General features: G+C 41.3%; 64 protein-coding genes, 4 riboswitches and 1 other annotated feature (2 of these 69 running past the window's edge). Of the genes, 15 read left to right on the forward strand and 49 right to left on the reverse strand.

Going from position 1 to position 56454, the window contains the following annotated elements:
* The 3 genes from QSJ46_RS12005 to QSJ46_RS12015 form a co-directional block, all read right to left on the reverse strand.
* Positions 1-12 carry the start of a hypothetical protein gene (locus QSJ46_RS12005; RefSeq protein WP_180272401.1) on the reverse strand. 126 nt of this gene lie to the left of the window's left edge, so only the first 12 of its 138 coding nucleotides appear in the window; it begins with the start codon at positions 10-12; its stop codon lies beyond the left edge, outside the window.
* A gap of 89 nt (positions 13-101) precedes the next feature.
* Positions 102-593, reverse strand: a complete 492-nt coding sequence (locus tag QSJ46_RS12010; protein ID WP_107163559.1) for a methylated-DNA--[protein]-cysteine S-methyltransferase — start codon at positions 591-593, stop codon at positions 102-104.
* A 1-nt stretch (position 594) separates the two neighbouring features.
* Positions 595-2805 carry a PAS domain-containing sensor histidine kinase gene (locus tag QSJ46_RS12015; protein WP_039178058.1) on the reverse strand — a complete coding sequence of 737 codons (2211 nt, stop codon included), beginning with the start codon at positions 2803-2805 and terminating at the stop codon, positions 595-597.
* Positions 2806-3098: 293 nt separating this feature from the next.
* On the opposite strand from QSJ46_RS12015, the gene QSJ46_RS12020 reads away from it, so the two are divergent.
* Complete coding sequence (locus QSJ46_RS12020; protein WP_039178056.1) at positions 3099-4118, forward strand: acyltransferase family protein; 1020 nt, start codon at positions 3099-3101, stop codon at positions 4116-4118.
* Between the two features lie 27 nt (positions 4119-4145).
* Here QSJ46_RS12020 and QSJ46_RS12025 read toward each other — a convergent pair whose 3' ends face one another.
* From QSJ46_RS12025 to htpX, 5 genes are all read right to left on the reverse strand, one after another.
* Complete coding sequence (locus tag QSJ46_RS12025; protein WP_181286131.1) at positions 4146-4319, reverse strand: hypothetical protein; 174 nt, start codon at positions 4317-4319, stop codon at positions 4146-4148.
* Entirely contained in the window at positions 4312-4476 is a 165-nt protein-coding gene (locus tag QSJ46_RS12030; RefSeq protein ID WP_087975542.1) for a hypothetical protein, read from the reverse strand. Before QSJ46_RS12030 ends, QSJ46_RS12025 begins: the two co-directional genes overlap by 8 nt.
* Before the next feature lie 6 nt (positions 4477-4482).
* Complete coding sequence (locus tag QSJ46_RS12035) at positions 4483-5001, reverse strand: DUF421 domain-containing protein (protein WP_047202745.1); 519 nt, start codon at positions 4999-5001, stop codon at positions 4483-4485.
* A gap of 97 nt (positions 5002-5098) precedes the next feature.
* Positions 5099-6445, reverse strand: a complete 1347-nt coding sequence (locus QSJ46_RS12040; protein WP_080967163.1) for a TrkH family potassium uptake protein — start codon at positions 6443-6445, stop codon at positions 5099-5101.
* A 144-nt stretch (positions 6446-6589) separates the two neighbouring features.
* Positions 6590-7489: a protease HtpX gene (gene htpX, locus QSJ46_RS12045; protein WP_039178050.1), complete on the reverse strand. Its 900-nt coding sequence runs from the start codon at positions 7487-7489 to the stop codon at positions 6590-6592.
* Between the two features lie 279 nt (positions 7490-7768).
* On the opposite strand from htpX, the gene QSJ46_RS12050 reads away from it, so the two are divergent.
* Both QSJ46_RS12050 and QSJ46_RS12055 read left to right on the forward strand, forming a co-directional pair.
* On the forward strand, positions 7769-8485 hold the full coding sequence (locus tag QSJ46_RS12050) for a DUF1836 domain-containing protein (protein WP_039178049.1): 717 nt from the start codon (positions 7769-7771) through the stop codon (positions 8483-8485).
* Between the two features lie 123 nt (positions 8486-8608).
* Complete coding sequence (locus QSJ46_RS12055; protein ID WP_024424662.1) at positions 8609-8803, forward strand: alpha/beta-type small acid-soluble spore protein; 195 nt, start codon at positions 8609-8611, stop codon at positions 8801-8803.
* 39 nt (positions 8804-8842) lie between these two features.
* Here the strand turns inward: QSJ46_RS12055 and QSJ46_RS12060 are convergent, their stop codons facing one another.
* The 4 genes from QSJ46_RS12060 to QSJ46_RS12075 all read right to left on the reverse strand — a co-directional run bounded on the left by QSJ46_RS12060 (position 8843) and on the right by QSJ46_RS12075 (position 12674).
* Complete coding sequence (locus QSJ46_RS12060; RefSeq protein WP_285604758.1) at positions 8843-10021, reverse strand: anti-sigma-I factor RsgI family protein; 1179 nt, start codon at positions 10019-10021, stop codon at positions 8843-8845.
* Complete coding sequence (gene sigI, locus QSJ46_RS12065; protein WP_039178045.1) at positions 10018-10773, reverse strand: RNA polymerase sigma factor SigI; 756 nt, start codon at positions 10771-10773, stop codon at positions 10018-10020. The genes QSJ46_RS12060 and sigI overlap by 4 nt, the downstream gene beginning before the upstream one ends.
* Positions 10774-10988: 215 nt before the next feature.
* Positions 10989-11780, reverse strand: a complete 792-nt coding sequence (locus tag QSJ46_RS12070) for a TerC family protein (protein ID WP_095408319.1) — start codon at positions 11778-11780, stop codon at positions 10989-10991.
* Between the two features lie 31 nt (positions 11781-11811).
* A riboswitch (yybP-ykoY riboswitch) is annotated at positions 11812-11982 on the reverse strand.
* A gap of 77 nt (positions 11983-12059) precedes the next feature.
* Complete coding sequence (locus QSJ46_RS12075) at positions 12060-12674, reverse strand: DedA family protein (RefSeq protein WP_048238690.1); 615 nt, start codon at positions 12672-12674, stop codon at positions 12060-12062.
* A gap of 245 nt (positions 12675-12919) precedes the next feature.
* Here QSJ46_RS12075 and QSJ46_RS12080 point away from each other — a divergent pair, with 245 nt between their 5' ends.
* The gene (locus QSJ46_RS12080) at positions 12920-15340 is read left to right on the forward strand and encodes a bifunctional diguanylate cyclase/phosphodiesterase (RefSeq protein ID WP_047202742.1); all 2421 of its coding nucleotides are present in this window, start codon (positions 12920-12922) and stop codon (positions 15338-15340) included.
* Between the two features lie 234 nt (positions 15341-15574).
* Here QSJ46_RS12080 and QSJ46_RS12085 read toward each other — a convergent pair whose 3' ends face one another.
* The 3 genes from QSJ46_RS12085 to QSJ46_RS12095 form a co-directional block, all read right to left on the reverse strand.
* Positions 15575-16039 carry a MarR family winged helix-turn-helix transcriptional regulator gene (locus QSJ46_RS12085; protein ID WP_095408317.1) on the reverse strand — a complete coding sequence of 155 codons (465 nt, stop codon included), beginning with the start codon at positions 16037-16039 and terminating at the stop codon, positions 15575-15577.
* A gap of 355 nt (positions 16040-16394) precedes the next feature.
* Complete coding sequence (locus tag QSJ46_RS12090; protein WP_024426818.1) at positions 16395-16559, reverse strand: hypothetical protein; 165 nt, start codon at positions 16557-16559, stop codon at positions 16395-16397.
* Between the two features lie 38 nt (positions 16560-16597).
* A complete protein-coding gene (locus QSJ46_RS12095; RefSeq protein ID WP_186319778.1) occupies positions 16598-16753 on the reverse strand; it encodes a hypothetical protein in 156 nt (51 codons plus the stop codon).
* Positions 16754-16945: 192 nt separating this feature from the next.
* On the opposite strand from QSJ46_RS12095, the gene QSJ46_RS12100 reads away from it, so the two are divergent.
* Entirely contained in the window at positions 16946-17275 is a 330-nt protein-coding gene (locus QSJ46_RS12100) for a MerR family transcriptional regulator (protein WP_024424656.1), read from the forward strand.
* Between the two features lie 127 nt (positions 17276-17402).
* Here QSJ46_RS12100 and QSJ46_RS12105 read toward each other — a convergent pair whose 3' ends face one another.
* Positions 17403-17774 (reverse strand): cupin domain-containing protein, encoded by a 372-nt coding sequence (locus tag QSJ46_RS12105; RefSeq protein WP_082672266.1) that lies wholly within the window; start codon positions 17772-17774, stop codon positions 17403-17405.
* A gap of 209 nt (positions 17775-17983) precedes the next feature.
* Between QSJ46_RS12105 and QSJ46_RS12110 the strand changes: the two genes are divergently transcribed.
* Positions 17984-18847, forward strand: a complete 864-nt coding sequence (locus tag QSJ46_RS12110; protein WP_285604759.1) for a LysR family transcriptional regulator — start codon at positions 17984-17986, stop codon at positions 18845-18847.
* A gap of 65 nt (positions 18848-18912) precedes the next feature.
* Here QSJ46_RS12110 and QSJ46_RS12115 read toward each other — a convergent pair whose 3' ends face one another.
* The 8 genes from QSJ46_RS12115 to QSJ46_RS12150 form a co-directional block, all read right to left on the reverse strand.
* Positions 18913-19311: a hypothetical protein gene (locus tag QSJ46_RS12115; RefSeq protein WP_047202740.1), complete on the reverse strand. Its 399-nt coding sequence runs from the start codon at positions 19309-19311 to the stop codon at positions 18913-18915.
* Positions 19312-19601: 290 nt separating this feature from the next.
* A complete protein-coding gene (gene mgtE / locus QSJ46_RS12120; protein ID WP_039178033.1) occupies positions 19602-20960 on the reverse strand; it encodes a magnesium transporter in 1359 nt (452 codons plus the stop codon).
* A gap of 209 nt (positions 20961-21169) precedes the next feature.
* Positions 21170-21334, reverse strand: a riboswitch (M-box (ykoK) riboswitch).
* 133 nt (positions 21335-21467) lie between these two features.
* Entirely contained in the window at positions 21468-21608 is a 141-nt protein-coding gene (locus QSJ46_RS12125; RefSeq protein ID WP_180272400.1) for a hypothetical protein, read from the reverse strand.
* 76 nt (positions 21609-21684) lie between these two features.
* Positions 21685-22203 (reverse strand): PepSY domain-containing protein, encoded by a 519-nt coding sequence (locus tag QSJ46_RS12130; RefSeq protein ID WP_039178030.1) that lies wholly within the window; start codon positions 22201-22203, stop codon positions 21685-21687.
* 93 nt (positions 22204-22296) lie between these two features.
* Positions 22297-22986, reverse strand: a complete 690-nt coding sequence (locus tag QSJ46_RS12135) for a PepSY domain-containing protein (RefSeq protein WP_073204932.1) — start codon at positions 22984-22986, stop codon at positions 22297-22299.
* Between the two features lie 66 nt (positions 22987-23052).
* Complete coding sequence (locus QSJ46_RS12140; protein WP_285604760.1) at positions 23053-24402, reverse strand: ATP-binding protein; 1350 nt, start codon at positions 24400-24402, stop codon at positions 23053-23055.
* A gap of 3 nt (positions 24403-24405) precedes the next feature.
* On the reverse strand, positions 24406-25092 hold the full coding sequence (locus tag QSJ46_RS12145) for a response regulator transcription factor (protein WP_039178024.1): 687 nt from the start codon (positions 25090-25092) through the stop codon (positions 24406-24408).
* 210 nt (positions 25093-25302) lie between these two features.
* Positions 25303-25506 (reverse strand): helix-turn-helix transcriptional regulator, encoded by a 204-nt coding sequence (locus QSJ46_RS12150; RefSeq protein WP_039178022.1) that lies wholly within the window; start codon positions 25504-25506, stop codon positions 25303-25305.
* Positions 25507-26258: 752 nt separating this feature from the next.
* Between QSJ46_RS12150 and QSJ46_RS12155 the strand changes: the two genes are divergently transcribed.
* The 3 genes from QSJ46_RS12155 to guaD all read left to right on the forward strand — a co-directional run bounded on the left by QSJ46_RS12155 (position 26259) and on the right by guaD (position 30571).
* Positions 26259-27218 (forward strand): S8 family peptidase, encoded by a 960-nt coding sequence (locus QSJ46_RS12155; protein WP_041085049.1) that lies wholly within the window; start codon positions 26259-26261, stop codon positions 27216-27218.
* 112 nt (positions 27219-27330) lie between these two features.
* Positions 27331-27522, forward strand: a riboswitch (cobalamin riboswitch).
* A 150-nt stretch (positions 27523-27672) separates the two neighbouring features.
* A complete protein-coding gene (gene metE, locus QSJ46_RS12160) occupies positions 27673-29961 on the forward strand; it encodes a 5-methyltetrahydropteroyltriglutamate--homocysteine S-methyltransferase (protein WP_107163554.1) in 2289 nt (762 codons plus the stop codon).
* Positions 29962-30100: 139 nt separating this feature from the next.
* Entirely contained in the window at positions 30101-30571 is a 471-nt protein-coding gene (gene guaD, locus QSJ46_RS12165) for a guanine deaminase (protein WP_047203021.1), read from the forward strand.
* A gap of 238 nt (positions 30572-30809) precedes the next feature.
* Here guaD and ohrB read toward each other — a convergent pair whose 3' ends face one another.
* Positions 30810-31226 carry an organic hydroperoxide resistance protein OhrB gene (gene ohrB / locus QSJ46_RS12170; RefSeq protein WP_107163553.1) on the reverse strand — a complete coding sequence of 139 codons (417 nt, stop codon included), beginning with the start codon at positions 31224-31226 and terminating at the stop codon, positions 30810-30812.
* Positions 31227-31387: 161 nt separating this feature from the next.
* On the opposite strand from ohrB, the gene QSJ46_RS12175 reads away from it, so the two are divergent.
* Positions 31388-31834 (forward strand): MarR family winged helix-turn-helix transcriptional regulator, encoded by a 447-nt coding sequence (locus QSJ46_RS12175; RefSeq protein ID WP_047203023.1) that lies wholly within the window; start codon positions 31388-31390, stop codon positions 31832-31834.
* A gap of 34 nt (positions 31835-31868) precedes the next feature.
* On the opposite strand, the gene QSJ46_RS12180 is transcribed toward QSJ46_RS12175, so the two are convergent.
* From QSJ46_RS12180 to purU, 6 genes are all read right to left on the reverse strand, one after another.
* Positions 31869-32297 carry an organic hydroperoxide resistance protein gene (locus QSJ46_RS12180; RefSeq protein ID WP_024424643.1) on the reverse strand — a complete coding sequence of 143 codons (429 nt, stop codon included), beginning with the start codon at positions 32295-32297 and terminating at the stop codon, positions 31869-31871.
* Positions 32298-32467: 170 nt separating this feature from the next.
* Positions 32468-32602: a hypothetical protein gene (locus QSJ46_RS12185; RefSeq protein WP_024424642.1), complete on the reverse strand. Its 135-nt coding sequence runs from the start codon at positions 32600-32602 to the stop codon at positions 32468-32470.
* Positions 32592-33728, reverse strand: a complete 1137-nt coding sequence (locus tag QSJ46_RS12190) for a Rap family tetratricopeptide repeat protein (protein ID WP_107163551.1) — start codon at positions 33726-33728, stop codon at positions 32592-32594. The genes QSJ46_RS12185 and QSJ46_RS12190 overlap by 11 nt, the downstream gene beginning before the upstream one ends.
* 124 nt (positions 33729-33852) lie before the next feature.
* Positions 33853-35100 carry a glutamate-5-semialdehyde dehydrogenase gene (locus QSJ46_RS12195; protein ID WP_058838956.1) on the reverse strand — a complete coding sequence of 416 codons (1248 nt, stop codon included), beginning with the start codon at positions 35098-35100 and terminating at the stop codon, positions 33853-33855.
* A 12-nt stretch (positions 35101-35112) separates the two neighbouring features.
* Positions 35113-36210: a glutamate 5-kinase gene (gene proB / locus QSJ46_RS12200; protein WP_041085058.1), complete on the reverse strand. Its 1098-nt coding sequence runs from the start codon at positions 36208-36210 to the stop codon at positions 35113-35115.
* A gap of 55 nt (positions 36211-36265) precedes the next feature.
* Positions 36266-36484, reverse strand: a binding site (T-box leader).
* Positions 36485-36527: 43 nt separating this feature from the next.
* Entirely contained in the window at positions 36528-37430 is a 903-nt protein-coding gene (gene purU / locus QSJ46_RS12205; RefSeq protein ID WP_285604761.1) for a formyltetrahydrofolate deformylase, read from the reverse strand.
* A gap of 161 nt (positions 37431-37591) precedes the next feature.
* Here purU and QSJ46_RS12210 point away from each other — a divergent pair, with 161 nt between their 5' ends.
* Entirely contained in the window at positions 37592-37777 is a 186-nt protein-coding gene (locus QSJ46_RS12210; RefSeq protein WP_024719622.1) for a hypothetical protein, read from the forward strand.
* 35 nt (positions 37778-37812) lie between these two features.
* On the opposite strand, the gene QSJ46_RS12215 is transcribed toward QSJ46_RS12210, so the two are convergent.
* Positions 37813-38127 carry a DMT family transporter gene (locus QSJ46_RS12215; RefSeq protein WP_285604762.1) on the reverse strand — a complete coding sequence of 105 codons (315 nt, stop codon included), beginning with the start codon at positions 38125-38127 and terminating at the stop codon, positions 37813-37815.
* The gene (locus QSJ46_RS12220; RefSeq protein ID WP_047203028.1) at positions 38124-38453 is read right to left on the reverse strand and encodes a DMT family transporter; all 330 of its coding nucleotides are present in this window, start codon (positions 38451-38453) and stop codon (positions 38124-38126) included. Before QSJ46_RS12220 ends, QSJ46_RS12215 begins: the two co-directional genes overlap by 4 nt.
* Positions 38454-38520: 67 nt before the next feature.
* Positions 38521-38629, reverse strand: a riboswitch (guanidine-I (ykkC/yxkD leader).
* A gap of 220 nt (positions 38630-38849) precedes the next feature.
* Here QSJ46_RS12220 and QSJ46_RS12225 point away from each other — a divergent pair.
* Positions 38850-38984 carry a YrzI family small protein gene (locus QSJ46_RS12225; protein ID WP_080652936.1) on the forward strand — a complete coding sequence of 45 codons (135 nt, stop codon included), beginning with the start codon at positions 38850-38852 and terminating at the stop codon, positions 38982-38984.
* A 189-nt stretch (positions 38985-39173) separates the two neighbouring features.
* On the forward strand, positions 39174-40217 hold the full coding sequence (locus QSJ46_RS12230) for a bifunctional transcriptional activator/DNA repair enzyme AdaA (RefSeq protein WP_212040386.1): 1044 nt from the start codon (positions 39174-39176) through the stop codon (positions 40215-40217).
* 18 nt (positions 40218-40235) lie between these two features.
* Here the strand turns inward: QSJ46_RS12230 and QSJ46_RS12235 are convergent, their stop codons facing one another.
* The 5 genes from QSJ46_RS12235 to QSJ46_RS12255 form a co-directional block, all read right to left on the reverse strand.
* Complete coding sequence (locus tag QSJ46_RS12235; RefSeq protein WP_107163546.1) at positions 40236-40781, reverse strand: GNAT family N-acetyltransferase; 546 nt, start codon at positions 40779-40781, stop codon at positions 40236-40238.
* An 18-nt stretch (positions 40782-40799) separates the two neighbouring features.
* A complete protein-coding gene (locus QSJ46_RS12240; RefSeq protein WP_039177994.1) occupies positions 40800-41288 on the reverse strand; it encodes a small multi-drug export protein in 489 nt (162 codons plus the stop codon).
* A gap of 110 nt (positions 41289-41398) precedes the next feature.
* Complete coding sequence (locus tag QSJ46_RS12245; RefSeq protein ID WP_144491153.1) at positions 41399-42151, reverse strand: HAAS domain-containing protein; 753 nt, start codon at positions 42149-42151, stop codon at positions 41399-41401.
* A 4-nt stretch (positions 42152-42155) separates the two neighbouring features.
* Positions 42156-42482: a PadR family transcriptional regulator gene (locus tag QSJ46_RS12250; RefSeq protein WP_285604763.1), complete on the reverse strand. Its 327-nt coding sequence runs from the start codon at positions 42480-42482 to the stop codon at positions 42156-42158.
* Positions 42483-42596: 114 nt separating this feature from the next.
* Positions 42597-43118, reverse strand: a complete 522-nt coding sequence (locus QSJ46_RS12255) for an acyl-CoA thioesterase (protein WP_008346212.1) — start codon at positions 43116-43118, stop codon at positions 42597-42599.
* Between the two features lie 179 nt (positions 43119-43297).
* On the opposite strand from QSJ46_RS12255, the gene QSJ46_RS12260 reads away from it, so the two are divergent.
* Positions 43298-44179: a dimethylarginine dimethylaminohydrolase family protein gene (locus QSJ46_RS12260; protein ID WP_107163544.1), complete on the forward strand. Its 882-nt coding sequence runs from the start codon at positions 43298-43300 to the stop codon at positions 44177-44179.
* A 39-nt stretch (positions 44180-44218) separates the two neighbouring features.
* Here the strand turns inward: QSJ46_RS12260 and QSJ46_RS12265 are convergent, their stop codons facing one another.
* From QSJ46_RS12265 to proG, 10 genes are all read right to left on the reverse strand, one after another.
* Positions 44219-45187 (reverse strand): ABC transporter ATP-binding protein, encoded by a 969-nt coding sequence (locus QSJ46_RS12265; RefSeq protein ID WP_039177986.1) that lies wholly within the window; start codon positions 45185-45187, stop codon positions 44219-44221.
* A gap of 13 nt (positions 45188-45200) precedes the next feature.
* Positions 45201-46094, reverse strand: coding sequence for a C40 family peptidase (locus QSJ46_RS12270; RefSeq protein WP_285604764.1), 894 nt, complete (start codon positions 46092-46094; stop codon positions 45201-45203).
* Positions 46094-47173, reverse strand: a complete 1080-nt coding sequence (locus QSJ46_RS12275) for a mandelate racemase/muconate lactonizing enzyme family protein (RefSeq protein WP_047203037.1) — start codon at positions 47171-47173, stop codon at positions 46094-46096. The genes QSJ46_RS12270 and QSJ46_RS12275 overlap by 1 nt, the downstream gene beginning before the upstream one ends.
* Complete coding sequence (locus QSJ46_RS12280) at positions 47170-48111, reverse strand: S66 peptidase family protein (RefSeq protein ID WP_047203038.1); 942 nt, start codon at positions 48109-48111, stop codon at positions 47170-47172. The genes QSJ46_RS12275 and QSJ46_RS12280 overlap by 4 nt, the downstream gene beginning before the upstream one ends.
* Before the next feature lie 110 nt (positions 48112-48221).
* Positions 48222-49844 (reverse strand): peptide ABC transporter substrate-binding protein, encoded by a 1623-nt coding sequence (locus QSJ46_RS12285; RefSeq protein WP_285604765.1) that lies wholly within the window; start codon positions 49842-49844, stop codon positions 48222-48224.
* A complete protein-coding gene (locus QSJ46_RS12290; protein ID WP_285604766.1) occupies positions 49844-50854 on the reverse strand; it encodes an ABC transporter ATP-binding protein in 1011 nt (336 codons plus the stop codon). The genes QSJ46_RS12285 and QSJ46_RS12290 overlap by 1 nt, the downstream gene beginning before the upstream one ends.
* A gap of 7 nt (positions 50855-50861) precedes the next feature.
* The gene (locus QSJ46_RS12295; RefSeq protein WP_285604767.1) at positions 50862-51824 is read right to left on the reverse strand and encodes an ABC transporter permease; all 963 of its coding nucleotides are present in this window, start codon (positions 51822-51824) and stop codon (positions 50862-50864) included.
* On the reverse strand, positions 51821-52756 hold the full coding sequence (locus QSJ46_RS12300) for an ABC transporter permease (protein WP_039177974.1): 936 nt from the start codon (positions 52754-52756) through the stop codon (positions 51821-51823). The genes QSJ46_RS12295 and QSJ46_RS12300 overlap by 4 nt, the downstream gene beginning before the upstream one ends.
* 18 nt (positions 52757-52774) lie before the next feature.
* Positions 52775-53599 carry a M55 family metallopeptidase gene (locus tag QSJ46_RS12305; protein WP_047203042.1) on the reverse strand — a complete coding sequence of 275 codons (825 nt, stop codon included), beginning with the start codon at positions 53597-53599 and terminating at the stop codon, positions 52775-52777.
* A 189-nt stretch (positions 53600-53788) separates the two neighbouring features.
* Entirely contained in the window at positions 53789-54613 is an 825-nt protein-coding gene (gene proG / locus QSJ46_RS12310; protein WP_285604768.1) for a pyrroline-5-carboxylate reductase ProG, read from the reverse strand.
* A gap of 168 nt (positions 54614-54781) precedes the next feature.
* Between proG and QSJ46_RS12315 the strand changes: the two genes are divergently transcribed.
* Positions 54782-56068 carry a S1C family serine protease gene (locus tag QSJ46_RS12315; protein ID WP_285604769.1) on the forward strand — a complete coding sequence of 429 codons (1287 nt, stop codon included), beginning with the start codon at positions 54782-54784 and terminating at the stop codon, positions 56066-56068.
* A gap of 32 nt (positions 56069-56100) precedes the next feature.
* Here QSJ46_RS12315 and QSJ46_RS12320 read toward each other — a convergent pair whose 3' ends face one another.
* Positions 56101-56454 carry the end of a ring-cleaving dioxygenase gene (locus QSJ46_RS12320; RefSeq protein ID WP_285604770.1) on the reverse strand. 603 nt of this gene lie beyond the right edge of the window, so 354 of the gene's 957 nt are visible here — the last part of the coding sequence; its start codon lies off the right edge, out of view; it ends in the stop codon at positions 56101-56103.

Raw genomic sequence — 56454 nt, forward strand, 5'->3', positions numbered from 1 at the left:
GCCCCAAAACATGCCAGCGCCCTCCTTTTTCCCTCAACCAACTTTTTTAGCTTAATAAAAGGATATGTCGCTTAGGAAAAATTCGGAACAGGTCAATCGATTTATTTTTGAACAAATGGGATGCCTTCTAATTCAAGGAGGACCGCTTTCATGTCTGTCTTCGATCCTGCATAGCCCGTCAGAGACCGGTCTTTTCCAATCACCCTGTGACACGGTATAAAAATAGGTAATGCATTTCGTCTGTTAGCTTGTCCGATGGCTCTTACAGCCTTGGGATTGCCTATCGCTTCTGCAATGTCTGCATAGCTTTTTGATTCACCATATGGAATGGCCGACAATGCTCCCCACACCTGCTCTTGGAACGGAGAACCTGTTTGCTTGAGCGGGAGATCGAATACTTGACGCTCTCCCTTGAAATATTCATCCAGCTGCTTTTTCGCTTCTTGTAAGACAGGCGTATCTTCTTGGTTTAGATTCATTGCCTGCTTTTTTGCTAAAAACGGCTCATCATCAAACATTACCTCGATGATGGCACCGTCCTTTTCTAGTATGTATAATGCCCCGATGGGTGCGTGATAGACGGTATAATACACGTTACTGCTCTCCTTCTTGTTTCTGCTGCCTTAGTGGAAGCGTGAGATGGAAGACGGTTCCTACGCCTTCCTCACTTTCTACTTCAATGGTTCCTTGATGCTCTTCAATAATTTTATAACTAACCATTAAACCAAGTCCAGTTCCTCTTTCTTTCGTTGTATAAAAAGGCTCACCTAGACGCTTTAGCTTATCCTCCGCCATTCCGCAGCCTTCATCACGCAAGGAAATGACAATATGCTCCTCGCCCTTCCGCTGAATGCTCACATAGACATTTCCTTTGCGCGGCATGACTTCAATTGCATTTTTTAAAATGTTAATAAAGACCTGCTTTAATTGGTTTTGTTCACAATATATCAGTGGTATCTCGTCCAGCACATTGAGATGCATTTGAACATTGCCAAGATTCGCCTGTGCGTGCAGAAGATCCATCGTGTCTTTCACAATTTGCACCACATTTTTTTCTTCATATACAATGGCTTGCGGTTTCGCTAAAATCAAAAATTCAGTGATGATGGATTCTATTCTTTTCAGCTCTGATGTGATGACATTAAAATAGAGCGAATACTCCCCTTCAATATTTCCTTTTAATAGCTGAATGAAGCCTTTTAATGCTGTCATCGGGTTTCTAATCTCATGAGCAATTCCAGCAGCAAGCTCTCCGACCACATGAAGGGTATCTGATTTTCTCACCCGCTCTTCTAATTCCTTCCGCTCTGTCACATCTCTAAAGATGGCCAAATTCATATTATGGATAATGTTACGTTTAAAAGAGAATTCCAGTATACGCTGATCTGGATGGTTCAGTACAAACGGAACCTCATTGTCCATTTCATCTAATGACATCGCCTCGGCTGGTTGAGCCAAATTTTCAATTTGATAAGGGGCAAGGATGTGGAAAAGATTCATTTCTGTTAAATGATCGTCCTTCAATTGAAGCAGCTCGCTTGCAGATGGATTGACTTCAATGATTCGGTATTGATTATCAAAAAGAACAATGCCGTCCATTGACCCATTAAATACTTTACGGAATTTGAGCTCACTTTCGCGTAGCTCCTGCTCCATTCTTTTTCGATCACTTACATTACGTAAAATGGTTAGGTGCTGTCCTTCTAATACCGCATGTTTTGATGTAAACTCAAGCTCTTTATACTGCCCATTTGCCATTTTGAACAATAGCTCTTCCCTTATTTCATGATTGCGGATATAGCGTCTTCTTGTTGGTCTATATCTCTTATCAGATTTGACGAGAAAGTCGGTAAGTTTTTTGCCAATCAGCGAGTGCATCGGTAATTCAAAAATTCGACAGGCTGATTCATTGGCTCTCACAATCTCTCCATCATCCGCCCATATGATGATGGCATCCATTGCATTTTCGAAAATTTCTCTAAAGCGTTCTTCACTTTTTAACAGTTTCTCTTCCATCAGTCTTTTTTCTGTAATATCCCGCATGATGGACATATAAAAACCACTCATCACATTTGATGTAATGGTGAGTTCGAATAATTTTTGCTGGCCAGATTGAAGGGTAACAGGAAGCTCCCCTTTTGCTTTCCCTGTTTCTTTAAGTGACGTTAAAAGATGCTGCAAAGCTGGAAGATTATCTCCTTCAACAAATTCATGCAAATACCGATCGGTTAAATCAGTCTTTTGCAGCTCAAAGCTCTGACAAAAAGAATGATTCGCATCAATCATGCAGCCATCCTGATCAAATATGACCATCCCGTCAATGGCCCGGTCAAACAAATCTTTGAACAGCTGCTCATTCATGGAGCGTTCTCGTTCTAATATTTTCTTTGAAGAAATGTCTCGCATGACCACTATATATTGCTGATTCATGGTGTCATGCTCTGCGACAAATTCAATGTATTTTGTTTCACCACTTTCAAGCTGAATGGAGATTTCTCTTTTTAACGTACCTTTTCGAAAAAATAGATCGAGTGAGCATTCAACTTTATCTTTCGGGATGCCGTATAGGAAATCTAGAACGGATTTATTGAGGAGGTCTTCTTTCGGTGTCTGTACAAGCCTGCATGTTGCTTCGTTGGCTTGGATGATGTTGAGGTGTTGATCAAATATAAAAATGGCATCTAGCGTCTTATTTAACAGCATTTTTTGCTGCATCAACTCAGTTCGCAAATATTCGTTCTCTTTTTCTAATTTTCTGATATCTCCCGCAGGGGTTAATCTATTGCCATCGAGCGTTTCAGTCATTCTCTTACACTCCTTTTCCAGCCTCATTCCTCTACAATATTTCTACAATATTTTCATTGTTCCTTCATTCGACTCATAAAAAAAGATAACTTTTTACACGAAGACTGTCTCATTTATTTCATTTGAATGACAGGATTGTATAACAATTCACTTTTCTTACGCTTCTTTTACAACCGTTCTACAATTTCACATCAAATAGCGAATTAAGCGAAAATGTATTTTAGAATGGGGCAAATAAGGGAACAGTGCACTTAGAACATTTATGTTTGAAATCGAGCAGGAAAGGTGATGTTATGGCATCTTCACGAGATAGTTATTTTGATAATGCAAAATTCCTTCTGATTTTTCTAGTTGTTTTTGGTCATTTGTTACGATCATTCATTCACGATAATGACTGGATGCTCTATTTATACAAGTTTATTTATACCTTTCACATGCCCGCCTTTATTTTAGTTTCTGGCTTTTTTGCAAAAGGGTTTAGAAAACCGGGCTTTATGAAAAAAGTCGCCGTTAAGCTGATCATCCCATATTTAATCTTTCAGGTGATCTATTCGGTTTACTATTACCTATTACAGGATCAAAGCATAACCAATTTAAATCCAATTGATCCGCAATGGTCCTTATGGTTTTTAATTAGTTTATTCTTTTGGAATTTGCTACTTATTCCTTTTTCAAAACTGCCGTTCCACTGGGCAATGATCGTCAGTTTATCGATTGCATTACTTGTCGGTTATGTGGACAGCATCAGCAATACACTCAGCTTATCACGTACGTTTGTCTTTTTGCCTATGTTTTTAGCTGGATTTTATTTAAAAAAGCAGCATTTTGAATTCATTCGTACAAGCAAAGGAAAACTGGCAGCACTTTTTGTATTAATGGCTGTCTTCCTGTTTTGCTACTTCTATGAATTTGATTATTCCTTCTTATTTGGCTCAAAGTCGTATGCTTCTCTAGGAGATGAAGGAATGATTGCGGCGATGAAACGAATGGCATGGTATTTGCTTGCATTTGGTGCTACATTCAGCTTCTTTGCATTAGTTCCAACACGCCGTTTCTTCTTTACAAAATGGGGAACAAGAACGTTATATGTTTATTTATTACATGGCTTTGTGATCAAGCTGCTAAGAACCACTTGGTTTGATGACTGGGCGCTAAATGCAGCAAGTGTACTCATTTTATTGCTGCTGACCATTCTGTTAACCTTTACCCTTTCTAGCACTTTTGTCAAAACCGTTGCTCAGCCAGTGATTGAACTCAAAATGAACAACTTCATGCGAACGATCACCGGCAGGCAAGGGAGTTATATCAAATAAAAAACGATCCTTATTGGATCGTTTTTTCTATTTCTTATTCTGCTTACATGCAACATCTTTCTTTGGCTTCATCAACGTATCAATCCATTTGCTGCTGTTGATATCTCCAAGCTCACTGCCAAATTCCTCTTCTAAAATATCTGGGTCCATTGGCTTTTTATGGTCCTTCATCTCTTTGCTCTTCACATGCTTCTTAGTCACGAGATGCCCCCCCTTGTTTCCCTTTATGAGAATTTCGGTTTGCCTGACGATCTCTTGATTGTTCGTCAAATTGGGTTTGTCCTTGATCATGCGCCATGCTTTCTGTCGGCGTCATATTATTTGTTAATGCTTCATTTTTCGCTGCTTTTCTTTTCATCTGAATTCAGTCCTTTTTTGACATGTTTAGTTCTTCTCTTAATTGGTCAAGGAGTTCCTTCATTTGCTTGACCGTCACTGGCTTTTCCTCAGGTTTTAACTCATAGCCAATTTGTCCATTGGCTTCTAGCGTGGCTTTTTTGAGACAGCTGATGTCAGTGATGCCTTGCTGCTTTAAACGCATTTTAAATTGATCCCTTGTGAGCCTTGTTTTCTTCAGCTTATGATCAAGCATTTCGCCATCCTGTAAAATCACGACCGATTTGCCTGAAAGCAATTTTTCAAAGAAATCAGATTGAATCGACAGCTTTTCCATTATGACAAGTGCAACAATAAAGATGGTAGCTGCATAAATGGTTTCAAGTAAATTATGCTCAATAAAGGGTTGGATAATAATCGATCCGATTGAAATCATAATCACTGTTTGTTGTACAGTTAATTGACTAATGGATTTAGGCCCTGCTATTCTCAGCAGCAAGGTACCAACTAGCAGCATGACAATTGCTTTCCATAACACATCCAGCACGTCTCGTTCACCTCTTACCTATAGATTGCGAACATCCCATGTGATTTAGCCAGTTAGATATTGGAAATAAAAAAACAGCATTCAAATTGAATGCTGTTTAGCCAATGATGACGCGCTCTTTCGGATAATGATAATTCGCTTCGCTTTCTCTTCGGCCGATTAAATATAAAAAGCTTGGAATACCGATCCGTCCAATAAACATGACAATCATGATGATACATTTACCAAACACAGTGAGATCTGATGTAATCCCAAGCGACAGTCCCGTTGTTCCGAAAGCAGAGCAAACTTCAAATAAATTTTCAAGAAGTGTATTATGCTCTGTTAAGGATAACAGGAACGTAGCGCCAAAAACCAAAATAAAGGCCATCATGGTCACCATAAGGGATTTATTAATATCCGCTTGATGAAGCTCCCTCTTGAAGATTTTGATGGACTTATTTCCCCTAGCATAATGAAACAATGCGAGTAAATTAAGGGCAAACGTAGTTGTCCGAATTCCGCCCCCCACAGAGCTTGGGGAAGCCCCGATAAACATGAGCATACATAAAAATAAAAGCGTCGGTTCGGTCAGCTGCGTAATATCTAACGTTGTCAGCCCCCCGCTTCTTGTTGCAGTCGATTGAAACAAAGAGTAAAACAAGATTTCGTGCCAGCTTTTCCCTACGAAGCTAAACCCGGCTTCAAGTGCATAGATTCCAATCGCTCCAACAACGACAAGACCGCCAAACGTGAGCGTTGTGATTTTTGTAAACAATGAGAACGATGCGTGCTTTCGGTCCTGATTGAACAAATAATCCTTCACTTCCACGAGCACAGGAAAACCAATCGCTCCAAAGATGATCAGCAGCATCGTAATAAACTGGACGAAATAATCATCTTTGTAAGGGATAAGAGAGCTCCCCGTAATATCGAAGCCCCCATTGGTTGTCGCACTAATACTCGAGAAGAAGCCATGTAAGAAAGCTCCTTGCACATCATAATATTTGAGAAAATACATGCTTAAAATGAGCCCGCCGACAAACTCAATCAGTAAAATTAAATATAAGACATGCTTCATTAGTTTCACAATTCCAGATAAATTGCTCTGGTTTTGATCTGCCATGATAAGTTTTCTTTCTTTAATTCCAATTCTTTTTCGCATGACAAGCCATACGAAGGTACCGAGCGTCATAATGCCAATGCCTCCGATTTGCAAAACAAACGCAAGGATCCACATCCCTGTGACACTAAATGTTTGTGAGGTGTCGACAACAGTCAGTCCTGTGACACTTACAGCACTCACCGCTGTAAACAAGGCATCAATGAATGTCCATTTGACTCCCTCTTGATGAGCCACTGGAAGGCTGAGAAGAATAAGCGACACGGTTACAGCAAGAAAATAATAAAGGGCAATCAACTGAAACGCTGACAGCCGGTCAATTAGCTTTTTTATAGGATTCATTGTCATTCCTTCTTTTATCTATCTTTTCGAATACCTTTATCATTTTAATGAAAAGAGACATGATTTTAAAGCTATTTTATGCTTTATTTTCTTTTTCATCAAAAAGAAAAAGACATCCTGTAAAAGAATGTCTTTTCGTCCTTCTTATTTTGCTTCTAGTCTTCTGATTCTTTCGTTTAAATCAGGGTGTGTTGAGAAAAGAGAAGCTTTTCGTTTACCGCTGATTTTTAGCGTAGCGACTGCTGTTTGGTCATCATCTTTGATTCTTGACGTGTACGCCTCAAGTGAACGAAGCGCATGAATCATTTTATCTTTACCTGCAAGGTCGGCTCCGCCGCGGTCTGCATGGAATTCACGGTGTCTAGAATATGCAAACACGACAAGGCTTCCTAGGACAGAGAAAATGATTTGGAAAACAATCACAGCGATAAAGTGAACAATCGGCACAAGCTCTTCACGTGAAACAAAACGGCTTGCGATCCATGCCGCAATTCTTGAAAGGAAGACAACGAACGTGTTGACGATTCCTTGAAGCAGCGTCATTGTCACCATGTCACCATTTGCAACGTGAGCGACTTCGTGGGCAATTACACCTTCAACTGCTGCATCATCCATTTCATGAAGCAATCCAGTTGATACCGCAACAAGTGATCTTCTCTTAGAAGGCCCTGTTGCAAATGCATTTACTTCAGATGATTGATAAATACCAACCTCAGGCATTTTAGAAAGGCCTGCTGCTCTTGAAAGTCTGTGCACGCGGTCAACAAGCTGCTGCTCATCATATGTTAATGAATCCTTTTCTGGATTTAACACACGTACACCCATCATCATTTTTGCCATCCAACGAGACATTGCAAGTGACATAAACGAGCCAACAAAACCAACAACTGCACTGAATACAAGAAGATAAAGGATATCAAGTCTTCCGTCTGCTCCTATATAAGAACCAACACCAGTTGCTGCACTAATAACCGACAGTACAATACCAATCGTAGTGATAACAAGAATGTTCGTTAATATAAACAGAAATATTCTCTTACCCATACATAACCTCCGCTGTCATATTAAGTTCAAATGAACTTATTAATAAAATTATAAAAATAAACGTCTCAAATTGCAAGGAAAAAGGAATCACTTTCTCTGTTTATCATAACGGCTAAAGCCCCGTCACATCAATATTTACGACATTTGCTCCAGCTTAAAAGTGAACAAATTGTGACGCGCCGGCTTTGATTTTGAGTTTATTTTGCATTTTCATCAAAAAGAGACTATGATGTTGAATTAGATCAATAATCACGTTTTGACGTACAAATGAGGTGGAACATGGTTACTTTTAAATTAACGAGAATTGACATGACAAGACTTCTGTATTCTCTAAAAGGAGAGGGAGATCTGACTCCGCTTCAGCTTTTGAAACTATCTGTAAAAAATGGCAAGGATCATGACTATGATGAATTAAAGATCCCGTCTTTTTTTGAGAAGCTTGAACGGCGGAAGCAAAAATCAGAGCATGGTCTGTCTACAAATGAAATTGTTGAGCTTGGCAACTTGTGTGAGCTGACTTCTCTTAAATCGACGGCGATTCAAAATTGGATCAAACGTGATATTAAAGATATGATTGGCCATCCAGAGCTTGGCAAAAAATACTCTATTGATCAGGTCGTTATTTTATTAATTGTCAGGGATTTAAAATCAGTTTTTGACTTCGATACCATTCGTGTGATCTTATCTGCCTTATTTAACACCATCACAGATCGAACAGATGATATTATTAGTCCAATCCGTTTTTATGAAGCATATGCGCACGTCCTTGATTTTATTTATCACCATACACAATTTCCATTAAAGGAAACAAATTTACGAGAAATAACCGAGGAGCAGACAGACAAGCTCCATGACGAGTTTACAGAATTGACGAAGAGCCAATGGCATTTGATTAAAGGCATTATCAGTTCTACCGTCTTCTCTGTCTTTACTTCTCATTTGCAAAGCACAGCTCAAGAAATGATGTATAATACGCTGCAGCTGAATAAGGGATAAATAAGAACCGAGGTGACTTCCATCACCTCGGCTTTTTTGTACAGCAATTGCCAGCATAATTGCACGCCGTTTTTTTCAAAATAAGAAGGCGCAACAAACATGAGGTGAAAGGAGGAATATGACATGGCAAATCGAAATCAACTTCTTGTTCCTGGAGTAGAACAAGCTTTAGATCAATTTAAATACGAGATCGCGCAAGAATTTGGCGTCACTCTCGGTTCAGATACAGTCTCACGTGCTAACGGTTCTGTTGGTGGTGAAATCACAAAAAGACTCGTTCAACAAGCTCAATCACAAATGGGCAATCAATCTAAATAAAGACATGGTGAAATACGCCGGAGCTATTCTGGCGTTTTTTTATTGTTCATATGTGTGCTCATGCCAGTTCTCGCGATAAGGAAACGGTGCACCTTTCCCTTTTTGCTTTGCATGTTCTCTTTTTTGTTCAGCGGAAGGATTGTTCAGATCCCTGCCGTTTTTTTTTGCGTGTTTTTCCGCATCACCACGTGATGGTCCGTTCCAGTGTCTTCTTTCATCACGATCAGTTGAGTGATTTTTTTTTTGCTCTTTATCGAAAGAAGGATCCTTTTCTTCCTTTATCTTATTGTCTTTGCTCTCATCAGCAGGTTTTTGAGGCTTTTGAACAGATCCTTGCTCTTCCCTCTCTGCTTCCTTCTGCTCTTTGTCCTCAGCTTCTGGAGACTCTTGATCTGGCTGCATCTCTTTGCTATCGTCTGTTTTTACGTCTTCTTGTTTGTCTTGATCTGCTTGTTCTTCATCATGTTTCTTAGGATCTTCTTCCTTCACAGCATCGTTCTCTGCTGCGTCTTCATCCTTTTTGATATCTTCATGTTCTTTGTCTTGCATTTCTTGATTTCTAATATATGTTCCTGTTGAAATGCCTGCCTTTTGAGCTTTTTCCCTTGTTTCCAGGTCACTTTCCACAGTTTCCAGCTTATAATTGCGTTTTTGATATTCACCAGAAATGGTGTTAATTTTGCTTTTTACGTTTGTTTTATATGTATTGTCCTGCTTGTTTTCATAAACGGTTGAAATATAAATACTTTTAGAGTCGTTCACATATCCTTTTTTGTCACAGTCATCTATAATTTCCTGCACGACTTTGGTCATGTCGTTTTTTTCTAAATCCTTCATGCTCGCCAGTACTTGCTTCGCATCTTTATTCAGCGGTGTGACACCGATCACTTGATAATTGTGATCAAGCTTCAGCTCAAAGCTTGGGTTAATGTCAATTGTCATATACGCATATGCTTTTTGACTTGAGAAAGATGGCATCATAGTAAAAATCACGACAATAATCGCTGCTATTGATAGGATTCCTGCATTTAACGGGCGTAAACGAAGCAGGTCAAAAAAACCGGCTCTTTTTCTTTCAAGACGTGATTCATTTGGAAATGTCACTTCTTGGCCGATTTCATAGTTTTGCTCTTCATATTTTGTCCGCAGAAATTGTCCATCAGGGGTCAGCAGCGTGACATATTTTTTGTTTTTCTCTACTATAATGCCTCTTCTCATGAATTAAGCACCCCTTTAAGGTAATCTTTCAAATACACATAATCACCTGTCATAATGATCGCCATCGCAATGATATATTTTCTATTTCTCTCAATCGTTTTGCGGCTGACTTCCACTAGCTTTTCCAGCTGCTTGACCGGCAATTGTTTTTTCTGAAATAAAATCGTTCTCAGCTCATCGTGTTCAACGAGTGTATGGGCTACTTTAATGGCATTTTGCCTGGCATCTGCATGCTTTGGTGAATGCTCAAGCAGCTCTTGAAACGTGAGACCGTATACTTTCAGTCGTTCTTTAAAATGTTCAATCTCTTCTCTTCTATGTTCTTGTTCAATTAAACGCCTATATTCATTTGCCGAGAGCTCTGCTTCAATCATGCTTTGAGAGTATTCGCCATTCTCACTTTCTTGCAGGTCCATTTGAACCGTTGGCGCATTCCTTGCTTCTTTTCGAATATAGTCAATCACTTTTCTTTTAATAATTAATTCTGCGAAAGCAAGCAGTGAGTTTCCTTTTTCGGCAGAGTATTTTTCTATCGCTTCATTAAAGGCAATTAAGCCTATGCTAAATTCATCATCTTTTTCATCTATATATCGTTTACAAACGGATGAAACCGTCTTAGCGACAAATGGTTTGTATTGCTCTATTAATGCATTTTGCAGTTCGCTATCACCTTGTTGAATACTGATAGCCGACTGCTCTAATGTTTGCTTTTTCTTTCCTTTTTTAAACAAAAGGCTAAGCAATGGTTTCACCTCAGTTCTCCCTATATTACTCATTTATGATAGCTAATTTATGAGGGAAGCGCAAAGGAAGAAATGAGGAATTCATTTCCTGTTACTCAATTATGACATGTATGTCATCATCTACTTTACAATGTTTCGTCTAAAAGCAAAGAAATAAGGGGGTATCTCCCCCTTATTTGTAATATACGTGTTATGAAAATGAAATGATATTTCTTTCAAAAAACCTACTCTCCTAGGCGTACCTCTTGTTTCTCCTCGTTTTCCTGCCCGCCTTTTCTTGATGGATTTGATAAAAACCAGCCAAATGCTGCAATTGCGAGAAGCACTGTCCAGAAAATGACTTTCCATAATGTTGAATGGATAAAATGAGATGATACGACCCCAATGGCTGGATGTGACAGTGTATAAAGCGTGAGCTTCACACCTACCCATCCGACAATGACAAATGCTGCTGTTTCTAGGCTCGGTCTTGTTTTGAGCAGTTTCACAAAGACAGTTGCTGCAAATCGCATAATGACAAGACCAATGATACCACCTAAAAGAATGACAATAAATTGACCCCCATCAAGTCCACCGATTTGCGGAAGACTTGTTGCCGGCAGTGTCACAGCTAAAGCGACGGCCGCTAAAATGGAATCTACAGCAAAAGCAATGTCGGCAAGCTCTACTTTCACGACTGTTGCCCAGAAGCCGCTTTGTTTTACGTTTGTTTCAGCTTCCTTTTTCTTAAATACGTGCGATTTTAAAATATGGTGAATGGAAATATAAAGAAGATAAATTGCGCCAATGGCTTGAACTTGCCATACATCCACTAAAAACGAAATAAGAAACAGAGAACCAAACCGCATGACAAACGCACCTGCAAGTCCGTAAAACAGTGCCTTTTTCCTTTGTTTCTCAGGAAGGTGTTTGACCATCACGGCCATGACCAGCGCGTTATCAGCTGCTAAAATCCCTTCTAATCCAATCAGTACGAGCAGAACCCATCCGTACTCTAAAATTATAGCTGCATCCATCATCATTCCTCCTTGTTTTTATCTATTGTCCCACAACAGACAAAGGCTTATGAATGCAAAAAAGACCTTTGCCTGTAATGGCAAAGGTCTTGCTAGACATGTGATATGTAGAATCATGCCAACAAAGCCGATGAACATCAGTCCATGTAATGACGACTTTGTTTCCGGTAAAAACCGGACGCTACTCCCCTTTGGCGGGATTTAGAATATTTAGATTACTTATATCATAATCAATAGACACTGGATTGTCAACAGGTGACTTTCGCTCCAATCCATTGATTAGGCAGTTGGCGTTTCTGTTTTTCTTTTTCTTCGTTTTATAAATAGGTAGAGAACAAACAATAACACAACACCGATTCCAATTGGTAAAAGATATGGATCTAACATGGCGCCAACCTCTTTCCAGTTCTCTCCGAGCATAAACCCAAGATACACATAAACAAACGTAATTGGTGTAATCGCCAAAAACGTATACAGGCAAAAGACCCACACATTCATCTTCGCAATACCACACGGGATGGAAATAAGCGTCCTAACCCCTGGTATAAACCGGCCGCTGAATGCGACGAATCCGCCATGCTTTTCAAAGAAAGCATCCGATTTATCAAGCGACTCTGGTTTTATAAAAAAGTACTTTCCATATTTATTTAAAAAGGGTCTGCCGCCGTAACGTCCTAACCAGTACAAGGTCAAAGGGCCAGCCACGCCGCCAATGGAGCCGGCCGCCACAACACCGATAAAGGCCATGTCCCCTTCTGAGACCCAGTAACCCGCAAGAGGCAAAACCACTTCAGCAGGTACAAATTCAATGCATAATGCAAGGAAGATGCCAAAGTATGACAAGTTCTTAAAGGCATCAGCTAAAGAAATAATAAAATCTTCGATGTTTATCAATCCCTTTCACACATAATCATTTGACTGATTCTATCTCTTTTAGAAACACACCATATATTAAACGAATAAAACTGAAGAAACGATTCACTTTTCGTCGTTTTTTTACATTAAATTTGATTTTACTATAAAAGAAGGATGAAAAAAACGTTGATTGTTTTATTTAAGTGAAGGAAAGGTGAACACAGAAGCCATTCGATCCGATATATTAAGTATATGTCTGTTTTAAGATACAGGAGGTTTTTTACATGACCCATTTAACAGGAAGCTACAATGGATGGCTTGTCTTTCTGTCAATCGCTGTCGCCGCTGTTGCCTCCTACTCAGCTCTTCATATAGCCAGCAGGGTAGCACAATCAAGCGGTGCAAAGAAAAAGGTATGGCTGCTCATTGGTGCAATGATCATGGGAATGGGGATATGGTCGATGCATTTTATTGGCATGATGGCATTTCAAATGCGTGTTGGCATCACATATGATACATACTTACTGATTTTATCGATTTTGGCCTCATTTATCGGATCCTTGATCGCTTTTTCAATATGCATTCAAAAGCAGCTCTCTAGAAGACGGCTGCTCATTAGTTCAATCACCATGGGTTCAGCTATTTGTAGCATGCATTATCTTGGAATGGAATCAATGGCCAATGTCTCAATCAGCTATGATCCAGTCCTCTTTTTTCTTTCGTTTTTCATTGCTGCCATTACCTCCTACTTCTCATTGAAGCTCTTCTTTCGTGTTGACCGCACTAAAAGTAAACGGGAGAATTATCTTTTAAAGGGTCTTGGTTCAATGTTGATGGGCGGTGCTATAGCAGGTATGCATTATACTGGTATGGCTGCCTCTACCATGTTTTATCATACAAATGGACAGGCCGCTGATGGTGGTTTTTTTGAAATGTCGCCATTCAGTCTGTCGCTTTTCATCGGATTGATGACACTGATTGTCCAAACGCTGATGATCTTTGGTGCCTATATTGATCACCGGATCATGACACAGTCAGATCAGCTGAAGGAAAATGAACAGCGGTTTCAATCGCTGATCAAGCATAATATAGACGGTATTATCGTGTTATCTGTCCATCGAAAGGTGCTTTCTGCAAATGACTCAGGTAAACAAATCTTAGAGTTGTGCAATTCTAAGATTGGTGATGATGTCAGCCAATATGTGATGCCTACTGAATTGTGGGAAGAATTTATTTCTCAGTCAAAAAAAGCCATTACACGCGAAGCAGAACTGAAAGCAGCAGATCGTTTTTATTATTATCATGTCACTTACATACCTGTCCATGTAAACAATTCACTCGACAGCATTTATCTTGTTTTAAAAGATTTAACGCAGCAGCGGATAGCAGAAAAAGAAATTCATGTGATGGCACATTATGATGCATTAACAGAGCTTCCTAACCGCCGCCACGGCATTAATCATTTAAATGATGTTCTCTCCGCTCAAGAAAAGTCAAAAACATCAACAGCGGTTCTGTTTCTTGACTTAAATCGTTTTAAAATTATTAATGATGCACTTGGGCATAACATCGGAGACTTACTGCTGAAAGCTGCCGCAAATAGACTGACGCAATGTTTACCGGACAATGGCTTTATCGCAAGACTTGGCGGCGATGAATTTTTAATGATCTTTCCTCACATGGATCATGATACATATAAAGTCGAACAATTTTCTAAAAATATCATCCATCAATTTGAACGTCCTTTTTTCATCCAGAACCATCAACTCATTACATCGATCAGCATTGGGATCGCTATCTCTCCGCAAAATGGCAAAGACGGAATGGAGCTGATGAGAAAAGCCGATATGGCCATGTATTTATCCAAAAAACATAAGCAAAGCCGTTATGAGTTCTTTACCGAATCCATGGAAAGATTGAGTGAGGACAGGTTAAACCGAGAGCTAGAGCTGAGGGATGCCATTCAAAGAGAACAATTTGTCCTTCACTACCAGCCGCAAGTCAGTGCCAAAACAAGAAAGATGACTGGGGTTGAAGCCCTTTTAAGAATGAAGGCACCAGATGGTTCCTTAAAGTCACCTGAGGCTTTTATTGAGCTGGCAGAGGAATCAGGACTGATCATCGATATTGGCAGATGGGTCATTGACACGGCTGGTAAGCAGGCAAAAAGGTGGTATGACGATGGGCTAAAGATCCCTGTGGCTGTGAATTTATCTGCGAAACAATTCAATTCTGAAGACTTAATTGATTTGATCAAGCTGACACTGAAAAAATACGACCTGAAACCGTCCCTCTTGGAGCTTGAAGTCACAGAAAGTATGACAATGGACAATATCAAGCAATCAAAACAAGTGCTAACATCGCTAAAACAACTTGGCGTCCGCATTAGTATTGATGATTTCGGTACAGGCCACAGCTCATTAAGCTATTTAAAGGATTTACCTATTCATCGACTGAAAATTGATAAATCCTTTATTGAGGATATTTTAAGTGATTCAAAGTCAGAACAGATTACAGGGGCTATTATAGCGATGGGACACCAATTATCTCTCGAAGTGATAGCAGAAGGTGTTGAAACATTTGCACAGGCCCAGCTATTATCTGCCCAGGGCTGTGACGACCTGCAAGGGTTCTATTATGCCAAGCCGCTGCCAGCAAGCGATATTGAAAAATTCATCGCCTATCCGGCGCATCTTGATACATAAAAAAGGTACCAATCATGGCACCTTCCAGCGTGCAGACAAACCCTCGCATTCGGTGTCAGTCCTGCGTGCCGGTGTTCACGAATGCTCAATTCGCTCCGCTCCGGTACTCGTCCTTCCTAGACTTCAAAGGTTTTCTGTCACGCTGAGCTAAGAAGAAGACAAAGGGCTAAAATAAAGATCACTTTAGCCCTTTATCAACAATCGAAAAGGTGCCAATCATGGCACCTTTTCGTTTTATCTAAATAATAAATGCTGACTGTGAATACCTGCTTTTTTCAATAGACTAATCAATTGCTCTTGTTCTTCACGCGTCAGACCAGAGAATGCACGCGCAATCCGAAGAGAGTGGATCGGATAAATCTTGTCAAGATAACTTCGCCCTTTATCCGTTAAATGGGCATAAACCGAACGTTTATCCTTAGGGTCCTGTTCTCTTTCAATGAAACCATTTCGTTCTAATTTGTCAATTACGTACGTCACATTCCCGCTGACAAGCAGGAGTCTTGAGCCGATTTGCTGAAGCTTTTGAGCACCTCTCGTGTACAGTAATTCAAGTACGGCAAATTCAGTTGGATTAAACCCATGCTCTTTGCTGTCTCTAATACTGTGTTCTGAAACGCTTTTAAATGCTCTTGCAAAAACCTTGTAAAGCGTCATTGAGCGTTCTACTTCTTCTTCATTAAACGATAGTCTCATCACATATCTACCTCTTATAATATTTTTTTAACTTCAAGGCTGTCTTGCGGTGCAGTTGGAGCCTTTCGTAAAAAATAGAAGTACGTTTTTGAAAACCCTTTCAACCACATAAGTGACTCCATTCGTGTTATGTATAAGTTTTCGATATAAACTTTTAAAATCCTTCTTATTTTTCACAATCATCTCGAAAAAAAGCTTTTTCAGCAAACCATCAAGATGCGACACACTTTAACATAATCTGTAAAGAATCTATGGTTTCTTGCACTTCATTCGCCAAATTTCTACAAAATTCAATATTGCTATAATATTAAACAAAAAAAGAACCCTTTATGTGACATACGCACATTTCAAGGGATTTTTACAAACAGCGCTCTGTTTTGTTGAAAAAGAAATGATACTCTTTTTTTAAGTCACTAATTGTCATGTTCTTGGCCGCATCAGGGCTGTAAACCCCCAATGAACATAGCTGCTTCGTATAATAATGTCTTTCTTTTGCTAAAGCTTCTTTTAATATACGCCGCACCGATTATCCCCTCCTATCAAGTGATTTGGATCGGGTGCTTATGAAGACCTCTCATACAAATCATTTTGCATGGCTCTTAGAAGCGCATGTGCATTCTGACCCGCAGCCTGCATGAATTGCTCGAGCAATTCATCCCTCTTCACATCTAATGCGATGATTTCTTTTGCCATACGAATGATCTGTGCTTGCTCCATTATATGCTCCTCCTCCTATGTCAACTCACCATGATTATATGCCGACGTAAGATGCATTGCACATTACCTGTTATCTTTCCTTCCATAGTTTTTTCATTTTTTTCGTTTTTGTGTTATATTTTCTAACAAACGATAGGTTTTTTTACTTCTCGTTCTATATAATATGAAGAAAAGACTTGCAGGGGTGAGTATATGACGCAGGAAGATGTATCTTATAAAGATAAAAAAGTCATTTCAATCGGGATTGTCAGTGAGTTAACAGGGCTATCCGTCAGGCAAATCCGATATTATGAGGAACGTAAACTCATTTACCCCCAGCGCTCAACAAGAGGCACACGGAAATATTCTTTTGCAGATGTTGAACGTTTAATGGACATCGCCAATAAACGGGAAGACGGTGTGCAGACAGCTGAAATTTTAAAAGACATGAAGAAAAAAGAACAAGCGCTAAAAAGCGGACAATTTAAGAAAAAAATGCTTGAAGGCCAGATTAATGCACACTTTCGGTATAAAAATCGTTAAACAAAAAAGAATCGCTTACTCTTTAAAATCAAAGCTTTGTTCGTATTGATTGTTGCAATTGCTGAATGAAAAAGAGACAGCGATTGCTGCCTCTTTTTTAACTAACGCGCCTGTTAAGTGCAACGAGTTAGTGTTCATCGATTCGTTCAGGAATCGAAACGGTTCGTTCATTGACCACATTCCCAGTGTTTAGAGTCGTTTTAGGTTCAATTAATAGCAAATGAACTTCTTCTTCAGCAATTGGCTGATGTTCAATTCCTTTAGGAATCACAATAAACTCCCCTTCATTAAGAGCTATTTCTTTATCCCTGAAACGGATGACCAGCTTCCCTTTACATACAAAAAACATTTCATCCTCGTCATCATGGTGATGCCAAATGAATTCACCTTTAACTTTTACCATTTTAATGTATGAATCGTTCAATTCTCCGCTTATTCTAGGATTCCAATAATCATTTATTTGCAAAAATTTCTCTTGGATATTCGTCTTAGAAATCAATAGATTCCCTCCTCATTCATTGGAAACGTCTGTTTATCTTTTTCCAGATAAAATTCCCTACCTCACCATCCTCCTCATGATCAAATACCAAGGGACACAATTAGCATCAACCTCTTATATCATTAAGTTTACTTATTCCGTTGGATCACGTAAAATCAAAAAATAACGTATAGTTAATCACAATTTGTGATGCAAAAAGGAGAGTTATTTTGGATATTAAATCTTTGGAAGTTTTTAAAGCCGTTGCAATTGAACAAAGCATCACAAAAGCGGCACAGAAATTGAATTATGTGCAGTCCAATGTTACTGCACGAATCCAACGTCTTGAACAAGAATTAGGAGTTCCTCTTCTCTATCGATATCATAAGAAGATATCTTTAACACCTGCAGGACGCGAACTATTGCCCTATGTAAACAAATTACTCTACGATTTCGAAGAAGCGATAGAGGCAGTAAAGCTTTCCTCTACTCCGCGGGGAACTTTACACATTGGATCTATAGAGTCAACCGCTTCTACAAGATTGCCAAAAATTTTTGCCGAATATCATAAGAATTTTCCACAAGTAGAATTGAGTATGTATATGGCACCTACAGTAGATCAAGTTAACGCTATTCTCAACTACAAGGTAGACGGCGCATTGGTAGATGGGCCCATTCTTCATCCGGAAATTATGGAGTATCCTGTATTGGACGAATCCCTGGTCCTGATTACAAGCTACTCCTCGGAGCAATTCCAGGTAGAATCAATTTTAGACGAACCATTGCTCTCGTCATTCGCTCATTGCATCTATTTAGGCCGTTGGCAGCAATGGCTAGAGAGCAGCGGTTATCCTCCTATGAAGGTAATGGAATATGGTACTTTAGAGGGCGTGCTTAAATGCGTTGAAAACGGACTGGGAGTTACCGTATTACCAAAATCTATGGTTGAATCCCGGGTGCAAGGCGGCTTTACCTGTCATCCATTACCGGAGCCACATAGAATAGTACCCACTGTGTTTATAAGGCGCCGCGATTCTTACATGACCAGTGCCCTCTCACACTTTATGGAGTTAATGGGTATAACTGATTTGTGATAAAAAAGAGGATAGGAGAGCTAATTTTTGTCGGCTCTTCTATCCTTTTAAATATACCTTGACTTTTATTTAGAGGATGCCTCAGACCCTTCAACAACCCCTACAAAGTCAATTAGCACACCGCCTCTTTCTGGATCTTCTTTCACCCGGAGGGCAAGTGCCTTTTTCTTCCCGGTTTTTGCATCTTCATAATTCGCATGGAACACATGAATGCTGGCTTCTTCCAATTGAAAGTCCTCATAAGAAAGTGTGTCTATGCCCCATTCTTTTTTCAATTTCAGAATGTCATTTGGGCTCGGGAACGCACCTTCGACGTAGACGTCTTCCATTTTTCTTTTATTTCCTTCAGTGATGGCTTCAAGCATATGCTCTGCAGCCACTAGCCTCCGATCTTTCCCCTCGTCTTCCCTTTGACATGCATTCAGCAAAAGCAAACACATCAAAATGAATAAAAACTTCTTCATGTTTCTCTCCCACCTTCTCCTTAAAATGTAAAGGATGGAAGCGCTATATGCAATCTTTATACAAAAAAAGACTGTAAAACGTCATGTTTTACAGTCTTAGATTGTGGACAAAGGATGGTCCTTTGTCTACCGTTCAGCGCGATCTGAAAACCTTTGAAGTCTAGGAAGGACGAGTACCGGAGCGGAGCGAATTGAACATTCGTGAGCACCGGCACGCAAGGACTGACACCGACTGCAAGGGTTTGTCAGCGCGCTGAGACTGTAAAACGTCATGTTTTACAGTCTTCTTGCTACATAAGTGTATGGAGGAATGCTGTGGCAATTCCAAAATAGATGAGCAGTGATAAAATATCATTCAATGTTGTAATGAGCGGCCCAGATGCAATAGCAGGGTCGACGTTTAATCTGTGTAAAATAATAGGCACGATCGTACCTGCCATCGTTCCAATAATCAGTGTGGCAAGTAGTGAGGACCCGACAACAAAACCTAAAATCATATTGCCCTGCCACACCATTGCGACGACTGTAATAATGATGGAACAGACAATCCCAATATAAATACTGGTTCGGAGCTCTCTAAAAATCAGGCGCATAATGGTTTTTTTCGTTAATTCCTCTTTTGAAAGTCCTCTAATGACGACCGCTAGCGACTGTGTCCCTGTATTCCCTGTCATCCCAGCAATCATTGGCATGAAGAAGGCTAAGGCGACGACTTGCTGAAGGGTATCTTCAAAGTAATTTAAAATACTGCCTGAAATCAGCCCAATGAATAAAAGTAAAATGAGCCACGGGAGACGGCGGTATGCTGCAACAAAAGCGGGCGTGTCGAATGTAATATCTTTACCGGAGGCTGCGAACTTCTCATAGTCTTCTCCTGCCTCTTGGATGACGACATCAATGATATCATCGACTGTGACGATTCCGACCAGGACATTGTTCTCTTCCACAACAGGAATGGCAAGAAAATCATACCGTTCAATCAGCTTGGCGATTTCTTCCTGATCCTGAAAGGCTCCAACGGCAATGACTCTTGTAAACATAAGATCCTGCACTTTTTCATCTGGTTCACCTAAAATGAGATCGCGGTACGACAGAACCCCTACAAGCTGCTTTTGATCGTTAATAACATATAAATAGTTGATCGATTCTGCAATTTCAGCAAAGCTTTTCAGCTTCACAACTGCGTCCTGAACCGTATAGTGCTGAGGAATCCATACGTACCGGTTGGTCATGATCCGACCTGCTGTCTCAGCAGGATAATTCATGAGAAGCTGGACGGCCTTTGATTCCTCTGCCTCCATGTTTGATAAAAGCTGATCTTTCAGCTCATCATCCATTTCATCAAACAAGTTGGCTAGGTCATCGTTATCCATTTTGTTTGTGACGAAGGTGGCTTTGTCTTTCCCTACTTTTTCAAGCACAATTTCTTGGTACTCGCGCTCAAGCTCACCCATCATTTCCGTCACATCATCGACTGTTAAAAAGCTGAGAAAGCGGCCGCGGTGTTTTTCTGGAAGTTCTTTAAATAAATAGGCCATGTCATATGGCTGAAGTTCTTCCATAATGTTTTTGAATTCTTTGCGTTTGCCATCTCTTAATAAAATAATGATTCTTAAAATGAGTTCATCGTACGTAATGTTCTGTATCATCGCTGTTACCTCCCCAAAGTCAGGAGATACCCGAATCCCTTAGAATGTGCGGGGGGTCAGGATCTCCTCTGTCTGATGCGTCAATCTGATCTTTTGACATACTCTCTATGTGTCTCGAATCGGGATGATCCATCCCCACACCTCCTTTTCTCATAAAAAAGCACCTTCAACCGAATGAAGGCGCTTTGTAAGCATGACAAAATAAACACTTGCTCCTTCAATCGTAGAGCTTTAGCACTGTATGGCATAGGATAAAATCCAGCTGCATTAAAAATCACCTTATGTCGATGATTTCTGTTGACCCATTGGCGTCTTTGGACATTTTTGGGCAGCAGCGTATCTCCATACAGGAGCCTCACCTAACGAAGTCTCATATTGTTAACACACTGAGATTACAGAAAAAGCGGAATGATGTCAATAAGCAAGATGCCAAGTATTCTTATGTATTCGCTTACTTTTTTAAAAAAAAGCGATGGACAGCTCTTGCCATCGCTCTTTCCTGTCTTTTTATTCCTCTTCCGGCTGATTCATATCCTCTTGGGAGAGGAGATGAAAGGAATCATGCAAAAACAAAGCATATCCTTCTCCATCAGGATGCGGAACGTATTCCGCATAATCCATTGTCTGCTCTTCTTCTTTTTTCTTCATATTCTCTCGCCTCCTTTCCCGTAGTTTGTCCCAATGAAAAAACCTTACACATGAAAGTGTAAGGTTTGGTGATGGCTTAATCATCCCATTCTTGCTTCAGGATTTTGCCCGTTTTAGCGGAAATCTCAAAATCAACTTCTTCGCCGCTTGGTGTTGTGATTTCAACTTCATAGATGTACACACCATTTTCTTTATCTAGATCAGAATCGGTGACTGTGCCTTTTACTTTTGCAAGAGCAATTTTTTCAGCTTGTTTTTTCGTGATCTTCACATTCTGTTTCTTTTCTTTGACTGGATCATTCAGCGCTTTTCCAGTTTTTGCATCGACATATACTTTATATTCAAAGCCGCCTTTTTTAATCTCGACCTCATACACCCATTTTCCTTTTTTACGCTCAAGATCCACATCGTCTACATAGCCTTTCACCACTTTTAAGGCTGCTTTTTCAGCTTGTTTCTTTGAAACAAAAGACGATTTCTTTTGCACGACTTGCTCGGCGTTTGCTGTTTGATTTGTATTTTGTGCTTGAAGTGTGAAACCACCTGCGACAAGAGTTCCCGTTAATGCTGTAGCTACTAGTACTTTTTTCATCATGTTTATTTCCTCCTCTTTTTGATTTCTTCTATATCTTAAGAAAACAAGATGATAAAGGAAGGAAAGAAACATGAGAATATCATGAGAAAAGGATTAGTTTTCGTACGTAATGCCCTCAATGTCTCCTGTATAGGCGTTCACAAGTACCTCTGCCTCTCTGCCGTCAGGCAAATCCAGCTCCACCTCAAATACGAGCATACCGCTGAATGTTTCAAGATCGGCATCATCCACTGTTCCGCCAACCTCTTTGACGGCAATTTGGATCGCTTCCTCGACAGTGATTTTTGTGAGCTTCTTTTCTTTAGAGGTTGGTTTTTTCTTTTCTGCTTCAAGCACCTTGAATGACTGTTTGTCGACCTCAACTTGATATAATTCTTTTTTTGATTGGATGGTAAAAATAAAACGATCTGACGTCTCTTTTTTTTGAATGACGGTTCCGCTCACCTTTTTAACAGCCGCCTCTTCTGCCTGGAGCTCAGCATTTTTTTCATTCGGCTTCTGATAGCTTTTTAACTGTCTAATTTCTTTCATTTGACCGCTTGCAGAAGATGCAATGATTTGGTAGATGCCATTTGCATTTTCCAGCGTCAATGTATAGTCCTGTTTATGGTTGATTAGATCAATATGAGTAATGTTTCCATTGTAGTCTTTTGAGATCATTTTTTTCATTTCTGCTTCACTTAATATTTTATGATCAATGGTTTGGATCATGAGCATTGCAAAGGCCGCAAGAATTGCAAGACATCCTGCGAGCGCAAGCACCATTTTCGTTTTTCTAGACATGCAGCGCCTCCTTCCTATTTCCTATTTTATAAGGAGGAAATGAGAAATTGATGAGAAAAGACCCATTCATTTCTGAAAAAGAATGGTCATGGCTGTCCCTTCGCCGATACGGCTGTCTACCTTCAGCTCGGCCCCATGTTCTTCTGCAATTTGCTTCGCAATTGAAAGACCAAGTCCGGTTCCGCCCGTCTCGCTGTTTCTCGCTTCATCCACACGGAAAAAGCGGTCAAAGATTTTCGGCAGATCCTCTTCTTTTATACCGATTCCTTGATCAATCACTGAAATAAATGGCTTGTCTCCTGACCATCCGCAGGTCACATCAACTGGCTCTCTACTATATTTGACCGCATTATCAATTAAGATGGTCAAAAGCTGTTTGATTTTCTCTTCGTCTCCTTCTGCGATCAGCGGCTGATCTGTCTGCACATGGAATTGGATCGTTCGATTGGTGGCGACCTCAAGTGTATGACATAGCTGCTTGCACAAATGACCAAGATCGACCGGCTTCATATCTAAGTATAACGGCTGACCGTTTTTCGCCAATGTCAGTAATTGATCTGTCAGTCTTTTCATTTTTTTCGCTTCATCATGAATCGCTTTGGAAGATTCTTCTACAACCTCTGGACGTGTTTGCCCCCAGCGCTTTAGTAAATTGCTGTAGCTCATAATGACGGTAATCGGTGTCTTTAATTCATGAGAGGCATCATGCAAAAATTGCTGTTCTTTTTCATAATGCTTCTCGAGAATCTCGGACATTTCATTAAAGGTTTGTCCCATTTGATATAGCTCATCCTTTGAATCGCCTGTTAATTCAATTCGTTTAAACGCCTTCTCTTTCATACTTGCCTTCATGGTACTCGTTATTCTGCTAATCGGCCGGACAATTTGCTTTGTTAACACGTGGCCTGCAAAATAGGAAAGCACAATAAACAAAACGCCGGTTGTGATTAAAATCATTTTTAATAACGCTAAGTTCTCTTCCGTATTTTCGATTTCTTCATATACTTGAAGCGACATAATCTCACCATTTGTCCAAATGACCGGAATAGCAGCGAACGCAACCATATGCTTATTGTATTCTTTGATTTCAGCCGTCTGGCCAGATTCGTATGTAAAAGGCAGTGAGCTAAACGTTGATTCCTTTGTGACAGTCAGTTTTGACTCTCCCGATTCTGTCACGACACGGATCATGCCATTTTGAGGCAGGTACGCCTTCAGCAGCTCCGAGGACGGAAGACCCTCTTCCTCTGATTTTTTTAAAGCAATGGCAATATTTTCAGCCACCTCAGACAAACGGGACATATCTTTTTGCGTCAAGGTCATCGAAAAAATAAAATAAATGGCTGTATGAAACAAGAGCACCATTAAAAACAAAGACAACGACGTATAAAGCTGAATCTTATTTTTTAATCTCATTCTTTATCCTTTCATCACATAACCCACACCTCTCACTGTGTGAATCAGCTGTTTTTCGAATGGGTAATCAATTTTTTTCCTTAAATAACGGATATAGACATCAACCACGTTTGTATCACCGAAATAATCAAAACCCCAAACCGCTGTTAAAAGCTGATCTCTTGTGAGCACTTGCTGCTGATGGTTCAGTAAGTGGACAAGCAGATCATATTCTCTCGGCGTGAGTTCAAGCATTTGCCCAGCCCTTTGTATTTCTCTTGTTTTCTCGTTGACCGTTAAATCTGCTATGCTCAGCTCTGTCTCCTTTTCTTCTTGTGCATGTATATTCAACCTTAGCTGCGCGCGAATTCGTGCTAATAATTCTTCTATGTCAAAAGGTTTTGTTATATAATCATTCGCCCCAAGATCGAGCCCGCTTACCTTGTCAGGGACACTCCCCCTTGCTGTAATCAAAATAATAGGTGTCGCTGTATTTGTCTTTCGAACCCTTCTCAGCACTTCAAGACCACTTAACTCTGGAAGCATGACGTCAAGTAGCACCAAATCGAAGCTGTCTTCTTCAAGAGCCTGAAGGCCGGCCATTCCTGTCTCTTTGACTGTCACCTCATATCCTTCATATTCAAGTTCAAGTGACAGCACCCTTGCGATTTTCTTTTCATCTTCGACTACGAGTATCTTCCCTTTATTCATCTCTATCTCTCCTATCTGAAAGGCAAGCTTGTCTTTCCATTATTATATGTTGCCTTTCTCATTTGGAACAGTCACAATCTTCACATCTATTTTTTCATAAAAGAAGAAATATATTGAATGAAGTTTTTTTTTAACACAGTAACCGCACATCAATTGAAAGGAAAATAAAACGGCTAACCACTCAAAAAAAGACCTCATCTTGAGGCCTGTTTACTTTTTTATAGGTCTGCTGACAAAGAGCTGATCTACTGAAGTTCCTAAAACAAAAGCTATGTCAAAAGCTAATTGCAAAGTGGGGTCATATTTATCATTTTCGATCGCATTAATGGTTTGTCTCGACACCTTACAAAGTTTAGCTAATTCTTCTTGAGACAATTTATTAGATTTTCTTAGCTCTCTAATATGATTCTGCATTTAATCACCATATTTTTTTCTGTAAATGAGGAATGTGAATACATATATTATTGAAACCACAGACAGGAACGCGATAGGTGAAATCCCAATACCCTGATTTGAGTTCCCTTGAATCGTTAGAAAAATATTTTGTGCGACTTCTAATAAAAGCATACCGAAAACCACAATAAACGCATAAGATTGAGCTTTCGAGTAAATAAATCTCTTTCGTTCATCACCCTTTTGAATCATCGAAGTGATCAAAATGAACAATCCGATCAATAATATTATAACTGAATAGACAACCTTTACGTAATCCAATCTTTAGTCCCCTCCCAAATAAAATGTCAAATACTCTTTACATTTATAATCATAGCATTAGTCCCTTAAATGTCAAATACTTTTTACATTTCTTATTCTTTATAAAATTATCATTGAAAAGCAATAATCTGCTCTCATGGTTTATCTATTTTCTTCTCTTCCTTCATCTATTGATTCTTTTTCAATCTGCCTATTTTAGTTCTATTCACCCATTTTCATCTGTACAGGTGCAACCTCACTATGCAGCATTTCCTTCTTTTTCATATGATATCAAGAGTTTTCTTCAAAAGGTGAGCTCTTTCGTCAATAAGTGAGGAGAAATGCACTTTTGATAATAGATTGTTTATTTGAAAAATTATTACAATTGACCCTTTCCGATCAAAAGTTTCTTTTATACAATAACATTACGCAGCCTGAATCTACTTTGAAAACAAAATAAGGAGGGCTTTCTTATGAAAGGTGAAATTCGCTTAATTCCGTATGAAGTAAAAGCCAATGTGATGGAAGCGAAAGAGACGCCGGAAAGTATTCAGGAGATAAAAGCACCCGAACTTTGGTCAAGTGGCTTCAAAGGAAAAGGCATAACCATAGCTGTCCTTGATACAGGCTGTGACACAGAGCATCCCGACTTAAAAGATCAGATTATCGGAGGAAAGAACTTTACCGACGATGACAATGGAGATGCTGAAAATGTCAAAGACTACAATGGGCATGGTACCCATGTAGCAGGAACGATTGCCGCAACAGATCAAAATGGCGGAATTTTAGGGGTTGCCCCTGAAGCCAAGCTGCTCATCGTGAAAGTTCTTGGCGGTGAAAATGGCAGCGGAAAATATGAATGGATCATTGATGGCATCAACTATGCTGCAGAGCAGAAAGTTGATATTATCTCCATGTCTCTCGGTGGTCCAAGCAATGAGCCAGCCCTGCAGGAAGCCATTCAAAATGCGGTAAAAAGCGGTGTGCTTGTTGTATGCGCAGCAGGAAATGAAGGGGACGGGGACGAGCGTACGGAAGAGTTCTCCTACCCAGCAGCATACAATGAGGTCATTGCCGTCGGTTCTGTTTCCCTTGCTAGAGAATCCTCTGAATTTTCTAATGCCAATAAAGAAATCGACCTCGTCGCTCCAGGAGAAGACATTTTATCCACTCTCCCTAATCATAAATATGGCAGGCTCACAGGGACTTCAATGGCTGCCCCTCACGTAAGCGGTGCACTAGCCATTATTAAAAATGCCGAAGAAGAAGCGTTCCAGCGCAAGCTGACAGAGCCTGAGATCTATGCTCAGCTTGTCAGAAGAACCCTTCCATTAAAACAGTCGAAAGCCCTTGTAGGGAATGGATTTTTATATTTAACTGCGCCTGATGTCCTTTTAGAAAAAACATTGGAAGCAGATCTTTTATCTCTATAGCTTAAATAGAGATCCTGAGAAAAGTAAGAATTTTCTCAGGATTTTTTTAATTAAAATTATTCAAAATTTACTTTGACGAAATGAAGTGAACGTTATATAATCGAACACAATAAATTCATAGTTTGAGAGTCGGTAATTCGATTACACGTCGAATTTTAATTGGGAAGACCGGTGAAAATCCGGCGCGGTCCCGCCACTGTGAGTGAGGAGAGCTTTTCTCATGAATCCACTGTCATTAGGATGGGAAGGATGAAAAGCTTGCAGATTCACCAGCCAGGATACCAGCCGCTCTATCACATCAAACCCCCTACGGTTGATAGGAGATGTCGGATAAGCGTCAGTGATACTCACGCCTTATTTCGCACACACATTTTGTCTTTTAAACCAGACATTTACCTCATCAATCTTGATCATGAGCGTAAATGTCTTTTTATATTTAGAGGAGGAATTGGAATTGACAATTGTTAAAACAAGTAATCTAGGCTTTCCGCGAATTGGTTTAAACAGAGAATGGAAAAAAGCACTTGAGTCTTACTGGAAAGGTCAAACAGACCGCGAAACCCTCTTAGGCACACTGGATGAACAATTTTTAACTGCCATTAAAACACAAATCGATCAACAAATTGATGTTGTTCCTTCTGGAGACTTTACCTTCTATGATCACGTGCTGGATACTGCTGTTATGTTCAATTGGATTCCAGAGCGCTTCCGCAGCTTAAAAGACCCGCTAGATACATACTTCGCGATGGCAAGAGGAACAAAAGATGCCGTCTCAAGTGAAATGACAAAATGGTTTAATACAAACTATCACTACATCGTTCCAGAATACGAAAAAAGCACAGAATTTAAACTCACACACAACAAACCGCTTGAAGCTTACGAAAAGGTGAAAAAGGCATTTGGTGTTGAAACAAAACCAGTTGTACTCGGTCTTTATACATTTGTCTCACTTTCTAAAGGTTATGAAGCAAATGAAGTGAAAGAAATTCAGCAGCGTCTAGTACCGCTTTATACGCAGCTTTTAAAAGAACTTGAAGAAGCCGGCGTCAAATGGGTTCAAATTGATGAACCTGCACTTGTCACAGCTTCAAGTGAAGACGTAAAATCTGTGAAAGAAATTTATCAAACGATCAAAGAAGCCGTACCTGGCTTGAACATTCTTCTTCAAACCTACTTTGATTCAGTAGATGCGTATGAAGAGCTTGTCACATATCCTGTTGAAGCAATCGGTCTTGATTTTGTCCATGATCAAGGGCGCAACCTGGATCAAGTGAAAAAGCACGGCTTCCCGAAAGATAAAATTTTAGCAGCTGGCATCATTGATGGAAGAAATATTTGGAGATCAGATCTTGGGGAAAGATTATCCTTTATTTCTGAAGTCATTGCTGACGTTCAGCCGAAAGAAGTGTGGCTGCAGCCATCAAGCAGCTTACTGCATGTACCAGTTGCCAAACACCCAAGTGAACAGCTTGAAGAAAAACTATTAAACGGACTATCTTATGCCACTGAAAAGCTGGGTGAATTGACATTATTAAAAGAAGGTTTAACAAAAGGAGCAGCTGCCATTGATGCCGACATTAACGAAGCAGCACAAGCACTTCTTACCTTAAAAGAGTTCGCAAAAGGAACAAATGCGGATCTAACAGCGGAACGCAACAATCTTTCATCGAAAGATTTTAAACGTCCAGTTGCCTTTGAAGAACGCCTGCGTATCCAAAACGAATCTCTTGAGCTCCCGCTTCTTCCAACCACAACGATTGGCAGCTTCCCGCAGTCTGCCGAAGTGCGCAGTGCTCGTCAAAAGTGGCGCAAAAATGAGTGGACAGATGCAGAGTATGATGAATTTATTAAGAAAGAAACAAAACGATGGATTGATATTCAAGAAGAAATTGGCCTGGATGTGCTCGTACATGGAGAATTTGAACGGACAGACATGGTTGAATACTTCGGTGAAAAGCTAGCCGGATTTGCCTTTACAAAATTTGCTTGGGTACAATCCTATGGATCACGCTGCGTGAAACCGCCAATCATTTATGGAGATGTAGAGTTTACAGAGCCAATGACAGTGAAAGAGACAGTTTACGCACAAAGTTTAACAGAGAAAAAAGTTAAAGGAATGCTGACAGGACCTGTTACCATCTTAAACTGGTCTTTCCCAAGAACGGATATCTCTCGAAAAGACATTGCTTTCCAAATCGCTTTCGCTTTGCGTAAAGAGGTAGAAGCTTTAGAGGCAGCTGGTATTCAAGTGATCCAAGTGGATGAGCCTGCGCTAAGAGAAGGACTTCCGCTCAAAGAAAGTGATTGGGCAGAATATTTAAACTGGGCAGCAGAGTCATTCCGTTTATCCACATCATCCGTTCAAAATGACACACAAATTCATACACATATGTGCTACAGTAACTTCGAGGATATTGTCGATACGATCGAAGACTTGGATGCTGACGTGATTACAATTGAACATTCACGCAGTCATGGCGGATTCCTCGATTACTTAGAAAAGCACCCGTATTTGAAAGGACTTGGACTAGGCGTTTATGACATCCATAGCCCGCGCGTTCCATCTGTTGAAGAAATGAGCGAAATCATTGATGATGCGCTGAACGTTTGTCCAACAGATCGTTTCTGGGTGAATCCGGATTGTGGTCTAAAAACTAGACAAGAGCCTGAAACCATTGCTGCTTTGAAAAACATGGTCACAGCTGCTGAAGTCGCTCGTAAAAAGCTGGCGCAGCACGCATAATTGAATACCTCTCCCCTGCTGAACGTGGCAGGGGTTTTTTATGTGCAAATTGGCCTGTTCGATCTTCTACTATGACGATTTCTTTTCTAGCATGATTCGTTTATACTAGAGAAGTCAGTCGAACAAAGGGAGGAAGACAATGAATCACGAAGATTTTTTACAACGCGCAATTGATCTTGCAGTAGAAGGAGTCAATAGTGGTACTGGCGGCCCTTTTGGAGCAGTCATTGTCAAGGATGGTCAGATTATTGCAGAGGGAAGCAACAATGTGACAACGAGTAATGACCCTACCGCACATGCAGAAGTCACAGCCATTCGCAAAGCGTGCCAAACTCTACATACATACCAATTAGAAGATTGCACTCTATACACAAGCTGCGAGCCTTGTCCGATGTGCCTTGGCGCTATTTACTGGGCTAGACCAAAAGCGGTGTATTTCGCTGCTGGACATCAGGATGCAGCGGATGCTGGTTTTGATGACTCGTTTATTTATGAAGAAATCAACAAAGAATACGAATCAAGAAATATACCATTTTACAAGCTGACACCTCAAAAAACCCTTGCGCCATTTGAAGCATGGGAAACATACGATAAAAAGAAAGAATATTAAAAAAAGACACCTGCTCGTAAGCAGGTGTTGCGAATTGTTGACAAAGGGCTAAAATGTTTTTTATTTTAGCCCTTTGTCTTCTATTCAGCGTGATAGAAAACCTTTGAAGTCTAGGAAGGGCGAGCACCGGAGCGGAGCGAATTCGACATTCATGAGCACCGGAGCGCAGACCTGACAAAGAATGCGAGGGTTTGTCTACACGCTGAGACACCTGCTCGTAAGCAGGTGTCTTCTACTATTACTCCGCCACTTCAAGCTCTACTTCAATGTTCCCTCTTGTTGCTTTTGAATATGGACAGAATTCATGTGCAGCATGGACAAGCTCTTTCACTTTGTCATGATCATAACCTTTCGCAGACACAATCAGCTTTACGCCAAGCTTAAAGCCGCCGTCGCTTTCATCTTTTAAAAGACTGACATGTCCTTCTACTTCCGATTCAATTTCTATCCCTTGCTTCTTGGCTACCTGTTCAAGTGCTCCTCCGAAACAAGCTGCATAGCCTGCTGCAAATAATTGCTCTGGGTTTGTACCAGTCTCTCCATCTTTCTTTGCGTTAGGCATGACAATGTTATGATCGAGCACACCATCTTCTGAACGAACATGTCCAGCTCTTCCATGCTGCGCCTTTACTTTTGCTGTGAATAATGGTTTCATCTTCATCTCCTCCTTTATCTAATGATCCTTTTCACGTTCTAGTCATTTCTCAAACATTTATCGCACATTGAAGAATTTTTCATTTTTCGTCTGTATTTATTTTAAAAAGGAAGAAAATCTTATACAATGATAAGTATGACAAAAAATAGTTGGTGACTGACATGACAAATGAATTTGAACATATGAAGCTGGAAAATCAGCTTTGTTTCTTGTTATATGCAAGCTCACGAGAGATGACGAAGCAGTATAAACCGTTATTAGAAGAATTAAACATTACGTATCCGCAATATTTGGCACTGCTTTTATTGTGGGAGCATGGAACATTAAATGTGAAAACGATGGGAGAGCTTCTCTATTTAGACTCCGGTACACTCACACCCATGCTGAAACGAATGGAGCAAAACGGACTCATTATCCGAGAACGCTCGAAAGAGGATGAGCGGTCTGTGCAAATTCGTTTAACGGAATATGGAGAACAGCTAAAAGAAAAGGCCACTGCGATTCCGTTTCACATGCTGACTGGGACAGGCAGATCAGAAGAAGAGCTAAAAATACTGCGCGCCTCTTTACATGAGCTTTTGCAAAATTTAACACAACCAAAAGGCTGAGGGAACATTCCCTCAGCCTTTTATTGATGTCTAATTATTGTGCAACAGCTACAAGTTCTACTTCGATATTTCCTTGAGTTGCTTTTGAATATGGACATACACCGTGTGCTTTATGAACAAGTTCTTCTAATGCTGACTGCTCAATGCCAGTTCCCTTTACTTCTAATTGGACGCCTAGTTTGAAGCCGCCATCTGAACTGTCTTTTAATAAGCTGACATGTGCTGTTACTTCACTTTCAAAACGGATACGCTCTTGTCTTGCTACCATTTGAAGGGCTGAATCAAAACATGCAGAGTAGCCTGCTGCGAATAATTGCTCTGGATTTGTTGCTTTTTCAAGTTTTTTTGCTCTTGGTGTTCCAGGCATTGCTACATCATGCTCAAGTACACCATCTGTTGAAACAACCTTTCCTTCTCTTCCTCCGACAGCTGATACCGTTGCTGTAAATAAAACGTCTGACATGAATATAACCCTCTTTCTCTCCAATAATATTTTCTACAATTAAATTGTACACAATTTAAATTGCAGAGTCAATCAATAAATACTCTTTTTTAAGTTTTCCTCCCTGAACCCTTTTTATGAGCATGTCCCAAAATTTTTAGACATGAAAAAAAGCCCTTTAACAAGGGCTTTTAGATCGTGTCATGCTGCGGATTCGGTTGTTCTAGCGTATGGTTTCTGTTATCTGGATCGGCATTTGCTGCTGCCAGCCACAATGCCATGATGGTGATGCTTGTACAGACGACTGCCCATTTTTTAAAATTCATATAAACAATCCCCTCTCTGAATATAGATTCGAGCATGTTCCGCTTCCCCATAGAACATGGAAGATTTTTCATAATCCCCCATTTCATTATAATACTTTGCGGTATCTAATGCCAGCTCCTCTATATCAGGATATGCATAGGCAGACTCTAAAAAATGGAAAATTCGTTTAATATGCTCAGCATCTTGTCTTAAATACAATGCTTCTAGAAATATGGTTTTCTGAATATGAATGTCATCTTGAAGAGCTTCTGCTCGCTTCATACATTCTTCTCTGTAGTGTAATGCTTCTTCGTGTTTTCCTTGTTTGTATAATATCTGAGCGGCTGTATAAAGAGGGTCTATAGATCGACGAAGATGATCGGATTGATTTTGATCAAATAACGAGATGGATTCTTTCATTAATTCGAGTGCGCGGCCCAAGTCTCCCATTCGGTAATAACTGTTGCCCATATTAAATAAAGAGGAGGCAATAAAACGCACATTCTGAAACTCTCTTGATCTCGCAAGTGCTCTTTCGAGATGTGGTAATGCTTTTTCATGCCTTCTCATATCATCGTAGTTACCGGCCACAATAAATTGACACTGAATGGTACGAAGCGCATACAGTTCATGCTGAACATAAACATCCAGCGCTAGTTTAGCATGGTGCATCGAGATATGTGTTTGTTTCATGTGATAATATATTTCTGACATTTTAAAATGAAATTCTGCACGTTCAATATCATCTGATACAAAAGAAAGCTTATGCTCTGCCTTTTGATAAGACGATATGGCAGCAATATACTCCCTCCGTCCGAATTCATACATGCCTCTGAAAAAATGATAGTAGTATTCAAGCATGCCTGTGACATGCGTTTGATGCTCATCTATTTCTTTCGAAAGCTCGGAAAAGTTGGCGCGAAGCTTTCCTTCCTTTAATGGCTTTAAATAATCGAGCATGACCTCATGCCGAAATTCCATTAAAGAAAAATAGAGAAGCAAATTCTGATCTTCTTCCATTGAATCAAGAGAGGTGCGAATTTCCTGTTTTAACTGTTCTGCTTGTTCTGAATCAAATCTGCGGATTAATTCATACCACTTGTTGATTTTCACTCCAATATCCGAAGAGGGAATGATTTTCGCCATACGTTGCCTTCTCCAATCTTCTCAAAATATAAAACATTACCATATTTTATCATACTTGACCGGAGAAATACAAAAATGAAAGGAAAAAGAGAGCCTGTTGTCACAAGACTCTCTTTTGAATTCGTTATTCTCTTATTTGTCCTTGACCACGAATGACAAATTTTTCAGACGTTAAGGCTGGCAGACCCATTGGCCCTCTTGCATGAAGTTTTTGTGTACTAATACCTATTTCCGCTCCATAACCAAATTCAAAGCCATCTGTGAAACGAGTAGAAGCATTATGATAAACAGCGGCTGCATCGACAGCTGTTAAGAAAAGGGCTGCATGCTCATCATTTTCCGTAATGATCGCTTCAGAGTGCTTAGAGCTATATGTTTGAATATGCTGAATCGCTTCTTCTATGTTTTTTACGATTTTAATACTGACAATCGGTGCTAAAAACTCCGTTGCATAATCCTCCGTTGTCGCTAAGGCAGCACTAGGAGCAAGCGCGCAAACGGCTTCATCACCGCGTATTTCTACCCCATTTGATTGAAGGGCTTCAAATAACGAAGCACCGTATGTTTTTGCCCAAGTTTCATGAATGACAATGCTCTCAATCGCATTACAAACAGATGGTCTTTGGGTTTTGGCATTCAGCACAATCCGCTCAGCCATTTCGTTTTTCGCTGTTTCATCAATGTAGATATGACAATTTCCTGCACCTGTCTCAAGCACCGGCACAGTAGACTCTCTCACTACAAGATCAATTAAATTCTTCCCTCCGCGCGGAATGAGGACATCCAGGTATTCATTTAAGGTGAACAGCGTTTTCGCCGTTTCACGGCCAGTATCTTCAATCAATTGCACACTGTCTACTGGAATATCCGTCGTATGAAGCGCTTCATGAATCACCTTTACAATCGCTTTATTACTATGAATAGCAGATGAGCTTCCGCGCAGAATAACAGCATTCCCAGTTTTCAAGCAAAGGGTCGCAGCATCGACTGTCACATTTGGTCTTGCTTCATAAATCATACCAACCGTTCCAAGCGGTACACGGACCTTTTCGATGAATAGACCGTTTTCTTTTTGAATGGTTTCTAACGTTTCACCAATTGGGTCTTTTAGCTGAATGAGTTGAAGAGTCGCGTCTGCAATGGCTTCAATTCTCTCTTCCGTGAGTGTGATCCGGTCAATGACAGATGGCGTGAACTGCTTTTCCTCAGCCGCTTGAACATCCTTTTGGTTCTCCTCTATTAAATAAGCTGAAGATGCTTTTAGTGCACTCGCAATGGCGTGCAGGGCAGCATTTTTTTGTTCCGTCGTTTTTAGAAGCAACTGATCTTTAGCTACACTTGCTTTTTTTGCTTTTTCAAGAACTTCATTCATCATATTCCCTCCTCAGTTTTGTACATGCTGTACCCAGTGATCTCGGTGTATGACCTCTGGCTTCTCTTTTGAAAGCTCGTCACTTCGCATTCCTTTAATGCCAAGAAGCTCATCGGATGCGTACAAGGTTTGTCCCTTACCAACTAATCCATTTGGCCCGACGACTTCTACAACCTCTCCTTTAGAAAAGTCACCAGCGACATCAATGACTCCTGCCGGAAGAAGGCTTCTGCCATTATGCAAAATCGCCGCTTCCGCTCCTGCATCAATCATGATCTTTCCAGAGACCGGTGAGTGGAATTGAATCCATTGACGGCGGTTGTTCACGGCTGATAAATCCTGTTCACCGATATACGTTCCGTCACCTTGACCCGCAAGAATGCGAAGCAGCTTGTCTTCCCCAGTGCCTGTGCCAATGAATACTTTCACACCAAGTGAAAGTGCCGTTTGTGCAGCAGACAGCTTCGATTTCATTCCGCCTGTGCCAACCTTTGAACCAGTGCTCTTTGCATATGAAAACAATTCTTCTGAAATGTGAGTCAGGACATCAAACCGCTTCGCCTCAGGATGCTCATTTGGATTTGCATCATAAATGCCATTGATGTCTGTTAATATGATCAATTGGTCTGCATGGATTAATCCACTGACAAGAGCTGACAGCATGTCATTATCCCCAAAGGTAAGCTCCTCGATGGAAACTGAATCATTTTCGTTTATGATCGGCAAAATCTTTCTTTCCAGCAGCTCCATCATCGTTGCGTAAGCATTTCGATATCTCGTTCGATCTGAAAAGTCATTACGTGTTAAAAGCATTTGAGCAGGTGTCATGTGAAACTGTGAAAAAAGCTCTGTATATTTTTGCATTAACAAGCCCTGACCAACGGCAGCGGCTGCCTGTTTCCCCTTTAAGGTCACAGGTCTTGATGGATAGCCTAGGCTTCCAAATCCTGCCGCAACGGCTCCTGATGAAATTAAAATGATTTCATGCCCTGCTTCTTTGAGCTTTGCTATGGCTCTTACATGATCCTGCATCTTTTGTTCATCAATGGCTCCTTTTTGCTCTGTTAATGAACTGCTGCCAATTTTTATGACAATCCTTTGCTTTTTCATCCTTGATTCCCTCCGCTATACCTTTAGGCACAAAAAAATCCCTTTTTCTCCTTATGTAAAGGACGAAAAGGGATTTTCCGTGGTACCACCTTCATTGAATAAGCATGCGAAATGCTTATTCCACTCAACTCCTGTAACGCCAGGCACGCGCTTAGATTTTTCCTCTAAGGCTCAAAGGGCAGGTTCAGCAGCTGTCTGCGGCAAATGTTTCAGCATATCATTTGCTCTCTTTACGCATCAGTTCCTGCTTACTATTCCTTTTCAACGCTCGTTAATTTTTTTATATTATCACCAATTGCTAAAGAAAAGTCAAGCGGTCAATTAAAGACAATCGTTTTATTCTCATGAACAATAATTCGATCTTCCAAGTGCCATTTGACAGCACGTGCAAGCACACTGCGCTCAATTGTCCGGCCAATATTTTTTAGGGCTTCCGCATCATCCCGGTGATCTACACGCTCAATATCTTGTTCAATGATCGGTCCTTCGTCTAAATCATTGGTCACATAATGAGAAGTCGCACCAATTAATTTGACGCCTCGTTCATATGCCCGCTTGTATGGGTTTGCACCAATAAACGCTGGCAGGAAGGAATGATGAATATTAATGATTTTATTCGGATGCTCATCAATAAATTTAGGCGTTAAAATTTGCATGTATCGAGCAAGCACAACGGCATCAATGTCGTACTTTTCTAATAGAGCAAGTTGCTGTTTTTCTGCCTCTTGACGAATGTCTTTATTCGCCTTCACAAAATGGAATGGGATGCCGAGTGCTTCGACCGTATCCTTTGCCGTTTCATGATTGCTGATCACAACTGCGATTTCAGCCATTAAATTTCCGCTTTGCCATTCCCATAGAAGTTCATTTAAACAATGAAGCTCTTTCGATACAAAGATCGCCAGCTTTTTCAGATCACTTGCACGTGACATGCTCCATGTCATTTGAAATGATGCGGCAATTGGCTCAAAGCTATTTTTCAACTGATCTAAGTTGGCCGAAATGTCTTTCCAATCAAATTCAATTCTTAAAAAGAACCGGCCGCTTTCATGATCTGTTGTGTATTGGCTGGATTCAATGATGTTCGCTCCGTGCTCAAATAAAAAGGAAGAAACAGCTGATACAATACCAGGCTGATCCGGGCAACTGACAAGCAGTCTGCCTTTTTGCTCGTGCTTTTGTCTGTGTAATTCAAGTTTCTCTGTAATCAATGTTCTCATGTATCATGACCTCATTTACGTTTTCATTCTAATGAAATATTATACTGGACTGGAAAGAGAAAAAGCAATGAAGAGTCCATTTTTTATTGAATATTCATTCAATTCTGCACCTAGCGTGATATAATGTGAGTAGACCTTTTATCACAAAAGGAGTGATGGAGATGAAAAGCATGACTTTGTTTGGTAAAGTGAGCTTTTGGCTCGGCATCGTATGTCTGATCACAGGTATTTATCTATTTATGACCGGTGAGAGACTCATTCCTTTGCTCACATTTGGTGTCTGTTTTCTGCTTGTGAGTCAGCTTTACCGAAAAAATGAAAACGATTCCAATCATCATTCGATGTAATAAAAAAGGCTGGCAGACAGATGCCAGCCCTTTTCTTATGCAATAATCTTTAAACCGACCGCCGCAGATAAAATCAATGCGATAAAGAAAATACGTTTTGCGTCTTTCGACTCACCATAAAACAGCATGCCGACAATGGCTCCTCCAGCAGCTCCAATACCTGTCCAAATGGCGTACGCCGTTCCCATCGGAATTGTATTCATCGCAAGAGAGAGCATGAGAAAGGACAGCGAAAATCCAGCTGCAATAAATAAAATCCATTTGACATGCCGGTCTTTCTGGAATTGATTCATCATGGTGACACAAAGCATTTCTAAAATGCCTGCCCCAATGAGTAAAAGCCAGCTCATGATTCAGTCTCTCCTTTCTTTTCTCCTGTGGTCAGTTTGAGCCCTAATACACCGCTTAAAAGCACCATGATTAAAAGTAATTTCACTAGCTGTACCGGCTCCCCCATGACCATACCTACTATGACAGTACCTGCTGTCCCAAGTCCGGTAAAAACGGCATAAAGTGTGCCAACTGGCAGTACTGTCGTAGCTTTCAGGAGTAAATAAAAGCTGACGACAATACAAACGATGGTTGCGGCCCATTCCAATAAAGAGTCAGCATATTTCAATCCCATCACCCAGCCGACTTCAAAGATCGCCGCAATCAAGACATTTCCCCATTTCATTAGATCCCTTCCTTTCTGAACGATTCCAACCAACAAAAAAAAGCCTGGAAATCGATCGTTTGATCAAATCTCCCGGGCTTTTATCCCTCCGTGTCATACGGTCTATTGTCTAGACCCTATGTGTTTTCTCTCGGTCCAGACTGCGCCACCCGCACGGAACCCTAGAAAACCAATTCATGATAAGCAGATCTGACTTAGAGCAGATTCTGTGTCAAAATTGTATCACACCCCTAAATACTGGTCTATCACTTTGCTTTCCTCTGCCAAATATACTTGTTCATTTTTCGAAAGAATTTTTATGGGACCGCCGTATACTAAGTGTTAGAAACAGGTTAACTGATCAAGAAGATTTACGGGCTGTTTCGCGTGCTGCGGACTGAAGGGAAATGAGCATATATGACAATCCATTTATTTTTTATCACATTGACGATCAAGCGTAAATACAAGGACATGGAGACCGTACTTTACGAACAAGAAGTTGAAGCATTTTATGAAGAAATGAAACAGAAGCAGCTAAAGTATATGAACTAAAACAGGAGGAGATCGACATATTTATCATGCTTTCATACGAGAAAGAAGATTCATTCCGCCTTCTTTAAAGCGCGGGTACGGGTACGGCAACGATCATATCGCTGATATAATGAAATAAGATTGATGTGATGAACGTTCAACTTTAAAATACTGAAAAACATTTTATAGAAAATCAAGAGGTGGATTCATATGATGATGACCGATGAACAAAAACATGAATTTTATCAAGCACTTGTTGACAAGAATCCGCAATATGACGGCACATTCTTTGCCTGTATTAAGACAACCGGCATCTTCTGTCATGCCACATGTACGGCCAGAAAGCCCAAATATGAAAACTGTGAGTTTTTCTTTACAGCGGAGGAGGCACTGCTGGCAGGGTATCGCCCATGCAAACGCTGCACACCATTAACATACCCTAACAGTATTCCTGAAGAAGTCAAAACACTCGTTTCAGCAGTAGAAAAAAATCCTGAGAAACGCTGGAAGGAAGAGGACTTCCGTCAATTAGGGATTCACTCTGCCACAGCTCGAAGAAAGTTTAAAGACATTTACGGCATGACCTTTGTTCAATATGCAAGATCACGCCGAATGGGACTTGCCTTTAAAGAAATTTTGAACGGAAAAAAAGTAATCGATCAGCAGGTCACCTTCGGCTATGAATCTTCAAGCGCCTTCAATGATGCATTTACGAAAATCATGGGAAATCCCCCTAAAAAAGCGCAGATTCACATTCTCTATGCTAATTTTATTTCCACACCGATCGGGCGGATGATCAGCGTGACAGATGCCACACATGTGTATTTACTGGAGTTTATGGACAGGCGGGGACTCGAAAAAGAAATTGAAACATTAAGAAAGAAGCATCATGCCCGTATTTTAGTTGGAGAGACAAACGTCCATCAGCAATTAGCAAAGGAATTGGCCTTATATTTTGAGAAAAAGCTCACTCAGTTTACTGTACCACTTTCCTTACATGGCACCCCTTTTCAAATGAAGGTGTGGGAGCAGCTCTCACTCATTCCATCAGGCGAAACGAGATCCTATCGTGATCTAGCCACGAGACTTGGCGATCCGCATTTGGTTCGTGCCGTTGGTAATGCAAATGGTGCGAATCAATTGGCGATTATCATTCCTTGCCACCGCGTGATTCAAACAAATGGTGAACTTGGAGGCTACGGCGGGGGAATTGAACGAAAGAAATATTTGCTTCAGTTAGAACAACGTGCATAAAAGAAAAAACGGCTCTGCTTATTCAGTAAGCGAGCCATTTTCTCCGTCACGGGTGATGCTGTATACATCAATGATTTGGTCCCATTTTGAAATGGTTTTTTCTTTTTTCATGCCCATTTTTAAAGCAACCTTCACCGACGCTTCATTCTCAGGACGTATTAAGCTGATCATCCGTCTGACCTTCATTTCTTCAAATCCATAAGTAAGGCAGCCTTTGGCAGCCTCAGCAGCATAGCCATTCCCCCACGCCGCTTTCTTTAGCATATAGCCGATCTCAAGTTCGGTTTGCCCTTCAATGTTTTGCAGAACAATTCCGCTTTGTCCAAGTCGTTCATTTGTTTCTTTATCTTCAATGATCCATAGCGAGGTGTGGTACGTGCGGTCATTTTTTTGATTCCATGCAATCCACTCTTTTGTCTGCTGTTCATCCTTCAAAGAAGGATAATACTTCATCACTTCTTCGTCTTGAAACAGCTCGTCATATAAAAATGACGCATCATGTTCATTCATCGTTCTCAGTTTCAGGCGCTCTGTTTCTAGTACTGTTCTTGTTTGATATGACATTGATGATCCTCCCTTTTTTTACTTGCTAAAAATATCTCCGAACAACCCATTTGAATCTGGGGCAAAGTAATGGAAGCCCGCACCAGTTAAACTAGCAGCCAGCGCTGTCCACATCATTAAGCTGACGGTCATCCACACAGCGACTTGCTTTCTTTTCGTTCCAAAGCTCATGCACATCAGGGCCGCTAAATGACTGCCGATGATAAAAGGACCAATGAGCGCTAATCCAGGCAGACCGTATCGTTCCCAAATTTTTCTCGCCCGCAGCTGCTTTTTCTCTCCTTTTTCATCACCTTTCTCTTCCTTTCTCTTTAACCACCATGCTTTAAACCGGTCCACAAACACAATGAGAAACAAGACTGTGAGAAAGTTGCCGATGAATCCAATCACAGCTGTTGTCACAGGATGCAGTCCACTTAAGATTGCGAATGGAACGACACCAATCACTTCAAAAAAAGGCAAAGCAGCCAATACAAAAACGAGTACATACCCCCATACGATATCCAAAAACAGAACCCCTTTTCATTTTTGTCCTCTCCCCATTGTAATGAAAAACACAATTCCATTTCTACATTTTTTTAGAAAAAGAAAAGCACATCTGATCGGATGTGCTCAGTTTACATCGAGTGTTCATTTTTCTTGTTTGTTTTCCGTAAAAAAACAATCGTGAGCAAGACTAAAATGACAATGGATAGCAGACTTGTGAAGAGAAGCATCAGTGGCGATGTCCATCCAAGCAATTCGAATATGAGCTGTGGTCCGAAGAAGATCAGCGGAATGAGCGACACCATATTCGCCTTTAATATGGCATTCAATAAGACAATACACAGCAGCAAAAGAAGAATGACGCCCCATCTTTGGCTTGATGTCAGCACAAGTAAAGGTGTACCAAGTTTTTGGTCCAATAATTTCACTGTGATCAGGGCTGTCATCTGAAAAACACCTAATATCCAAAAGTAAAAGAATGCCCTCCTACTTGTTTGAAAGGCAGAAGCTCTAAACATCACAATGGTCATGATCACATTGGACACTATAATCAGCGGATAACCAATGAGTGCATACCAAGAATACGATAAACTTTGACTGATGGCATCTGCTAACATCATGTAAAAAAGTGACCCAATTAAAAAAGCACTGACAAACGGCACCCAGTCTTTATGATTTCCTGACAGCTCTTTTGAGAGTTCATCAGCATAGCTCCGCGGATCTCCGCCGAACACATCCTCTCCTGTTTTGCCGTCTTTTTCAGCCTCAACTGCATGTGTGGTCAATTCGTCCATCAGCTCATCAATCTCATCCTGATTTTTTCCCTTTGATATGAGATAAAGTTGCAGCTCTAGTAGAATGTGTCGTGTTTCTTTTGATACCATAATCTCACTTCCCTTTTAGTAATAAGCAGTTTACATTTTTCGAAAGCTCATTCCAGCGGGCAATAAACTGTGTGAGCGCTTGTTCCCCCGCTTGTGTGAGCGTATAGTATTTCCTTTTCGGCCCGCTTGCTGACGCTTTTGTGACAGTGGTCACCAGCTGTTCCTTTTGCATTCGTAGCAAAATTGGATAGATACTGCCTTCACTTATTTGATCAAACCCATAAAGCGCGAGCTTCTTCGTCATTTCATACCCATAAATTTCACCCTCAGAAATAATCGACAGCAGACAGCCTTCTAAAATCCCTTTTAGCATTTGTGTGGATGTTGTCATGATAGTTCCTCCGATTCCAGTACCTTGCATCACAAGATAGCTTCATCTTACCATACACTATCTTGCCATGCAAGATACCGTACTAGAAAAAAATCACCGCTTAAAGGGTGATTTTTACGCCCAAGGTTTATCTGTCCCAAGTGCGTCAGCAAGCGCCTTACTATGTTTTCGGCGGCTTTTTCTTTCCTCTGCCCGCTGCTTCGCTGTTTGATGAAGCATGATCTCTTCTTCTGTTTCCGGCATCACCTGCGGGACTCGTTTAGGCTTTCCGTTTTCATCTAATGAGACAAATGTCAGAAATGAAGTCGCTGCGAGCCTGCGTTCTCCAGACATCAAGTTTTCTTTAATGACTTTGACGAACACTTCCATAGAAGACGTGCCGACCCATGTGACATAGGATTCCAAGCATACGGACTCCTTTTGTCCAATCGGCTCTAAAAAGTCAACAGAATCCATTGAAGCTGTGACCGTTTCACTGCGGCTGTGTCTTGCTGCCGAGATAGAGGCAATGTCATCTATATAGCTCATTAATTTCCCGCCAAATAACGTTTGGTGGTTATTCGTATCGAGAGGGAATACCCTGCTGGTTTTAACAACTTTCGATTCCTTGCAGTATTTGAAATTCTCTTCACTCATCATCATAGCTCCTTCTTGCTGTTTTCGTAGATGCGGAACGACTTTTATTAAACACTATTCTTTTAGGTTTGTCTAAACTTTTTGCTTTAGTCTTATGTGAGAGATTTTCTTTCGGAAATGTTTCAACCATGACAAGAAGAAGGAATAATAGAACTATGAACGAACAAGGAGGCCATTTGATGGATTCGATGAGAGCAGAGCAATTATACAAAATGCCGCAATGCATGAGTGAATACGACGATTTAGAAGAAGTTCTTTTATGCAGTCCTATTTATATGGAAATCAAACAAATTATCAACGAAACACAGAAACATTTTGCGAAAGAAAATATTTCTCAAATGAAAGCAGTCGCTCAGCATAAGCAATTGATCCAAACACTTAAAGATCATCAAGTACGGCCCATCCTGCTCCCAGCGAATGACCGCTTCCCTGAGCAAGTCTTCACTCGGGATATTGGGTTTACGATTGGACATACACTGTTTGTTTCAAAGATGGCCGCTCCGGTTCGGCAAGGGGAAGAACAATGTCTAAAAGAGTGGGCACAGGCAAACGGGTTATCAGCTGTCACCTTGACAGACGGAACGATTGAAGGCGGCGATGTGCTTGTGGATCAGAACCGTGTGTTTGTTGGCACGAGCAAAAGAACTAGTCCAGCCGCTATCTACCAGCTCAAAAAGGAACTGCCGGATCACGACATCATTCCAATTCACCTTCCTCCTCACATTTTGCATCTCGATTGTGTGATGAATATTCTGTCTCATGACGAGATATTCATTTATCCTGAAGCGTTCAAGCAAAAGGATCTCCAGCTGCTCAAAACGTATTATCATTTTGTTGAAATCAGTGAACAAGAGCAATTCACACTTGGACCAAATGTTTTATCCATTGGGCAGAAAAAAGTGATCAGCTTGCCAAGCAACCAAGAAACAAATGCTGCATTAATCGCTCACGGGTACACCGTTATTGAAGTGGACTTTTCTGAAATTATTAAATCTGGCGGCTCGTTCAGATGCTGCACATTACCTATTCGGCGTTCATCTATTAAAAAAGCCAGCGTGTAGAACAGCTTGTCTACTTGCTGGCTTTTTATCTGGCTTGTCCTATTTTCTATTATATAAATGACAGGCGACTTCATGTCCTTCTTCCACTGCTTGTAATACTGGCTTTTTTTCAGCACACACATCCATCGCGGCAGGACATCTTGTTCGAAATACACAGCCGCTTGGCGGGTTCACTGGACTTGGAATTTCTCCTTTTAGAATAAACCTTTTGCGCTTGTCCTCTACGTCAGGATCTGGAATGGGGATGGCAGACAGTAAGGCTTGTGTATATGGGTGAAGCGGTGTTTGATATAATGCATCACTCGTCGTCAATTCAACGAGATGGCCTAAATACATGACACCGATTCGGTCGCTAATATATTTCACCATCGACAAGTCATGTGCGATAAAAAGAAAAGTTAATCCTTCGTCTTTTTGCAGTTTCTTCAGCAGATTCACGACCTGCGCTTGAACGGAGACGTCTAATGCAGAAATCGGCTCATCTGCCACAATAAACTTTGGCGCTAACGCAAGTGCTCTTGCAATGCCGATTCTCTGCCTCTGTCCTCCGCTAAATTCGTGCGGATAGCGGGTGGCAAAATCATAGCTTAACCCTACCGCTTCGAGCAGTTCTTTTACGCGGGCAATCCTTTTCTTTTGACTGCCATAAAGCTGATGAATCTCCATTGGCTCCAGCATAATATCTTTTACTGACAGCCTCGGATTTAAGGAGGAATACGGATCTTGAAAGACCATTTGCATTTGCCGGTTGAAATCAAATGATTCTTTTTTAGAAAGGTGGTGAAGACTTTTCCCTTCATATAAGGCTTCACCATCTGTTGGTTCATAAAGACGCATGAGCACTTTCCCAAGTGTGGATTTGCCGCAGCCAGATTCACCAACGAGACCAAAGGTTTCACCTTGTTTCAGCTGAAAAGAGACACCATCCAGCGCTTTTAACGTTCTCCCTTTTGATAGGTGAAAATGTTTTTTGAGGTTGTTTACTTGTAAAAGTGGTTCAACTGTCATGATCGCTCCTCCTCTAGCTTGGTAAATACCGCCTTGCACCTGCCCATTCCTTTTCATACGAAGTACCAAAAAGGGAAAGAAGCTCAATTTGTCTGCCCGTTTTAGGCGAATGAAGCATCTTCCCGTCCCCAGCGTATATCCCTACATGGCGGACCGCTCCCTTTCCGTTTTCATTTGCAAAAAACAGCAAGTCGCCTGGTTCTAAATGGCTTGATGTCACCGGAGTTCCCTGAACTGCTTGGTCACTTGCGTCTCTCGGTAAAAGATATCCACATGCTTTGTACATGCTGTAAGCAAACCCTGAACAATCATATCCAAAACTGCTCATGCCTCCCCATAAATACGAAAGACCAATAAATTGCTTTCCTGCGTCTACGACATCTTTGCCAGTTGCAGAGAAAGCTTGCGAAACCGGGCGCACATCCGCTTTGTTGATTTCTCTCATACCTACTGGGGTCACAACTTGAAATTGATCATCTGTTTCTTTGGCTGCTGCCAGCTCTGTTAAAAAACTAATCTCCATATCGGGTTCCCCGTTTTGATAGAGCGTGGCTTTTTTCTGACAAACGATCAGAGATGCTGCTGACTCACTTCCCTCTGTTACTTGGATTAATTGCTCAGCAGGTATATAGCCTGGATAGCCTTGCGGATGTTTCCGGCTGGCCTGCTGCGGTATGACAACTTTCATCCAGCCATCTATCTCTTCTAATCCAATCACTCGCCCGCCGAGCAGTACTTGAGATTGAATCAAATTTTCTTCACATAAAGCCAACTTTTCTTCATATGTTTGCTGGTCAATCCACTCTTTGATATTGATGGAGTCCTGAAGTACCTTTTGATCGATTTCTCTCGGAGACTGCGGCGCTGTCCATACGTTAGCGACTGGAACCTTCGATTCATATATCATCACGAGACTCCTTTCACCCCTTGAATGCCTAACCCATGATCGATCGGTAAAAATATGTCTTTTCCTTTGTACACGATTCCTCCGTCTATCATGTCTTCTTTCAGCATAAGCGGCGCATCAAAATCGCAGCGGGTGATATTCGGCTGACTTGCGGCGAAATGTGCCGCTGCTGTAATGCCAAGCTTTGACTCAATCATACTGCCAACCATGCACTGAACACCGTATGCTTCAGCGAGTGCATTGATTTTTAGTGCTTCTTTTATGCCGCCGGATTTCATTAGTTTTAAGTTGATGAGATCACAGCTTCTCGTTTCAAGCACCTTGATTGCATCATGAAAACTAAAAATGCTTTCGTCCGCCATAATCAATGTATCAGTTGCTTCTGTCACACGGCGCAGACCTTCGATATCTTCTTTCGGTACTGGCTGTTCTACTAATTCAATATTCAGTGCTTCCATTTTTCGAATGGCTGTGATCGCTTCCTTCCACGTCCATCCTTGGTTTGCGTCGAGCCTGATCTGAATGTCCGGTCCGACTTTTTCTCGAATCCGCTTGATCCGCTGAATATCCGTGTGTATGTCATCTTTCCCCACTTTCACCTTTAACGTCTGAAAGCCTTCGGCTGCGTATTGTTTCGCATCTTCTGCCATCTCGAGCGGACGGTTTACACTGACCGTATAGTCGGTTTCGAGCTGATGACGATATCCGCCAAGGTATTGATAAAGCGGAAGTCCTGCCTGCTTTGCTAACCCATCATAAATGGCCATATCGATTGCTGCCTTTGCGCTTGTGTTGCTTGCGAGCACACGGTTCATAGCAGAAAAGATTTGTTCATACTCTGCCAAGGAAGCCCCGAGCAAAATGGGTCTGATCACTTCACAAATGGCATAGTCGATGCTTTCCAGCGTTTCTCCTGTAATCACTGACGTGGGAACTGCCTCTCCGTAGCTGACGTCACCTTGATCATATGTGATGATGACGATCAGAGATGCTGCGTCATACACCGTTCTTAAAGCGGTTTTGAAAGGCTTTTTTAGCGGTACACTCGTTCTGCATGTACGAACATCGACGATTTTCATTTGATCGCCTCTTTCGCTGCGACGCCTGGAGAAATGTGCAGTTTTTTCCCCGCCGCATCTAGTGCAGCCTGCACGCCCATTGGAATGGCAAAGTTCGGTGATGAATGACCGATCCGAAAGCCGCCGAGTGCAGGTTTCTTTTGCGACACAATATAGGTTTCCCACAGCTGTTCCAAGGTTAAGGATTGGTCTTTCTTTTTTGGTTCACATTGATGAAAATCTCCAATGATAAATCCAGCCGCATCATCCAATTTTCCAGCAGAGGTGAGGTGCTGCATCATGCGATCGATTTTATACGGCTCTTCGTCAATATCTTCAATGAACAACAGCTTTCCCTTCGTATCAATTTCAAAAGGTGTACCAAGTGTTGTCACGATGAGGGCAAGATTCCCTCCTATGATGTCACCAGAAGCAGTGCCGGGATAGAAGGTATGAAGAGGTGACAAGTGATGCGTATACGTAAAGGCCTTCGGCGTGAACAGCTGCAAAAAGGTATCCTTCGTATACGGATGAACCTCTTCAAGTCCCACATCAGAGGAAAGCATTGGACCATGAAAGGTCACAAGGCCGGTCTGCTGCTGGATGGCCGTATGTAAAAACGTAATGTCACTATAACCCCAAAAGATTTTCGGATTCCGGCGAATGAGATCATAGTCAATGGCTTCCGCAAGTCTTCCAGTTCCGTACCCTCCGCAAGCACAAATAACTGCTTTGACTTCTGGATCTTGAAACATGCCATGAAGATCTTCCACTCTTTCATGATCACGCCCCGCTAAATACCCGTACCGAGAATCGAGATACTTCCCTTTTTTCACCTTCAGCCCGAGGCTTTCTAAAAAGGCAATTCCTTTTGCTAATTTCAATTCATCAGGCGGGCTTGCTGGTGCAATAATCCCCACTGTATCCCCTGTTTGAAGCGCTGCTGGCAGCTGGTTCAAGCCAATCCCCTCTTTCTCTTTGTTTCTTTCAATCTATGGGCATCTTCCCCATAACATGAACGAATAAAGGAACAGACGCTTTTTTCCAAAGCGTCCGTGTTTCTCATTTACTACTCTCCATCTACTTGTGCCCATTTCAAATCGATATACCCAACAGGATGGCGGACAATCCCCTTCACGCCCTCTTTTTGTAAATGGACTTGGTTATAAAAATGAATTGGAATGATCGGTGCTTCTTCCATGAGAAGTGCCTCTGCCTCATGAAGGATGCTGTTTCTCTTTTGTTCATCTGCTTCCTGGCTCGCCTTTTTAATCAGCTGATCATAGGTGTCGTTTGACCATCCCGTCCGGTTCATCGCATTCCCTGTTTGGAAGCTCTCTAGGAAATTGATCGGATCTGCATAGTCTGCTAAAAATGAACTTTGCGAGAATTGGAATTTCAGCGCCTTTTGATCTTCTGCAAATACATTGGCTTCCATGTTTGCAAGCTTCACATCTACACCCAGCGCTTCTTTTAATTGCTGCTGGATGGCTTCAGCTTTTTTCTTGTTCTCAGGCTTTGTGCTATATGTTAATGTGACGGGCGGCAGCTTCGAATAGTTCTCTTCTTTCAGCCCTTTTTCTAATAGCTTCGCAGCTTCACTCGTATCTTGTTTGACAAGATCGCCGCCAGCTTCTCTGAAATCTTCACCCTTTGAATCTAGAATTCCCGGTGAAACGAAGGCGCGGGCAGGCTTCTCTTTATTCTTTGTTACATAATCCACGATATCTTGCGGATTGATCGCCATTTGAAAGGCTTTGCGAATGTTCTTATTTTGAAAAGGTTCCATGTTCACATTCAGACGATAAAAGAACAGTCCTGCCTGATCTTCAATGTGCACATCTTTATTTTTCAGCAAATTTTCACTTTGTTCTGCTGGGACGAAGGCAGTATCTAAATCTCCCGATTGATACATTTGATAATCAGTGTTGCGATCACTGATCATCAGCCACTTTACCTGATCCAGCTTAACTGATTTTTTGTCCCAATATGTCTCACTTTTTTCCATAGTGAAGCTCTCATCATGCTTCCATTCTGTCAGTTGAAACGGTCCATTCCCAACAAAGGTTTTGGCATCCTTTGCCCAATTTGGGTCCTTCTCAGCTACCTTCTCATTAACAGGGAAAAAGGCAGGGTTTGCGGTCATATTTAAGAATGACTTCTGCGGGTATGCCAATGTGACTTTTAGCGTTTTGTCATTTTCAGCACTGACTTTTACGTCCTCTTTCTTTCCCTTTCCACTGTTAAATGCCTCTCCACCTTCAATCATGTAAGCTAAGAACGATGCAGAGGAGCCTGTTTTCGGATCGAGCAGACGCTTCCACGCATATTCAAAATCACTCGCTTTCACTGGATCACCATTCGACCACTTGATACCATCTCTTAAATGAAACGTGTACGTTTTTCCATCCTCTGAAATCTCCCATTTTTCAGCCATTGCAGGAGATGGTTCGTGCTTTTCATTCAGTCTCGTTAATCCTTCCATTACGTTATTCAGCCCTTGCCACGATACATTATTAAAACCAATCGGTGGGTCAAATGACGTCGGTTCGTTTTCGTTATTTAAGGTTAATATTTTCTTTTCACCCTTGTTACTTGATGATCCTTTACCTGCTTGCTCATTCGCTGTACATCCTGCGAGCAGCATGATGATGAACAAACAAACACTGATGATCCACCCTTTTTTTCTCATCAAAAACTCCCCCTTTGTGTTGAAGATAAAATCGCTTGGTTCGCTCGCTCATCCTGGAGCCAGCAATGCACTGTATGAGTAGGTGACCGCTGCGTTTCATGCGGCATGATATGATCACACACTTTCATGGCCACCGGGCAGCGATCCGTATACGGACAGCCCTTTGGCGGAGCAAATAAATCAGGCGGGCTTCCCTCAATCGGAATCAGTTCATCTTTCATATCAAGTCTTGGAACGGATTGCAGGAGCCCTTTAGTATAAGGATGCTGCGGACTGTAAAAAATATCTCGCCTTGTTCCGACTTCAACCATTTTCCCTCCGTACATGACCGCTACCCGGTCAGCAACTTGGGCTACGACCCCTAAGTCGTGTGTGATTAAAATAATGGTGACACCTGTTTTCCTCTGAATCTCTTTAAACAGTTCTAAAATTTGTGCCTGTATGGTCACATCCAGCGCGGTCGTCGGTTCATCTGCGATCAGCACCTTTGGCTCACAAATCAGTGCCATTGCAATCATAAGCCGCTGCCTCATTCCCCCGCTGAATTGGTGCGGGTATTGCTTTAATCTCTCCTTCGGCTGCGGAATACCAACCAAATCAAGCATCTGTACGGCGGCTTCTTTCACTTCTTTTTTCGTCAGCTTTTGATGTTCCTTCGCTGCTTCCATCAGCTGATCTCCTATTGTCAAGGTTGGGTTGAGTGCCGTCATCGGATCTTGGAAGATCATCGAGATATCGACACCTCTTATGGCGCGCATTTCTTTTTCAGATAATGACAGCAAGTTGCGGTCATGAAACCAGATTTCTCCCTGATCAACATGCGCGCTGTATGCAGGCAGAAGCCTCATAATACTTTGTGATGTCACACTTTTTCCGCAGCCTGATTCTCCTACAATGGCTAAGGTTTCTTTTTCATAAACATCGACATTCACTCCGCGTACTGCTTGAACTGAACCGCCGTATGTCCGAAAGCTGACGTGCAGATTGATAATTTGCAGAACTTTTTTCACAGCACCATCACCTCTTCATCTTTGGATCAAGCGCATCTTGCAGGCCATCACCTAAATTGTTAAAGCAAAACATCGTGAGTGAAATAAAAAATGCCGGGAAAAATAAACGCCACCAATGTCCATTGTCTGACAGCACAGTCGGCAAAGCATCATTAGCCATCACGCCCCAGCTTGCAAACGGCGCTTGAATACCTAAACCGAGAAAGCTTAGGAACGCTTCAGCAAATATCGCGGTCGGCACAGTCAGGGTCATCTGGACGATAATCGGCCCCATCGTATTCGGCAGAAGGTTGCGGCGAATGATCCGCAGGCTTTTGGCACCAAAGGTTTTTGAGGCAAGGACATATTCCTGGCCTTTCAGCTGAAGAACCTGACCTCTCACAATTCTTGCCATTCCAATCCATCCGGTGACAGTGAGCGCTACAATAATGGTGACAAGCCCTGGTCCCATGAGCACCATCAATAAAATGACGACAAGTAAATAAGGAAGTCCATAGAGCACCTCGACAATCCGCATCATGATATGGTCATAGCGTCCGCCTTTATAGCCGGCTATGCCCCCATAAATCACACCGATGGCAAAATCAATCAGGGCTGCCATGACACCCACAAATAACGAAATGCGTGCTCCGTACCAAGTACGTGTGAACACATCTCGCCCAAGCTCATCTGTTCCGAACCAGTGAGTAGCAGAGGGCGGCAGATTTTGCATCGAAAGACGCTGCTCTGTCACACTATTTGGCGCAAGCAATGGGCCTAAGATTGCCATGACAAAAAGAAAAATCAGGACTGATAGACTAAACATCGCAAGCTTATTTTGCTTCAGCCGCCTCCATGTATCAGCCCAATAGGAAAGAGAGGGTCTTTTAATGGCATGGGCTTCCGTTTTCTTTTGCTCTCGAGGAGAAAACCATTCGTCCGGGACTTCAGGATGCCTGTTCGGTGGATCATGCTGAAGGTGTATACTCATGCCTTTCCTCCTTTCTGATGCAGCTGAATCCTCGGATCAAGGAGACGATACGCCACATCAACAATGAAGAGAAGTGTGATTAAAATAATGCTGTAAAAAACAGTGGTTCCCATGATGACAGGATAATCACGGTTGTTAATGCTCTCGACAAAGTATTTTCCCATTCCAGGAATGGCAAATATTTTTTCAATGACAAAACTTCCTGTTAAAATACTTGCGACAAGTGTTCCAAGAATGGTCACAACGGGTAAAAGTGCATTCCGAAGCGCATGCTTAAATACAATTTTTAAGGGAGAAAGTCCTTTTGCTTTGGCGGTACGGATATAGTCTTGCGACAGCACTTCAATCATGCTCGATCTCGTTAATCTGGCGATAATGGCCATTGGCCCGACAGCAAGGGCAATTGTAGGCAGCACCATATGCATTGGACTTGTCCACATCGCTGTAGGAAAGAGCTTCAAATTGACAGCAAGCTGCTGAATTAATAAGGTAGCAAAGATAAAGTTTGGAATGGATATACCGAAAACAGCAATGGTCATAGCGATGTAATCAATCAAACCATTATGCCGGAGGGCAGCCATGACCCCTAGCAGAATGCCAGAGATGACAGCAATCAATATTGAGATAAGACCAAGTTCTAATGAGACTGGGAAGCCTCTCGCCAATAGATCATTGACACTTTCAGAAGGCTTTTTAATGGAAGGACCAAAATCAAAGGTAACAATGGATTTTAAATAGATGACATATTGAACATAGAGTGGTTCGTCTAAGTGATAGTAGCTTTCGAGGTTTCGCTGGACGGTTTCGTTTGTATTTCGTTCTTCATTGAAAGGCGATCCTGGGATGACCTTCATTAAAATAAACGTTAAAGTCGTAATCGTTAAGATCGTGGCAATCATCGCAATAAAACGCTTGAGCAAAAAGCTGGCCATCTACTGTCTCCCCCTCGCTTAACAAAATGTTGTACGTGCGGCAAGCTCTGTCATGACAAGCATCGCTTGATAGGCTTCTAATATATTCTCTGCTTGGTACGTTACCATTGTTGTTCCTTCTATAATGGCAGTACCCGGCATTAAATTCGCCCATTCAGCTTGTCCATAGTTGGCAAACTCAATCTTAAGCAGCGGCTGATCAGGAGGCGTCAGCGGCTTCATTTGATCAATCTGTTTCATCGCGGCTTCCACTTGCTGCGAGATTTGTTTATTGACTTTGGCAGGAGGTAAGCATTTCACAGCAGATCTTGAGATGGTCTCTTTCACCGCTACTGTTTTCACACCAGGCATCAGCTTTTCTGCCTCTAGTGCTGCTTGATCATCCCCGCAAACAAGAATCACTGGAACACCATAGTAGCCTGCAACATACGCATTAAAGCCCATTTCACCAATTGGATGATCATTTATGTAAAAATGTCTGACCCCAAAAATCATACTGTGCGACATCACACCTTTCATTGATGCTCTTGCATGATAGCCTAAAAAAACAGCTGCATCATAGGTTTGATCCAACCCTTGCACCATTGAATAAGGCTTTACATCACCTGATATGAGAACTGCCTCTTCATGCAGTTCTTCGATCAAAAGATTATTCATTTTAGAATGACTGTCATTCACCAAAATGTCGGTGGCACCATGCTGAATAAGCGCCTCTACACAGGCGTTCACTTCACCTGTCATAATGCGTCTGCCCCGCTCATAGTTATGCTGGCGTGAATCAACAAATGTATGATCAGCTAGACCAGTAATTCCCTCCATATCGACAGATAGATAGAGCTTCATTCCCATCCCCCTTTAATTAAACATAAAATTTGTGTATATTTTTCTAAATTTTCTAAAAAATTATATGAGAACTTGATTGATTTTTCAATACAATGTCTGAAAATAAGGAATTTAGACTCAGATAATACAGGTCAAAAGGCTATTTCAGAAAGGATTTTTTTAACAAATAAAACACCACTAACTATGTCTTTAGTGGTGTTTATCCGCTTCATTAATCTGCGATTTCAGCTGTTCATATTTCTTCATGGTTTGTATAAATAAATCATCAAACATCTGAGGTGCCTGCTGTTGAATGACCTCAGCACCTTCTCCTGTAATTCCCCCTTTTGTCGCCACTCTATCGACAGTTTCAGCAAAGGTGAGACCTCGTTCTACAAGGATCTGGCCTGTCCCTAAAAGGGCATACGTTAAAAATTCATTCGCTTCCTCTAAGGAAAGATCACTATTTCTCACAGCGGCTTTCGCCATTTCTTCAAACAGAGCAGCGATAAAACCAGGAGATGAGCTTGTCAAATTGCTTGCCGCATCAAACCGGTCTTCCTCTACCTCCCTGACGATGCTAAAAGCTGAAAGCAGACGGTGTAAACGTTCTTTGTTCTCACGCCCTGCGGCTGCACCATGTGCAACAAGGGATACGCCTGTCCCAACAGCTGACGTAAGTGTTGGGATGTATCTAGACACTGGCTGTGTTGTATGCGCTTGTAACTTTTCTAATGTCACAGCTGCTGCTACTGACACAATATGTACCGCTTTCGCTTTAGATGGCAGCTGATCTAGAACATCTAGTACAGCAAGCGGCGGCACGCAGACAAACAATGTATCACATGACGCAGAAAGTTCGTCTAATGAACAAATGTTGATTTCTTGGTGCTTTTCTTTAAGCTGATGCAGGCGTTCCGTTTCACTTCTTGTATGGATCATGATTTGATGAGCATCAAGTATCCCATTTTCAAGCCACTTTTGCACCATCATATCAGCCATACTTCCATATCCAATAATTCCGATTGTCTCCACAGTTTAAACTCCTCTATTTGCTAAGATTCACTACTTATTTTAACAATTTCCCACAATGTTTTCATTTTTATCCCACACTTTTTTCTTACGATAAAATCAGTCACCACCACATACGGTAAAACACCTTGAACACATACATGAAAAAATCAATGAAAGAGAGTGATTCGGATGACTCACAAAGATGACAAACAAACTATTGAACAACCTCAAAAACAGAAGAAGCCAAATGGCTGGTTTAAACCATTCGTCAGCGGTGTTGTGGGCGGTATATTAGCGTTAGGTGTCTACGTTCTTACGCCGTATGCTCAGCATTCATCAGACAGCACTGCAAATGATTCGGCAGCGAAAACAGAAGCAGTATCGACAAATCACACGAATTCGTCAAAAACAACAGCCGTCCAAACATCAAATTCATCAAGCAGCATCTCCAGCATGGTCGAAAATGTATCACCAGCTATCGTCGGCATTACAAACTACCAAATGCAAACACAAACAGACACGAGCTTTGGCGATTTCAATACGCCTTTCGATGAATCACAGCAAAACAAAAGCAGTCAAGAGGAAGAAACCGGTACAGGCTCAGGAGTGATTTTCAAAAAATCAGGCAATAAAGCCTATGTCTTAACAAACAACCACGTCATTGAAGGGGCAAATAAACTAACTGTATCCTTACATGATGGCAAAACCATTGAAGGAAAACTGGTCGGAGCTGATCCGCTCACTGACTTAGCCGTTGTGGAAATTAGCAGCAGTCATGTGTCAAAGGTTGCGGCATTAGGCAATTCCTCCTCACTGCGTGCTGGGGAAACCGTCATTGCGATCGGAAACCCGCTTGGTGAAGATCTTTCAAGAACGGTGACACAAGGAATTGTCAGCGGTGTCGACCGAACAGTCTCTATGAACACATCAGCAGGCGAAAGCAGCATTAATGTCATTCAAACAGATGCAGCCATTAACCCAGGTAACAGCGGCGGCCCGCTTCTGACGACAGACGGAAAGGTTGTGGGGATCACGAGTATGAAAATCTCTGAAACAGGTGTTGAAGGCATTGGGTTCGCGCTGCCAATCAATGATGTCAAACCAATCGCTGATCAGCTTCTCGCAAAAGGAAAAATTGAACGTCCTTATATCGGTATCAGCATGCTGGATCTCGAACAAGTTCCAGATGTGTATCAAAAAGAAACACTCGGACTTAAAAGCAGTCAGCTCGATCAAGGCGTGTATGTCAAAGAAATCGCCGCTGGCTCACCTGCCGCCAAAGCAGGCTTAAAGTCAGAGGATGTCATTACCGCCATCAATGGAAAACAAATCAAAACTGGCAGCGAATTACGTCACGAGCTATACACGAATACAAAAGTAGGAGACACTGTAAGCATCACCCTCATTCGAAACGGAAAACAAGAAACGAAACAGGTCACATTAACACAATCTGAATCTAAGCAGGTCAGTTCCTAATGAAAAAACAGCTCAGTTATGAGCTGTTTTTTTTATGACGATTGAATTGGCGTTAATCTTAGTTCAATTTCTGCTCGTTTATGCTCTAGGAATGGCGGAAGGGCTAATTGATCGCCAAGTACATCCACCCCTTCATCGACTGTAAACCCAGGACCATCTGTTGAAATTTCAAATAAAATACCATTTGGCTCTCTAAAGTAAAGAGCTTTAAAGTAAAAGCGTTCTACAACACCAGAGTTCGTAAAGCCTGCTTTTGATATTTTTTCATACCATTTTTCAAGCTCTTCTGCATCCTTCACGCGGAATGCGACATGATGCACACTTCCTCTGCCAGAACGTTCAGAAGGCCCTTCTGTTTTTTCAATCACATGAATTTCTGTTCCAGC

Origin of the sequence: Bacillus sp. YKCMOAS1, from assembly GCF_030268125.1 — a bacterium.
Lineage (GTDB): Bacteria > Bacillota > Bacilli > Bacillales > Bacillaceae > Bacillus > Bacillus safensis.

Excerpts from the sequence above, each read along its gene's own strand:
- QSJ46_RS12015 (WP_039178058.1), bottom strand. The coding sequence starts at position 2,805 with ATGACTGAAACGCTCGATGGCAATAGATTAACCCCTGCGGGAGATATC.
- QSJ46_RS12020 (WP_039178056.1), top strand. The coding sequence starts at position 3,099 with ATGGCATCTTCACGAGATAGTTATTTTGATAATGCAAAATTCCTTCTG.
- QSJ46_RS12030 (WP_087975542.1), bottom strand. The coding sequence starts at position 4,476 with ATGAAAAGAAAAGCAGCGAAAAATGAAGCATTAACAAATAATATGACG.
- QSJ46_RS12040 (WP_080967163.1), bottom strand. The coding sequence starts at position 6,445 with ATGAATCCTATAAAAAAGCTAATTGACCGGCTGTCAGCGTTTCAGTTG.
- htpX (WP_039178050.1), bottom strand. The coding sequence starts at position 7,489 with ATGGGTAAGAGAATATTTCTGTTTATATTAACGAACATTCTTGTTATC.
- QSJ46_RS12050 (WP_039178049.1), top strand. The coding sequence starts at position 7,769 with ATGGTTACTTTTAAATTAACGAGAATTGACATGACAAGACTTCTGTAT.
- QSJ46_RS12055 (WP_024424662.1), top strand. The coding sequence starts at position 8,609 with ATGGCAAATCGAAATCAACTTCTTGTTCCTGGAGTAGAACAAGCTTTA.
- QSJ46_RS12060 (WP_285604758.1), bottom strand. The coding sequence starts at position 10,021 with ATGAGAAGAGGCATTATAGTAGAGAAAAACAAAAAATATGTCACGCTG.
- QSJ46_RS12070 (WP_095408319.1), bottom strand. The coding sequence starts at position 11,780 with ATGGATGCAGCTATAATTTTAGAGTACGGATGGGTTCTGCTCGTACTG.
- QSJ46_RS12080 (WP_047202742.1), top strand. The coding sequence starts at position 12,920 with ATGACCCATTTAACAGGAAGCTACAATGGATGGCTTGTCTTTCTGTCA.
- QSJ46_RS12095 (WP_186319778.1), bottom strand. The coding sequence starts at position 16,753 with ATGGAGCAAGCACAGATCATTCGTATGGCAAAAGAAATCATCGCATTA.
- QSJ46_RS12100 (WP_024424656.1), top strand. The coding sequence starts at position 16,946 with ATGACGCAGGAAGATGTATCTTATAAAGATAAAAAAGTCATTTCAATC.
- QSJ46_RS12115 (WP_047202740.1), bottom strand. The coding sequence starts at position 19,311 with ATGAAGAAGTTTTTATTCATTTTGATGTGTTTGCTTTTGCTGAATGCA.
- mgtE (WP_039178033.1), bottom strand. The coding sequence starts at position 20,960 with ATGATACAGAACATTACGTACGATGAACTCATTTTAAGAATCATTATT.
- QSJ46_RS12125 (WP_180272400.1), bottom strand. The coding sequence starts at position 21,608 with ATGAAGAAAAAAGAAGAAGAGCAGACAATGGATTATGCGGAATACGTT.
- QSJ46_RS12130 (WP_039178030.1), bottom strand. The coding sequence starts at position 22,203 with ATGATGAAAAAAGTACTAGTAGCTACAGCATTAACGGGAACTCTTGTC.
- QSJ46_RS12135 (WP_073204932.1), bottom strand. The coding sequence starts at position 22,986 with ATGTCTAGAAAAACGAAAATGGTGCTTGCGCTCGCAGGATGTCTTGCA.
- QSJ46_RS12140 (WP_285604760.1), bottom strand. The coding sequence starts at position 24,402 with ATGAGATTAAAAAATAAGATTCAGCTTTATACGTCGTTGTCTTTGTTT.
- QSJ46_RS12145 (WP_039178024.1), bottom strand. The coding sequence starts at position 25,092 with ATGAATAAAGGGAAGATACTCGTAGTCGAAGATGAAAAGAAAATCGCA.
- QSJ46_RS12150 (WP_039178022.1), bottom strand. The coding sequence starts at position 25,506 with ATGCAGAATCATATTAGAGAGCTAAGAAAATCTAATAAATTGTCTCAA.
- QSJ46_RS12155 (WP_041085049.1), top strand. The coding sequence starts at position 26,259 with ATGAAAGGTGAAATTCGCTTAATTCCGTATGAAGTAAAAGCCAATGTG.
- guaD (WP_047203021.1), top strand. The coding sequence starts at position 30,101 with ATGAATCACGAAGATTTTTTACAACGCGCAATTGATCTTGCAGTAGAA.
- ohrB (WP_107163553.1), bottom strand. The coding sequence starts at position 31,226 with ATGAAACCATTATTCACAGCAAAAGTAAAGGCGCAGCATGGAAGAGCT.
- QSJ46_RS12175 (WP_047203023.1), top strand. The coding sequence starts at position 31,388 with ATGACAAATGAATTTGAACATATGAAGCTGGAAAATCAGCTTTGTTTC.
- QSJ46_RS12180 (WP_024424643.1), bottom strand. The coding sequence starts at position 32,297 with ATGTCAGACGTTTTATTTACAGCAACGGTATCAGCTGTCGGAGGAAGA.
- QSJ46_RS12185 (WP_024424642.1), bottom strand. The coding sequence starts at position 32,602 with ATGAATTTTAAAAAATGGGCAGTCGTCTGTACAAGCATCACCATCATG.
- QSJ46_RS12190 (WP_107163551.1), bottom strand. The coding sequence starts at position 33,728 with ATGGCGAAAATCATTCCCTCTTCGGATATTGGAGTGAAAATCAACAAG.
- QSJ46_RS12195 (WP_058838956.1), bottom strand. The coding sequence starts at position 35,100 with ATGAATGAAGTTCTTGAAAAAGCAAAAAAAGCAAGTGTAGCTAAAGAT.
- proB (WP_041085058.1), bottom strand. The coding sequence starts at position 36,210 with ATGAAAAAGCAAAGGATTGTCATAAAAATTGGCAGCAGTTCATTAACA.
- purU (WP_285604761.1), bottom strand. The coding sequence starts at position 37,430 with ATGAGAACATTGATTACAGAGAAACTTGAATTACACAGACAAAAGCAC.
- QSJ46_RS12210 (WP_024719622.1), top strand. The coding sequence starts at position 37,592 with ATGAAAAGCATGACTTTGTTTGGTAAAGTGAGCTTTTGGCTCGGCATC.
- QSJ46_RS12215 (WP_285604762.1), bottom strand. The coding sequence starts at position 38,127 with ATGAGCTGGCTTTTACTCATTGGGGCAGGCATTTTAGAAATGCTTTGT.
- QSJ46_RS12220 (WP_047203028.1), bottom strand. The coding sequence starts at position 38,453 with ATGAAATGGGGAAATGTCTTGATTGCGGCGATCTTTGAAGTCGGCTGG.
- QSJ46_RS12225 (WP_080652936.1), top strand. The coding sequence starts at position 38,850 with ATGACAATCCATTTATTTTTTATCACATTGACGATCAAGCGTAAATAC.
- QSJ46_RS12230 (WP_212040386.1), top strand. The coding sequence starts at position 39,174 with ATGATGATGACCGATGAACAAAAACATGAATTTTATCAAGCACTTGTT.
- QSJ46_RS12235 (WP_107163546.1), bottom strand. The coding sequence starts at position 40,781 with ATGTCATATCAAACAAGAACAGTACTAGAAACAGAGCGCCTGAAACTG.
- QSJ46_RS12245 (WP_144491153.1), bottom strand. The coding sequence starts at position 42,151 with ATGGTATCAAAAGAAACACGACACATTCTACTAGAGCTGCAACTTTAT.
- QSJ46_RS12250 (WP_285604763.1), bottom strand. The coding sequence starts at position 42,482 with ATGACAACATCCACACAAATGCTAAAAGGGATTTTAGAAGGCTGTCTG.
- QSJ46_RS12255 (WP_008346212.1), bottom strand. The coding sequence starts at position 43,118 with ATGAGTGAAGAGAATTTCAAATACTGCAAGGAATCGAAAGTTGTTAAA.
- QSJ46_RS12260 (WP_107163544.1), top strand. The coding sequence starts at position 43,298 with ATGGATTCGATGAGAGCAGAGCAATTATACAAAATGCCGCAATGCATG.
- QSJ46_RS12265 (WP_039177986.1), bottom strand. The coding sequence starts at position 45,187 with ATGACAGTTGAACCACTTTTACAAGTAAACAACCTCAAAAAACATTTT.
- QSJ46_RS12270 (WP_285604764.1), bottom strand. The coding sequence starts at position 46,094 with ATGATATATGAATCGAAGGTTCCAGTCGCTAACGTATGGACAGCGCCG.
- QSJ46_RS12275 (WP_047203037.1), bottom strand. The coding sequence starts at position 47,173 with ATGAAAATCGTCGATGTTCGTACATGCAGAACGAGTGTACCGCTAAAA.
- QSJ46_RS12285 (WP_285604765.1), bottom strand. The coding sequence starts at position 49,844 with ATGAGAAAAAAAGGGTGGATCATCAGTGTTTGTTTGTTCATCATCATG.
- QSJ46_RS12295 (WP_285604767.1), bottom strand. The coding sequence starts at position 51,824 with ATGAGTATACACCTTCAGCATGATCCACCGAACAGGCATCCTGAAGTC.
- QSJ46_RS12300 (WP_039177974.1), bottom strand. The coding sequence starts at position 52,756 with ATGGCCAGCTTTTTGCTCAAGCGTTTTATTGCGATGATTGCCACGATC.
- QSJ46_RS12305 (WP_047203042.1), bottom strand. The coding sequence starts at position 53,599 with ATGAAGCTCTATCTATCTGTCGATATGGAGGGAATTACTGGTCTAGCT.
- QSJ46_RS12315 (WP_285604769.1), top strand. The coding sequence starts at position 54,782 with ATGACTCACAAAGATGACAAACAAACTATTGAACAACCTCAAAAACAG.